Annotated in this window: 61 protein-coding genes and 1 other annotated feature (2 of these 62 running past the window's edge); of the genes, 11 read left to right on the forward strand and 50 right to left on the reverse strand. The window is 36.4% G+C overall.

Annotated elements, in window-relative coordinates; all coding sequences use genetic code 11:
- The 8 genes from dnaK to gpr all read right to left on the reverse strand — a co-directional run.
- Positions 1–1524, reverse strand: partial view of a molecular chaperone DnaK gene (gene dnaK / locus SPK86_RS02795; RefSeq protein ID WP_330948618.1) — the 5' portion only. 306 nt of this gene lie to the left of the window's left edge; only the first 1524 of its 1830 coding nucleotides appear in the window; its start codon is at positions 1522–1524; its stop codon lies beyond the left edge, outside the window.
- 25 nt (positions 1525–1549) lie between these two features.
- Entirely contained in the window at positions 1550–2128 is a 579-nt protein-coding gene (grpE, locus tag SPK86_RS02800) for a nucleotide exchange factor GrpE (protein ID WP_330948619.1), read from the reverse strand.
- 112 nt (positions 2129–2240) lie between these two features.
- A complete protein-coding gene (gene hrcA, locus SPK86_RS02805) occupies positions 2241–3272 on the reverse strand; it encodes a heat-inducible transcriptional repressor HrcA (protein ID WP_284140450.1) in 1032 nt (343 codons plus the stop codon).
- Between the two features lie 76 nt (positions 3273–3348).
- Complete coding sequence (gene hemW, locus SPK86_RS02810; protein WP_330948620.1) at positions 3349–4506, reverse strand: radical SAM family heme chaperone HemW; 1158 nt, start codon at positions 4504–4506, stop codon at positions 3349–3351.
- 85 nt (positions 4507–4591) lie between these two features.
- Positions 4592–6400 carry a translation elongation factor 4 gene (lepA, locus tag SPK86_RS02815; RefSeq protein WP_284140452.1) on the reverse strand — a complete coding sequence of 603 codons (1809 nt, stop codon included), beginning with the start codon at positions 6398–6400 and terminating at the stop codon, positions 4592–4594.
- 388 nt (positions 6401–6788) lie between these two features.
- Entirely contained in the window at positions 6789–7103 is a 315-nt protein-coding gene (locus SPK86_RS02820) for a hypothetical protein (protein ID WP_284140453.1), read from the reverse strand.
- Positions 7104–7116: 13 nt separating this feature from the next.
- Complete coding sequence (gene spoIIP / locus SPK86_RS02825; RefSeq protein ID WP_284140454.1) at positions 7117–8274, reverse strand: stage II sporulation protein P; 1158 nt, start codon at positions 8272–8274, stop codon at positions 7117–7119.
- Positions 8275–8440: 166 nt separating this feature from the next.
- On the reverse strand, positions 8441–9538 hold the full coding sequence (gene gpr, locus SPK86_RS02830) for a GPR endopeptidase (protein ID WP_330948621.1): 1098 nt from the start codon (positions 9536–9538) through the stop codon (positions 8441–8443).
- A 173-nt stretch (positions 9539–9711) separates the two neighbouring features.
- Between gpr and rpsT the strand changes: the two genes are divergently transcribed.
- On the forward strand, positions 9712–9978 hold the full coding sequence (gene rpsT / locus SPK86_RS02835; RefSeq protein WP_284140456.1) for a 30S ribosomal protein S20: 267 nt from the start codon (positions 9712–9714) through the stop codon (positions 9976–9978).
- Positions 9979–10012: 34 nt separating this feature from the next.
- Here rpsT and holA read toward each other — a convergent pair whose 3' ends face one another.
- Positions 10013–11029: a DNA polymerase III subunit delta gene (gene holA / locus SPK86_RS02840; protein ID WP_330948622.1), complete on the reverse strand. Its 1017-nt coding sequence runs from the start codon at positions 11027–11029 to the stop codon at positions 10013–10015.
- A 392-nt stretch (positions 11030–11421) separates the two neighbouring features.
- Between holA and SPK86_RS02845 the strand changes: the two genes are divergently transcribed.
- The gene (locus SPK86_RS02845) at positions 11422–11556 is read left to right on the forward strand and encodes a YqzM family protein (RefSeq protein WP_284140479.1); all 135 of its coding nucleotides are present in this window, start codon (positions 11422–11424) and stop codon (positions 11554–11556) included.
- Positions 11557–11634: 78 nt separating this feature from the next.
- Here the strand turns inward: SPK86_RS02845 and SPK86_RS02850 are convergent, their stop codons facing one another.
- From SPK86_RS02850 to SPK86_RS02900, 11 genes are all read right to left on the reverse strand, one after another.
- Positions 11635–13923 carry a DNA internalization-related competence protein ComEC/Rec2 gene (locus tag SPK86_RS02850; RefSeq protein WP_330948623.1) on the reverse strand — a complete coding sequence of 763 codons (2289 nt, stop codon included), beginning with the start codon at positions 13921–13923 and terminating at the stop codon, positions 11635–11637.
- A gap of 11 nt (positions 13924–13934) precedes the next feature.
- Positions 13935–14507, reverse strand: a complete 573-nt coding sequence (locus SPK86_RS02855; RefSeq protein ID WP_284140459.1) for a ComE operon protein 2 — start codon at positions 14505–14507, stop codon at positions 13935–13937.
- A gap of 84 nt (positions 14508–14591) precedes the next feature.
- On the reverse strand, positions 14592–15182 hold the full coding sequence (locus SPK86_RS02860) for a helix-hairpin-helix domain-containing protein (protein WP_284140460.1): 591 nt from the start codon (positions 15180–15182) through the stop codon (positions 14592–14594).
- A gap of 127 nt (positions 15183–15309) precedes the next feature.
- A complete protein-coding gene (locus SPK86_RS02865; RefSeq protein ID WP_284140461.1) occupies positions 15310–16062 on the reverse strand; it encodes a class I SAM-dependent DNA methyltransferase in 753 nt (250 codons plus the stop codon).
- Positions 16063–16065: 3 nt separating this feature from the next.
- The gene (gene rsfS / locus SPK86_RS02870) at positions 16066–16422 is read right to left on the reverse strand and encodes a ribosome silencing factor (RefSeq protein WP_284140462.1); all 357 of its coding nucleotides are present in this window, start codon (positions 16420–16422) and stop codon (positions 16066–16068) included.
- Positions 16423–16426: 4 nt separating this feature from the next.
- Positions 16427–16999 carry a bis(5'-nucleosyl)-tetraphosphatase (symmetrical) YqeK gene (gene yqeK, locus SPK86_RS02875; protein WP_330948624.1) on the reverse strand — a complete coding sequence of 191 codons (573 nt, stop codon included), beginning with the start codon at positions 16997–16999 and terminating at the stop codon, positions 16427–16429.
- Positions 16986–17558 carry a nicotinate-nucleotide adenylyltransferase gene (locus SPK86_RS02880; RefSeq protein WP_330948625.1) on the reverse strand — a complete coding sequence of 191 codons (573 nt, stop codon included), beginning with the start codon at positions 17556–17558 and terminating at the stop codon, positions 16986–16988. Before SPK86_RS02880 ends, yqeK begins: the two co-directional genes overlap by 14 nt.
- A 40-nt stretch (positions 17559–17598) precedes the next feature.
- Positions 17599–17889 (reverse strand): ribosome assembly RNA-binding protein YhbY, encoded by a 291-nt coding sequence (yhbY, locus tag SPK86_RS02885; protein WP_284140465.1) that lies wholly within the window; start codon positions 17887–17889, stop codon positions 17599–17601.
- Positions 17890–17891: 2 nt separating this feature from the next.
- Complete coding sequence (gene aroE, locus SPK86_RS02890) at positions 17892–18740, reverse strand: shikimate dehydrogenase (RefSeq protein ID WP_284140466.1); 849 nt, start codon at positions 18738–18740, stop codon at positions 17892–17894.
- Positions 18741–18750: 10 nt separating this feature from the next.
- Positions 18751–19851, reverse strand: coding sequence for a ribosome biogenesis GTPase YqeH (yqeH, locus tag SPK86_RS02895; protein ID WP_284140467.1), 1101 nt, complete (start codon positions 19849–19851; stop codon positions 18751–18753).
- Positions 19852–19853: 2 nt separating this feature from the next.
- Positions 19854–20369, reverse strand: coding sequence for a YqeG family HAD IIIA-type phosphatase (locus SPK86_RS02900; RefSeq protein WP_284140468.1), 516 nt, complete (start codon positions 20367–20369; stop codon positions 19854–19856).
- Between the two features lie 479 nt (positions 20370–20848).
- Here SPK86_RS02900 and SPK86_RS02905 point away from each other — a divergent pair, with 479 nt between their 5' ends.
- The 8 genes from SPK86_RS02905 (at position 20849) to sigK (ending at position 27453) form a co-directional block, all read left to right on the forward strand.
- Complete coding sequence (locus SPK86_RS02905) at positions 20849–21010, forward strand: sporulation histidine kinase inhibitor Sda (RefSeq protein ID WP_284140469.1); 162 nt, start codon at positions 20849–20851, stop codon at positions 21008–21010.
- A 299-nt stretch (positions 21011–21309) separates the two neighbouring features.
- Positions 21310–23640 (forward strand): Na+/H+ antiporter subunit A, encoded by a 2331-nt coding sequence (locus tag SPK86_RS02910; protein ID WP_284140470.1) that lies wholly within the window; start codon positions 21310–21312, stop codon positions 23638–23640.
- Positions 23641–23979 carry a Na(+)/H(+) antiporter subunit C gene (locus tag SPK86_RS02915; RefSeq protein WP_284140471.1) on the forward strand — a complete coding sequence of 113 codons (339 nt, stop codon included), beginning with the start codon at positions 23641–23643 and terminating at the stop codon, positions 23977–23979.
- On the forward strand, positions 23972–25447 hold the full coding sequence (locus SPK86_RS02920) for a Na+/H+ antiporter subunit D (RefSeq protein WP_284140472.1): 1476 nt from the start codon (positions 23972–23974) through the stop codon (positions 25445–25447). Before SPK86_RS02915 ends, SPK86_RS02920 begins: the two co-directional genes overlap by 8 nt.
- A 6-nt stretch (positions 25448–25453) precedes the next feature.
- Complete coding sequence (locus tag SPK86_RS02925; RefSeq protein ID WP_284140480.1) at positions 25454–25930, forward strand: Na+/H+ antiporter subunit E; 477 nt, start codon at positions 25454–25456, stop codon at positions 25928–25930.
- Positions 25927–26238, forward strand: coding sequence for a Na(+)/H(+) antiporter subunit F1 (locus tag SPK86_RS02930; RefSeq protein WP_284140473.1), 312 nt, complete (start codon positions 25927–25929; stop codon positions 26236–26238). Before SPK86_RS02925 ends, SPK86_RS02930 begins: the two co-directional genes overlap by 4 nt.
- Entirely contained in the window at positions 26219–26584 is a 366-nt protein-coding gene (mnhG, locus tag SPK86_RS02935) for a monovalent cation/H(+) antiporter subunit G (protein WP_284140474.1), read from the forward strand. Before SPK86_RS02930 ends, mnhG begins: the two co-directional genes overlap by 20 nt.
- A gap of 152 nt (positions 26585–26736) precedes the next feature.
- Positions 26737–27453 carry an RNA polymerase sporulation sigma factor SigK gene (gene sigK / locus SPK86_RS02940; protein WP_284140475.1) on the forward strand — a complete coding sequence of 239 codons (717 nt, stop codon included), beginning with the start codon at positions 26737–26739 and terminating at the stop codon, positions 27451–27453.
- A gap of 86 nt (positions 27454–27539) precedes the next feature.
- Here sigK and mtnN read toward each other — a convergent pair whose 3' ends face one another.
- The 19 genes from mtnN to SPK86_RS03035 all read right to left on the reverse strand — a co-directional run bounded on the left by mtnN (position 27540) and on the right by SPK86_RS03035 (position 45358).
- Entirely contained in the window at positions 27540–28235 is a 696-nt protein-coding gene (gene mtnN / locus SPK86_RS02945; protein ID WP_330948626.1) for a 5'-methylthioadenosine/S-adenosylhomocysteine nucleosidase, read from the reverse strand.
- A gap of 38 nt (positions 28236–28273) precedes the next feature.
- Positions 28274–28930, reverse strand: coding sequence for a YrrS family protein (locus SPK86_RS02950; RefSeq protein ID WP_330948627.1), 657 nt, complete (start codon positions 28928–28930; stop codon positions 28274–28276).
- A gap of 261 nt (positions 28931–29191) precedes the next feature.
- Positions 29192–30559, reverse strand: coding sequence for a type VII secretion protein EssB/YukC (locus SPK86_RS02955; protein ID WP_330948628.1), 1368 nt, complete (start codon positions 30557–30559; stop codon positions 29192–29194).
- Between the two features lie 53 nt (positions 30560–30612).
- Positions 30613–31521 (reverse strand): serine/threonine protein kinase, encoded by a 909-nt coding sequence (locus SPK86_RS02960; protein ID WP_284139658.1) that lies wholly within the window; start codon positions 31519–31521, stop codon positions 30613–30615.
- Positions 31522–31546: 25 nt separating this feature from the next.
- Entirely contained in the window at positions 31547–32473 is a 927-nt protein-coding gene (locus SPK86_RS02965; RefSeq protein WP_284139659.1) for a PP2C family protein-serine/threonine phosphatase, read from the reverse strand.
- Positions 32470–34044: a DUF6382 domain-containing protein gene (locus tag SPK86_RS02970; protein ID WP_330948629.1), complete on the reverse strand. Its 1575-nt coding sequence runs from the start codon at positions 34042–34044 to the stop codon at positions 32470–32472. The genes SPK86_RS02965 and SPK86_RS02970 overlap by 4 nt, the downstream gene beginning before the upstream one ends.
- A 35-nt stretch (positions 34045–34079) precedes the next feature.
- Positions 34080–34604, reverse strand: a complete 525-nt coding sequence (locus tag SPK86_RS02975) for an A24 family peptidase (RefSeq protein ID WP_330948630.1) — start codon at positions 34602–34604, stop codon at positions 34080–34082.
- 37 nt (positions 34605–34641) lie between these two features.
- Entirely contained in the window at positions 34642–35229 is a 588-nt protein-coding gene (locus SPK86_RS02980) for a TadE/TadG family type IV pilus assembly protein (protein ID WP_284139662.1), read from the reverse strand.
- Positions 35230–35286: 57 nt separating this feature from the next.
- Complete coding sequence (locus SPK86_RS02985; RefSeq protein ID WP_284139663.1) at positions 35287–35898, reverse strand: hypothetical protein; 612 nt, start codon at positions 35896–35898, stop codon at positions 35287–35289.
- A gap of 68 nt (positions 35899–35966) precedes the next feature.
- Positions 35967–36566 carry a hypothetical protein gene (locus SPK86_RS02990; protein ID WP_284139664.1) on the reverse strand — a complete coding sequence of 200 codons (600 nt, stop codon included), beginning with the start codon at positions 36564–36566 and terminating at the stop codon, positions 35967–35969.
- Positions 36567–36631: 65 nt separating this feature from the next.
- Positions 36632–37255: a DUF4352 domain-containing protein gene (locus SPK86_RS02995; protein WP_330948631.1), complete on the reverse strand. Its 624-nt coding sequence runs from the start codon at positions 37253–37255 to the stop codon at positions 36632–36634.
- Positions 37256–37328: 73 nt separating this feature from the next.
- Positions 37329–37970 (reverse strand): hypothetical protein, encoded by a 642-nt coding sequence (locus SPK86_RS03000; RefSeq protein WP_284139666.1) that lies wholly within the window; start codon positions 37968–37970, stop codon positions 37329–37331.
- 25 nt (positions 37971–37995) lie between these two features.
- The gene (locus SPK86_RS03005) at positions 37996–40266 is read right to left on the reverse strand and encodes a DUF5702 domain-containing protein (RefSeq protein WP_284139667.1); all 2271 of its coding nucleotides are present in this window, start codon (positions 40264–40266) and stop codon (positions 37996–37998) included.
- Positions 40267–40289: 23 nt separating this feature from the next.
- Positions 40290–40901, reverse strand: a complete 612-nt coding sequence (locus SPK86_RS03010) for a TadE/TadG family type IV pilus assembly protein (RefSeq protein WP_284139668.1) — start codon at positions 40899–40901, stop codon at positions 40290–40292.
- 36 nt (positions 40902–40937) lie between these two features.
- Positions 40938–41123, reverse strand: coding sequence for a Flp1 family type IVb pilin (locus SPK86_RS03015; protein WP_284139669.1), 186 nt, complete (start codon positions 41121–41123; stop codon positions 40938–40940).
- Between the two features lie 40 nt (positions 41124–41163).
- The gene (locus SPK86_RS03020) at positions 41164–42027 is read right to left on the reverse strand and encodes a type II secretion system F family protein (RefSeq protein WP_330948632.1); all 864 of its coding nucleotides are present in this window, start codon (positions 42025–42027) and stop codon (positions 41164–41166) included.
- A gap of 8 nt (positions 42028–42035) precedes the next feature.
- Positions 42036–42989: a type II secretion system F family protein gene (locus tag SPK86_RS03025; RefSeq protein ID WP_330948633.1), complete on the reverse strand. Its 954-nt coding sequence runs from the start codon at positions 42987–42989 to the stop codon at positions 42036–42038.
- 19 nt (positions 42990–43008) lie between these two features.
- The gene (locus SPK86_RS03030; RefSeq protein WP_284139884.1) at positions 43009–44178 is read right to left on the reverse strand and encodes a CpaF family protein; all 1170 of its coding nucleotides are present in this window, start codon (positions 44176–44178) and stop codon (positions 43009–43011) included.
- Positions 44179–44227: 49 nt separating this feature from the next.
- The gene (locus tag SPK86_RS03035; protein WP_284139672.1) at positions 44228–45358 is read right to left on the reverse strand and encodes an AAA family ATPase; all 1131 of its coding nucleotides are present in this window, start codon (positions 45356–45358) and stop codon (positions 44228–44230) included.
- Between the two features lie 617 nt (positions 45359–45975).
- Between SPK86_RS03035 and SPK86_RS03040 the strand changes: the two genes are divergently transcribed.
- Positions 45976–47415: a TcaA 3rd/4th domain-containing protein gene (locus tag SPK86_RS03040; RefSeq protein WP_330948634.1), complete on the forward strand. Its 1440-nt coding sequence runs from the start codon at positions 45976–45978 to the stop codon at positions 47413–47415.
- A 64-nt stretch (positions 47416–47479) separates the two neighbouring features.
- Here SPK86_RS03040 and greA read toward each other — a convergent pair whose 3' ends face one another.
- The 11 genes from greA to recD2 form a co-directional block, all read right to left on the reverse strand.
- Positions 47480–47956 (reverse strand): transcription elongation factor GreA, encoded by a 477-nt coding sequence (gene greA / locus SPK86_RS03045; protein WP_284139674.1) that lies wholly within the window; start codon positions 47954–47956, stop codon positions 47480–47482.
- Between the two features lie 160 nt (positions 47957–48116).
- Positions 48117–48755 carry a uridine kinase gene (gene udk / locus SPK86_RS03050; RefSeq protein ID WP_284139675.1) on the reverse strand — a complete coding sequence of 213 codons (639 nt, stop codon included), beginning with the start codon at positions 48753–48755 and terminating at the stop codon, positions 48117–48119.
- A 67-nt stretch (positions 48756–48822) separates the two neighbouring features.
- Positions 48823–49464 carry an O-methyltransferase gene (locus tag SPK86_RS03055; protein ID WP_284139676.1) on the reverse strand — a complete coding sequence of 214 codons (642 nt, stop codon included), beginning with the start codon at positions 49462–49464 and terminating at the stop codon, positions 48823–48825.
- A gap of 92 nt (positions 49465–49556) precedes the next feature.
- Positions 49557–50675 carry an endolytic transglycosylase MltG gene (mltG, locus tag SPK86_RS03060; RefSeq protein ID WP_284139677.1) on the reverse strand — a complete coding sequence of 373 codons (1119 nt, stop codon included), beginning with the start codon at positions 50673–50675 and terminating at the stop codon, positions 49557–49559.
- A gap of 189 nt (positions 50676–50864) precedes the next feature.
- A complete protein-coding gene (locus SPK86_RS03065; protein ID WP_330948635.1) occupies positions 50865–51152 on the reverse strand; it encodes a DUF1292 domain-containing protein in 288 nt (95 codons plus the stop codon).
- Between the two features lie 10 nt (positions 51153–51162).
- Positions 51163–51582 carry a Holliday junction resolvase RuvX gene (gene ruvX, locus SPK86_RS03070; protein ID WP_284139679.1) on the reverse strand — a complete coding sequence of 140 codons (420 nt, stop codon included), beginning with the start codon at positions 51580–51582 and terminating at the stop codon, positions 51163–51165.
- Positions 51583–51849 carry an IreB family regulatory phosphoprotein gene (locus SPK86_RS03075; RefSeq protein WP_284139680.1) on the reverse strand — a complete coding sequence of 89 codons (267 nt, stop codon included), beginning with the start codon at positions 51847–51849 and terminating at the stop codon, positions 51583–51585.
- A 92-nt stretch (positions 51850–51941) separates the two neighbouring features.
- Positions 51942–54587 carry an alanine--tRNA ligase gene (alaS, locus tag SPK86_RS03080; RefSeq protein WP_284139681.1) on the reverse strand — a complete coding sequence of 882 codons (2646 nt, stop codon included), beginning with the start codon at positions 54585–54587 and terminating at the stop codon, positions 51942–51944.
- A gap of 62 nt (positions 54588–54649) precedes the next feature.
- Positions 54650–54860: a binding site (T-box leader), on the reverse strand.
- Between the two features lie 43 nt (positions 54861–54903).
- Entirely contained in the window at positions 54904–55974 is a 1071-nt protein-coding gene (locus tag SPK86_RS03085; RefSeq protein WP_330948636.1) for an AI-2E family transporter, read from the reverse strand.
- Between the two features lie 43 nt (positions 55975–56017).
- A complete protein-coding gene (locus SPK86_RS03090; RefSeq protein ID WP_284139886.1) occupies positions 56018–56203 on the reverse strand; it encodes a hypothetical protein in 186 nt (61 codons plus the stop codon).
- A 72-nt stretch (positions 56204–56275) separates the two neighbouring features.
- Positions 56276–57671 carry the 3' portion of an SF1B family DNA helicase RecD2 gene (gene recD2 / locus SPK86_RS03095; protein WP_284139682.1) on the reverse strand. 926 nt of this gene lie beyond the right edge of the window, so the window shows 1396 of its 2322 coding nt (coding positions 927–2322); its start codon lies beyond the right edge, outside the window; its stop codon occupies positions 56276–56278.

Consider the following 57671-nt stretch of genomic DNA (forward strand, 5'->3'; position numbering starts at 1 on the left):
TTCATTTCGAGTATCCACTTCTTCACGACGCTTTTTATCTGCATCCGCATTTTCTTCAGCTTCTTTTACCATGCGATCGACTTCTTCATCAGAAAGACCAGAGGAAGATTTTATCGTAATGGATTGTTCTTTGTTTGTACCCATATCTTTTGCACGTACATTAACAATCCCGTTTGCATCAATGTCAAAAGATACCTCAATTTGTGGTACACCTCTTGGTGCTGGAGGAATATCTCCTAATTGGAAACGGCCAAGCGTTTTGTTATCTGCAGCCATTTCTCTTTCACCTTGCAAGACATGAATATCAACGGCGGTTTGATTGTCCGCTGCCGTAGAGAATACTTGTGAATGACTTGTAGGGATCGTTGTATTACGCTCAATTAGCTTTGTAAATACGCCACCCATTGTTTCAATTCCTAGCGATAGTGGTGTTACATCTAATAGGAGAACATCTTTTACATCCCCTTGTAACACACCACCTTGAATAGCAGCACCTAGCGCAACTACTTCATCTGGGTTTACCCCTTTTGAAGGCTCTTGTCCTGTTTCTTTTTTAATAGCTTCTTGTACTGCAGGGATTCGAGTTGAACCACCAACAAGAATTACTTTATTAATTTCACTTGCAGACAAACCAGCATCTGACAATGCTTTACGTGTAGGAATCATCGTACGTTCTACTAAATCGGAGGATAACTCTTCAAATTTAGCACGTGTAAGATTCATTTCTAGGTGCAAAGGTCCAGCTTCTCCTGCTGTGATAAATGGAAGTGAAATCTGCGTTTGCGTTACACCAGAAAGATCTTTTTTAGCTTTTTCTGCAGCATCCTTCAAGCGTTGCACTGCCATTTTATCCTGTGATAAATCGATGCCATTTTCTTTTTTGAATTCACGTACCATGTAATCAATAATTACATTATCAAAATCGTCTCCACCTAAACGATTATCACCTGCTGTTGCAACTACTTCAAACGTGCCATCTCCAATATCCAAAATGGACACATCAAACGTACCGCCACCTAGGTCATATACTAAAATCGTTTGGTCCTGTTCAGCTTTATCAATACCATATGCTAAAGCTGCTGCTGTTGGTTCGTTAATAATACGTTCTACTTCTAATCCGGCTATTTTTCCAGCGTCTTTTGTTGCTTGACGCTCTGCATCATTAAAATATGCTGGTACAGTAATAACTGCTTTTTCAACTTTTTCTCCAATATAATCTTCTGCATAAGACTTTAAATGCTGCAAAATAATCGCAGATATTTCTTGTGGTGTATATTCCTTATCTTCTAGTTTCTCTTTATAATCTGTACCCATATGACGCTTAACAGATTGTACTGTATTAGGATTTGTAATCGCTTGACGCTTTGCAACCTCACCTACTTGTCGTTCTCCATTTTTGAATGAAACAACAGATGGTGTTGTACGATTTCCTTCTGGATTTGGAATAACTACCGCTTCTCCACCTTCCATCACTGCAACACATGAGTTAGTTGTACCTAAATCAATACCAATAATTTTACTCATTTTCTATTTCCTCCTTCAAACACTTCTATTTATTAACTTTTACCATTGCTGGTCGAATAACGCGATCCTTTAGCATATAACCTTTTTGGAGCTCCTCGACAATTATATTGGACGGTTTTTCACTGTCCTCTACCTGCATTACCGCATGGTGCAAGTTTGGATCAAATTCTTCTCCAACCGTTTGCACTTCAACTACTCCTTGAGATTTTAATGCATCGATTAATTGTCTATACACCATCGATATACCTTCCACATAGCTTTCCGCTTCTTCCGGCACATCAGTTTGTAAGGCGCGATCAAAATTATCAATAGCAGGAAGTAATTCTGTTACTAAATCCTGTGCCTTATATTTTTGGTTTGCTGCTTTTTCTTTTTGTGTTCTTTTCTTAAAGTTATCATACTCTGCTTGGATACGAAGTAAACGCTGATACATCTCATCTTTTTCTTGTTGAAGCTGCAACATTTCCTTATGTAAGTCATCCGTTGCTGCCTCATCATCAGAAGATAGATTCTGTTCTTTTATTTCCTCATCGATAATTACTTCTTGTTCTACTTCGTTCTCTTTATTTTCTTCCATAAATTTATCTGTTGATTTCTCTTCCAACCGTGCCACCTCCATTATAAAACTGCCATCACCGAATATACCATAAAGCAATAATAAAATAAAAAAATGCACTTTGAAGAGGTAGCCGAAAGCTTTGGGCTACTCTCCAGCTTTACTCCTTATCTTGATACCAATGATGTAACGCTTGTGTCATTTCTTCAGACAAGGCATTCATAAGCGTTATTACTTTTCGATATTCCATTCTCGTTGGCCCTATTAAGGCAATCGTTCCCATTTGATTTTCACCTATATCATAGGATGCAGTAATTAAGCTAAGATCTTTTATCGCTTCAAGCTTGTTTTCATTTCCAATCGTTACTTTAATTCCATTTTGAGAGGATTTGATTAGGTCTGCAACCTCATCTTCATTTTCCATCATGGAATAAAATGATCTTATTTTTTCAACATTATTAAACTCTGGCTGCATTAAAATATTGGATTTTCCTCCGATGTACAGCTTAACTGGCTGATCACTAAAAAATACGGAGCTCAAATAATCATACGCAATCTCTACATCATTTACATACTTATTCAAAAGCGCCATGATTTCTGAATGCAAAACATGCTGTAATCGAAGCATCGGCACACCTTGAAGTCGACTATTTAAAATATTGATCATTTTTTCTAAGTCTGACGCTTGCATTTGTGCCGGAACTGTAAAGGTTCGATGCTCTACATGCCCTGCATCTGTAATGAGAATTGCAACTGCAGAACGATGTGATAATGGAATAATTTGCAGCTGCTTTAATTTAGTATTAAATATTTCCGGACCGAGAATAATCGACGTATAATTTGTAATGTCCGATAAAATCTCAGCAGCTTTTTGTACAACCTGCTCCATTTCAAGAAAACCATCCTGGACAATATGTTTCATAATGTGAAGATTTGTTTTCTTGAGCGTCGGCGCGATGACATAATCAACATAATAACGATAGCCTTTTTCTGATGGGATACGACCAGAGGAAGTATGAGTTTTTTCTAAATAACCCATCTCCTCTAAATCTGCCATCTCATTTCGGATCGTCGCTGCACTATAAGGAATATTTCCTTTTTTTGAAATTACTCGCGATCCTACGGGATGTGCAGATTCGATAAAATCATCAATAATGACTTGTAAAATCAATAATTGCCTTTCTGTTAGCATGATGATCACCTCTGTTAGCACTCACATCCCTTGAGTGCTAATTCTAATAATAAATTAACAAATCCTTATTTTTTTGTCAACGCACACGCTCGATATCTTTATCTTCTAATAAGAAATGAGAAAATACATCATTTCCAAATAGTAATCCTTTATCAGTTAAACGCAATGTATTGTTGTTTTCGTCAATCCATTCTTTTTCGATTAGTTTATCAATCGCTTCTCGATATAATACATCATAAGAAAAACCATATTTTTCTATAAATATATTTCTATCAATCCCAGCTCTTTTACGAAGCCCTAAAAACATTTCTTCCTCAACCTGTTCCTTGAAACCAATTTTTTCTATTTGTAAAAGCGGGTGTCCATCCTTCAGCGCTTGCTTGATATACGCAGGAAGCGGGCGAATATTACTCGTTCTCTTTCCAGGTAAATAACCAGATGCACCAGCACCGAAGCCATAATAAAATTCATTACTCCAGTAAGTTAGATTATGCTTGCTTTCAAATCCCGGTTTCGCATAATTACTTATTTCATATTGCGTATAACCGTTTTTTTCCATGCTGTTTTTTAGAAGCTCATACATTGCCACTTCTTCCTCTTGTTCAGGGCGATGCAATTCCCCTTTGCGATGCTTGTTATAAAAGATCGTTTTCGGTTCTATTTGTAATGAATAAGAAGAATAGTGTGGTAAGTGAAATGATAGTGCTTCATTTACGGTTTGTTCAAACTGTTTAACCGTTTGATTTGGTAACGAATAAATTAAATCAATACTTATATTGGAAAAACCATGCTTTTGCAATAATTCTATCGTTTCGTATACATCTTTTACTTTATGTGCTCTACCGATTGCTTCGAGCATGCTGTCATCAAAAACCTGAACACCTAATGAAACACGATTCACACCATAGTGCTTTAAAAGGATTACCTTTTCTTCATCAAAATCACCTGGATTTGCTTCAATCGTAAACTCTTCACAATGATCGACATCAAACTTTTCGTGAATCGTATCAAATAACACCCGTAATTGAGGAACACTTAATGCCGTTGGTGTTCCACCACCAATAAATATCGTTCGTACCTTCTGCTTATTCCCCGTCACATTTACTTCTATTTCATTTCGTAATGCTTGTACATAATCTGAGGCAACTGCTTCATTATAAAAAACCTTTGCAAAATCACAATAATGGCAGATTTGCTGACAGAAAGGAATATGGATATAGACCGCTTGTATCATGACATCCCTACTTTCTAGCGTTCTCATTAAATAAGAAAAGGGAAACTTTATTGGCTATTGTTGCAATAAAGTTGTCCCACATATGTTAATCATCATTCATTTGTAGCACCGCCATAAATGCTTCTTGTGGTACTTCAACTGATCCTACCATTTTCATGCGCTTTTTACCTTCTTTTTGTTTTTCCAATAGCTTTCTTTTTCTCGAAATATCGCCGCCATAACATTTTGCTAACACATTTTTACGCATCGCTTTAATCGTTGAACGTGCAACAATTTTATTTCCGATTGCCGCTTGAACAGGCACCTCAAACTGTTGTCGGGGGATTAATTCCTTTAGCTTTTCAACAATTTGTTTTCCGCGTTCATAAGCAAAATCACGGTGAACGATAAAGGATAAAGCATCAATTGTTTCTGCATTAAGTAAAATATCCATTTTAACAAGCTTTGAGCTCTGATAACCAATTAATTCATAGTCAAACGAAGCATAGCCCTTTGTTTGTGATTTTAATTGATCAAAAAAGTCGTACACAATTTCAGAAAGCGGGATATGATAAACCACATTCACTCGAATATCATCGAGATACTCCATATTTATAAATTGGCCACGTTTTTTCTGCGAGATCTCCATCACCGCTCCTACGTAGTCATTCGGTACCATGATTGTTGCTTTAACAAAAGGTTCTCTAATTTCTTCGATTGATTGCGGATCTGGCATTGTTGATGGATTATCTACGCGCAGTGTTTCTCCATCTGTTTGCTCTACTTCATAGATTACACTTGGAGCAGTAGTAATTAAATCAATCTTAAATTCGCGTTCAATCCGCTCTTGAATGATTTCCATATGCAATAAGCCTAGAAAACCACAACGAAATCCAAAGCCTAATGCTTGTGACGTTTCAGCCTCATATTGCAGTGAAGAATCATTTAATTCCAACCGCTCTAGTGCCTCACGAAGATCATTATATTTATTCGGGTCAATTGGATACAATCCACAAAACACCATTGGATTGAGCTTTCGATAGCCTGGAAGTGGTTCTTCTGCCTTATTAGAAGCTAATGTAATGGTATCGCCTACCCTGGTATCTCCTACGTTTTTAATGGACGCTGTTAAATAACCAACATCACCAACATGAAGTGCTTCTTTTGCATCTGGTTTTGGATTAAAAACACCAACTTCATTTACTTCAAATTCTTTACCAGTTGCCATCATTTTAATTTTATCGCCGACCTTAACTGAGCCTTCCTTCACACAAACATAGGCGATTACACCTCGATAAGGGTCATACAAAGAGTCAAAAATTAACGCTTTTAATGGATCTTCTTCATCTCCTGAAGGAGCAGGCACTGCTTCAACAATTCGCTCTAATATTTCATCAATCCCAATGTTGGCTTTAGCAGAAGCAAGGATGACATCATCTGGATCAATTCCAATTACTTCTTCTAGTTCTTTCTTTACTCGTTCAGGATCAGCACTAGGTAAATCAATTTTATTAATTACCGGAATAATTTCTAAGTCATTGTCTAGTGCGAGGTATACGTTTGCCAATGTTTGTGCTTCAATTCCTTGTGCTGCATCTACAACAAGAATTGCCCCCTCACAAGCAGCCAGACTTCTCGAAACTTCATATGTAAAATCGACATGCCCAGGTGTATCAATTAAATGGAAAATATAGTCCTCTCCATTTTTTGCTTTATACTGTAATTGAACTGCATTTAGTTTAATCGTTATCCCACGCTCACGTTCAAGGTCCATGGCATCGAGAAATTGTTCCTTCATTTCTCGTTGGGTTAATGCTTTCGTATTTTCTAATATTCGATCAGCCAACGTTGATTTTCCATGATCAATGTGGGCAATGATTGAAAAGTTGCGTACATTCGCTTGTTTTCTCACCATGCGTGAAGTTCACTCCTACGTGTCTTTTACCACTTTATCGAACTGTGTAAAAGAAATAAATTTTCTCAAATAATGCTTTATTCGTTTAGATTGCTAGCATTGATTATAGCAATTGCAGCCCTTTGTTTCAAGAATGAATGCAAGGTTTATCCATCTTTCTACCCTTTACGAAATAAAAAAGAAAGTACGCTTTTCCGAATGGATTCGCTGCTCGAGCCGTTCCTACAGAACTAGCATTGCTTCACAGCGAACTTCATACGCAGAAATAGCGCATTTCTTTTTAAGGAGTCTTACACTTTCAACTGTTTGATTAGATGGTGTATTCAGGAAGTCTATTCTAGAGATTAAAAATTCAACTGATTTTTTCATAACAAATCTTTTACGGAAGCTAAAAAAATAGTTGTGTAATTTGATAAAGGATATTTACGACAGCTTCATAAAAATGATTGACACTTTTTTCGAGAAATGCAGCTGTTTTCTGCGTAAAATGAGTAGGTAAACGATCATCTACCGAAACAGTATTTACTTGTTGTGTAACGATGTCACTTTCTTCTTTGGTGGGTTCGACCATTTCATCTTGTGCATCTTTTGTTACGCCCTCATTTAATTGCGCATTTCCGACTTCATTTATTTTATCCATCCCAACTAACATTCCACCTAGAAAGCATATCACTAATAGTAGTAATACAACGAATGACCGCATTCTCTTTCCTCCTTTAATTACTTACTTTTTCAGCATCCCAATAGAAATCACTAAACACATCTGCCAGTGCATCCGCAGAACGGTATAGCTCATCCATATTATTTTCCACGCCACCAAACTCCAACAAAATAGCATTTTCTGATAAATCTTGGTTAAAAACGCCATTTGTTCCTGCGCCTTTTTTGGGTAAAATCCCTCTACTCAAGCCAGGGTACTTTTTTTCCAATAAGTAATGTAATTTTGTAGCAAGCTGAAGATTTTTCTCGTACGATGCATATTCCTCACCAATAACAATCATAATTCTTGCATAGTCTTTTCCATTGATATTCTTCGTCGTTGTTTTTCGAGGCTGTGCATCACGATGAATATCAAAAGCATATTGAAAGTCTTTATTCGTTGCTAAAGCTTCTTTTACTACTTCTCTTGAGGCCTTATAAGACATCCCATACTTCCAGCCTTTATCGTTTAGCATATTCATAATATCCGTTTGATCAACAATAGTGCCGATCCCTTCATTTCGTAATCCCTTTGCTAATCGCTCGCTAATTTTTGTGACGTTTACCTCTTTATGATGGGCATCGTCTGGATTGGATACACCTGGCAAATGCGGCAAAAAAGATTCTCGATTATGTGTGTTATAAATAAACACAATATTTTTATCCCCTGTTGAGGCTTTATTTTTTCCTTGTTCTTCTTTGTCGGCCGCTTGCTCATCTTCTCCGTCAACAACCGCTTCACGATCTTTCAAGACTTCTTCTAAGGGTGGTGACGATTCTACGGGGAGGTTTGTATAATTCGTCCCTTCACCCGCAATCAAAATACGATTATCAAATATAGAAAAACCTGGTATTTCATTTCCCAATAAACTTCTTGGATCATTCGGCTTTATACTTGTAGCAATTTCAAAAAGCGTTGAAGAAACATCTGGAGGCACTTTATCCTGTGGAAACGCTTCTTGAAAGGCTTTATTTTCCATCCCCATTAAAAATAAAAACGTCGTACTATCAATTTTACTTGTCCATTCTGTTACCGTATTCGAAGAGAATCGATAAGCAGGTGAGATTGTTGTCAATACGCCAATAAAAATAAACAAGAGAATAACACTAGCAAAATACGAGCTACTTCTTTTCAACATGAAGGGAACGATATTCCCTTTATTTTTACGTTTCATTTCGTCCTACTCACCTCTTTTGAAGTTGCCATGGAATGATCATCTGTTTTAAATCTATGACAAACAAGTGGAAGGTAGAACTAAAAATTCTCGTATTCTTTCACGTTAACTAGAGTTAATAGAATAAAAATACGCCCAATTTTCGGGCGCATGATGTGTATCTGCTTTATCGTGAGTAAGAAGCAAAGTTATCAATATTTACATTCTCATGAAGTGCTGCATTGATACCATTTGCAATTAAGTGTGACATATCAATCATAAATCCATCCACTTCTTTTGGAGTAACCATTAAATTATGCCCTAATGGTGTAAGCACTTCTGCAATTAATGCTCTTTTTTCTTCGTCTGAAAGATTTCCTACCATTCCAAGAAAGGCATTTCTTTTTTCTGCGTCAGGCATATCTTCTTCCGCTAGCTTTTTTCTTCCAAATGAGAAGCCTCCAGGTGCCAGTGCTTGAGCGGGACGACCCTTGTCTCGCCATTCTTTCCCAAAATGCTTCAAAATAAAATCAATGGTATCACTTGTAATCGTAACCGCATCCACTACAGTCGGAACACCAATTGCTAAAACTGGAATACCGAGCGTTTCTTTACTTAATTCTTTTCGTTTATTTCCTACGCCTGAGCCTGGATGAATCCCTGCATCAGATAATTGAATCGTTTCGTTAATTCGTTCAATAGACCTTGAAGCCAGTGCATCTACCGCAATAACAAAATCAGGATTGAACTTTTCGATAATCCCATGAATAATATTACTTGTTTCAATTCCTGTTACACCCATTACGCCAGGAGTAACCGCTGCTACAGAACGGTATCCATCGTGAACCGTTTCATACTCTAATTTAAACAAATGACTCGTTACCATAACCTTTTCTATCGTCATCGGTCCTAACGCATCCGGAGTCACATTCCAATTTCCGAGTCCAACAATTAAACCCGTCGCATCGCTCTCTATTTTATTTTTCTTTAATAGCGCTTCTAATTCTTTTGCCAATAGTTTAGCTGCATCTTCTTGACGCTTTGTATCTTGTCGCTTCACGCCATCTGCATAAATAGTTACATATGTTCCAGGCTTCTTGGCAACTAATTCGGAGCCTTCCGCATCAATTTCTACATAAGCAATACGAATATCGTTTTCTGTTCTTTCTTTTGTTATAACACCTTTTATTTCTTCCTCTTTTTTATTTTCCTTTTCCACGTACATATTTTTTGCTTCAATAGCTAAATCTGTACGCACTTGAAAATTATCCGCTTCCTTTTTCACAGCATTCTTCCTTTCTTATACATTTCTATCCATATCGTGCACTATTTATCAAAATTCATACAATTGAAGCGCAATGTATAACAAAGCTATTGAAAACATGGAGCGGCTTTGGTAAAATATCTCTTGTTACATTCGTTTTTATTGACGAGTTGTATCATTGGGAGGTGAAAGAATTGGCTAACATTAAATCTGCTATTAAACGGGTTGAAGTAAATAACAAAAAACGTTTACAAAATCAATCTGATAAATCAGACATGCGTTCACAAATTAAACAGGTTGAAAAATTTGTAGAAGCAAAAGACGTAGAAAATGCACAAGCAGCATTACGTCAAGCAAGCAAAAAAATTGATAAAGCGGTACAAAAAGGGATTATCCATAAAAATACGGGTGATCGTCAAAAATCCCGCCTAACAAAACAAGTAAATAAACTTGGTGCATAATAAAAAACGATCCAATTGCGGATCGTTTTTTATTTTAACTTGCAGTTACCATCTCATGAAGTAATAGTTCGAAAGCTAAGCCTTTTTCCATCTTTCCTTGCTTCATTACAGCATCTGCATTAGCTAAGTTATCTATTATTTTATGTAGTCTTGGGATAGTAAATTGACTTTCTCTGCTTAACGCCACCTTTACTACATATGGATGAACACTAAGATTCTTTTGTATTTGTCCTTGACTATATCCCTTTGCTTTTAGGAGCTTCACACGTAGTATCATTCGAAATTGATAAGCTAATAATCCAATTAGAGCAATCGGCTCTTCCTTTAACTTTTCTAAATCTTTATAAATAGCTACTGCTTGATGTAATTTGCGTTCCATTACGGCATCTACTAAGCGTAAAGAAGAACTATTCGTTGTATGCGATACGAGCTCTTCCGCAACTTCTTTCGTTACCGCACCATTTTCTCCAACATACAAAGCCATTTTTGTAAGCTCGTTCTCCAACATTTGCAAATTACTTGTTTGTTCTCTCAGCAATACTTCGATTGCAGCTGATTCAACTGTAATATGCAATTGTTCCGCCATTCCGTGAATCCATCTGTCAACTTCTTCTGACTTTACTGGATTACATTCTGCAACAGCAGCTGTTTTCCGAAATAACTTTGTTAATTTTTTCCGTTCATCTAACTTTTCATATGGCGCAATAAAAACGATCGTTGAATAATCTACAGGTGATTCAAGATACCTCTCCAGCATCGTAACATCATGCTCAAATGGAAGCTTGTCCTGCTTCGCCTTTAAAAAAATTGGGTTATGGATAAATATTAATTTATTTTCACCCAAAAAAGGATATGTTTCCGCATCAATGATTACTTCTTGAATAGGTGTTTCTTCCAAATCATATGTAACAGCATTTGCAGCATCATCAATGCCATGCTTTAGAAAAAGCGCTTGTAAGTTTTGGATAAAATATGCTTCTGTTCCATATAATAAACTGACAGCAGGTATATGCTTTGCTTTTATTTTTTTTCGCATTTCATTGTAGGACAATCCATCCACCATCTTTCAAAATCTCAAATAAAAAGACATTCGTCATTTTCACTCTATCTATAATGGTAATCGGATGCATCGGGAAACGCAAGAAAATAATGAGAGGGAGAGGATGCCTTGATTCTCCCTCCCTGATCTATATAAACGTTTAAACCACAGCCCTAGGAACTGTCACTTAAACGATATTTGATCATTTTTAGACTAACCTGGAGTGTTTAAAATATAGCTGTTAAGTCTTTCTAATAATGGGGTCGATTACATTGCAGAAGAATGGATACCTACCATAAATACCAGTTTGATGATCTCTTTCTTAAAATTTCAATTAATCGAGTGGATTTTTTTATGTAAATAATTTATACTAATAAGTGATTATAGGAGGGGTTACTATGACAATGAATGAATTTGAAAAAAATCCACAATCAAGAAATAACGATGTTGTTGATTCAATCAAAGGGTTTGGGATATCATTTGTATTCTTTATTCTTATTTTTACAATCGGTGTTGTAATTAGTGTTATAGGTTCTTAATTTTTTTACATACAACTTCACATGGCTAACAAAGAGACTGGTAAACAGTCTCTTTTATCATTTATTGCATAATAGTATCTATGGTTTATATTTAGTAAAAACACGCTTGTCACCATGGTATTGATACTGGATTGCTCGATCTGTATCTGTTCGAAAAATACGGACGCCTTCCTCTTTTAACACTTGCAATACTTCTTCTGCAGGGTGTCCATACATATTATGTCTGCCAACTGAAATGAGTGCATCATTTGGCTGAATTGCTTTAATAAATTGTGCTCCTGTGGACGTATTACTTCCATGATGGGCAACCTTTAGAACATCAATCGAAAGATTTGGAAAAGATGAAAGTAGCTTTTCTTCCGTGTTCTCCCCTATATCACCTGTAAATAACCACCTTTCCCCTCCAAATTCTGTTAATATTACGAGCGAGTTTTCATTAGGCGTTCCTAAATTGCGAGTAGGAGATAACAGATGGAACGTTTGCCCTTTAATGGTAAGCAATTGATAAGGCTTTATTCGAATAACCTCTCCTTTTGCTTGCATCCATTCGTTCAGCTCCTTCATCTTTAGCTCATATTGATCACTTACTACAATTCGCTTAACCGATCTATCTTTTAGCAAATACCCTACACTTCCCATATGATCCACATCTTCATGACTAATAAAAACCGCATCAACTGATTGAATACCACGATAAGTTAAAAATGGATTAATAATATTGTTGTATACACTTTCAGTAGGCTTCCTATCATGAAATGAATATGTCGCTCCAGCGTCAATCATAAATACACCGCGGCGATAAGGAAGCTCGATGACAAATGCATCTCCTTGCCCAATATCCAACATCGTAACTTTTCCAATCGGGGAAAAATAAGGCCGCGCAACAATGATCATCACCATTACAGTTAATCCCACCCCACAAATGAAAGCATTTGTCTTTTTTTGTTTTTCTTCTAATACCATAAACAAAATAAGTAAGCCATAATATAAAAATGCGCTCCACATGGGAAAATTCCCGGTCATCCAGGGAAAGTACGCAACTTGATCAATGACAATGAGAAGCTTTTCAAAACCTTTATGGATAAAGGTAAATATAAAGTCAATTACCGTTGATATAAAAGGTACAGGCGAAAAAATCACCATTATAAAAACGGTTGGAATAACAAATAACGTGAAATATGGAACAACGAGGATATTGATAAGAATAGATAATGGATGAAAGGTGGAAAAATAAAGGAATTGAATAGGCAATAGAACCAGCTGACAAATAAAGCTGATTTTTAACAAAACGAAAAAAGGGGAAGGTGTTTTCGCAAGCCATGATTTTGAAAGCACTAATGTGAATGCAACTAAAAAAGACATTTGAAACCCTACTTGATAAATAATGTATTTATCAACTATTAGAAGAAAAAGGAACACGATGCTTATCACATCTGTTAGTGGATAACGAAGCTTTGCTTTCGCCAAACCAACTGCAAGGCAAATCATTAAGCTAGCTCTCCATACCGAAGGCTCTCCTCCCGCAAGGATAGCATAAACAGGCAACCCAAAAATTATTATCCACTGCGTCTTTTCCTTCGTTGTCATTCCCAGCTTGATAAGCAGAAAGAAAACAAACCCGACGATTAGTCCAACATGTAAGCCTGAAATCGCCAATAAGTGAGCTAAACTCCACCTTTGAAATAAATGAATCATTGTCTTGGAAAGCATTGAATCGTCTCCAAAGACTAATGCAAAAATCCAAGCAGTAGAATCCTTCTTATATGTCTGCGAAATAAAACCTTGCAATAAATCTCTAAAACGATAAAAACGATCCATAAACGAAGCGCCATCACATGAAATAGTATCCAAAGAATCGACAACAATCTGATAAGAAATACCTTTTTTAGCTAAAAATAATTGATGATTGAATTGACCTGGATTCCTACTTGACTTAGGAACGGCAAAACGCCCTGTTAGTTCACATACTGCTCCGTATCGAAGCTTTGTTTTCCAATGCGTAATGTGATCATTAGCTTGTTCTTTTAAAAATGAAACGGTTTCTATTTTTTGATCTAATGAATCGCTATGAAGAACGAAATCAACTTTCTTTTCCGTCCAATTGACTTGACTAACGATCGTACCAGTAAGAGTGAGTATTTCTTCTGGAGATGATGACTGTGGAGGAGTAGAGAGCGTTGGAAGGTACTCGAAGAAAAAAAGGGAGATGATGATGGAAGCAAGTAGCGGAAACCTCCTTAGCCGTTTGCTTCCATATACATAAAAAATCCAACAAATAAATCCAACGTATAGCCAATAATTATTAAAATAAACGGTTAGTGCACTTGATACAGCAGCGAACGCAGCAATATGCCAATAACCTTTCATCAATAGTTACCTTATTCTTCAGATAGCTGAAACAGCTTGTCTGCTTCGTGCTTTAATGCTGTTATATCCGTATCGGAATCTGCCTTTGCTTCTAATTTCGCTAACAACCCTTCTACATATGCTCTTTTTTCTATGTAGTGTGTATCCACTGCTAAATATTCTAACGGAACCTTTTTTGTTTTTACGCCTGCTTCTTTAAATAGTTGAATCGCATATTCATGGTTTTTATAATCCTCCGCATAATATACGGTCTTAATGCCACCTTGAATAATTTGCTTACAGCATTGCAAGCATGGAAAATGCGTTACATACATATCGGCATTTTCAGAAGGAACACCAAATTTCGCGCATTGTAATAATGCATTCGCTTCTGCGTGAATCGTACGGACGCAATGTCCATCAATAACGTAGCATCCATCATCAATACAATGCACACTACCAGAAACACTACCATTATATCCGCCTGCAATAATACGTTTATCGCGAACAATGGTAGCTCCGACCATTAAACGTGTACACGTGCTTCGTAAAGCAAGCAAATGACTTTGTGCCATAAAATATTGATCCCAAGAAATCCTTTCCAAAAAAATCACCTCATATGTATAAAATTTAAAAAACATCATTGAAGCTAGTTTACATGGAATTAATTTAGACAGTCAATGGATGTTTTATGGAATTTGAATGGCATCCTTTATGCTTTCAAGCGTTTTTTCTCCAATTCCAGACACCTCTAGTAAATCCTCTAGCTTTCGAAACTGTCCATGCTCTTCCCGATACTGAATAATTGCTTCTGCCTTTTTTGGACCGATACCATTTAATTGCTCGATTTCCTCTTTTGTTGCTCGATTAATAGCTAATTTATTCCCTGCTTTACTACCGGTAGTTGCGCCGTTATCGCTATCATCAGGAGAACCTAATTCCGGTACGATAATAACCATTTCATCGTTTACTTTTTGCGCTAAATTAATACTAGTTTGATCTGCCTTGTCAGTGAATCCTCCTGCTAAATCGATGACATCCTTTACCCTTGCACTGGAAGTTAGTTCATAGACACCTGGCTTTTGCACATGACCTTTAACATCGATTAATACGGTTACTGATTGCGCGTCTTCCTTCTCTGGATCATTAATGGAGGGAAGATTACTATCTATAGGTTGTTCTGCTAGTTGTGCGTGATCCTCCTTCGTAAGGATAATAAACAGCAGGATTAAAACAATAATAATAATTGGAAACAAGAGTTTCTTACCGATTGAAAGCATTACAAACACATCCTTCTATAAAAGTGGCTTTTAGAGCGTGGATTAAACGTGGAAATGGGAGCTTAGTATGTTCTTCGACAAACATAGATAGATTCCCTGCAATTAAAAAAAGATCGGAAATTTTATATTATCCCGATCTTTTTTCAGCTATAAAAAATAATCTAGCTGCTTTTTCATCTATTTTTTTATTTTCTAATGAAAAATCCGCAGTAATTTGATTAATCTCAAAACCTGCTTGTTGTAGCAAAGCTGTATAAACATCCATTGAATAAGTGCGCTGATAATGCGCTTCATCAAATCGAGTATATTGGCTACCATCTTGCATAAAGAACGTTAAATCATGATACATACTTCCTTTTTCATCACCTTCTGAACAAAACCAAATATATGAGCTTTCTTCATCTATATCAGCAAACGTTTGGTTTACTAAGTTATGTTCAACATGAAATAAGGAATGTACATCAAATAAAAATAATCCCCCAGGCCGCAAAGCTTTTGAAACACGTCCAAATACCTGTTCTAACTCTTCAGTAGTTGTAATGTAATTTACTACATCACAATAGCAAACCGCCACATCAACCATCGTGAATCCATCTAACGCTCGTAAATCCTGATGGACCCAATGAATATCTAAATGCTGGTCGTTTGCTTTTTGCTCCGCAATTGAAAGCATGTCAGCTGAATAATCTACTCCTGTTACAGCATATCCTTTTTGAGCTAAACGAAGTGCTATTTCTCCTGTTCCACAGCCTAGATCAAGAATTGAAGTGACTTTTAATGGAGAACGAGCAATGAATTCTTCTGTAAAAGATACCCAATCGTCATATGGTGCATCCTTCATAAACTGATCATAAATATTGGCCATACGTTCATAAGCCATCGCTTAATCAACCTGACTAATTTCTAGCTGAACTTGGGCTGCATCACCCCAGAGACGCTCTAGATTGTAATAAGACCGTTCATCCTTATGAAATACATGGCATACAATATCTCCAATATCAACGAGCACCCATCTCGCCTCTTCAAATCCCTCTAGTCGTTTTAATGGAATATCCTTTTCCTCCATCGCTTCTTTAATAGATCTTGCGATTGCTTGGACTTGCCGTTCATTATTTCCATGACATATTAAAAAGTAGTCTGCAACTAAGGAGACTCCCTTCATATCCAAGGCGATAATATTTTCTGCTTTTTTATCATCGCAAGCTTCTGCTGCTATATTAAGCATATCCGTAGTTTTCATATAATTAATTACCTCCACTCAATTTGTTTGTTAGGTCATTATATGCATGAAAGGTATCTGGGTAAATTGTATTTTCTTTCCCCATTAAAAATTGAATTGTGTTTCTTGAAACCAACCATGCTGCTTTATCCAAGTTTCTGTTTGCCGTATCCCTAACCTCTTCCAAGCCGGAAAAGCTTCTTCCTGGTTCAATATAGTCTGCGACAAACAATACTTTTTCAAGCGTACTCATGTGAGCCCTGCCTGTTGTATGATAGTATATCGCATCTTTTATCTCAGGATCGATAATCCCGTGCTCTCTTTCGACGAGCAATGATCCTACAGGGCCATGCCAAAGTTCATGATGGTAGTGAAGAAGATCCTTTGGTAAGTACGATGATAAAATCCATTTCTTCATCTCATCTAGATTTCGATACTTTGCATAATCATGAAAGACGGCTGCAATAGCCGCTTTTTCCTCATTTGAGCCATATAGCTTGGCTAGATGAACTGCAGTTTCCATAACGCGTTCTGTATGTTCATAGCGTGCAGAAGTTAAATGCGGCTTTACAATACGCAATGCTTCACTTGTTTCCATACAATCCCCGCTCCTCAATAAAAGAATAAACCGAATGTGGTACCAAATAACGAATCGATTGTTTTTCGCTTAGCCTATGACGAATCATCGTTGAAGATATCGGAATAAAAGGAACATCAACTGTTTTGATTGGATATTTACTTTCAAGCGGATATCCTTCTCGCTGCACTCCTATGAAGGTAACACTCGCCAATAACTCATCTATTTGATACCAATTCGGTAAATAGGCAACCATGTCTGCACCAATAATAAAATAGAATTGATTCTCTGGGAATTGTAATTGCAATGCTTTAACCGTATCAATTGTATAGGACGTTCCCTTTCGATTCACTTCGATGTCATTTATTTTAAATGCTTCATTCTCATGAATCGCCATTTCAACCATCGCAACTCTTTCCTCAGCAGTTGCATTCGCTTTCGATTTATGTGGTGGCTCACTCGCGGGAATAAACCATACCTCGTCTAATTCCATGGTGTCTTTTACGGTTTCCGCAATTATTAAATGCCCCATATGAGGTGGATCAAATGTCCCCCCTAAAATCCCAATTCGCTTCTTCATCACATATTCTCCTTCATGAAAGCTTTTTAGCAATTCATGGTCACGGTAAATTAATATGCTTATTTTCTATTGATTCCTTGTATAAAACAATATTATTTCCAATTACTTGAACAATTTCGGCTCCAGTTCCTTCTTGAAGTTGTGCTGCTACACTTTCTTTATCTTCAAGGCAATTTTGTAAAATGCTCACTTTAATGAGCTCTCTCTTTTCAAGCGCCTCGTTTATTTGTTCGACCATATTTTCATTCACACCTATTTTACCAACCTGAAAAATGGGTTTTAAATGATGTGCTTCTGCACGTAAAAATCGTTTTTGTTTTCCTGTTAACATTCTTATCTTCCTTCCAATTTTAGCTTTAGTTGCTTGCTCATGTTATCGAGTGCAACAGATTTTCTTGTCCAAATTTGAAATGCTAGTTGTGCTTGGGTTAAAAGCATCATATGTCCTAAATGGATATGCGCGCCTTTATCTATTGCCTGTTGTAAAAAATTCGTTAGCAATGGTTGATAAACTATATCACTTACAATCGCCGTACTTTTTAGATGGTTCAATTGTATGGGAGAGGCTTGTTCATTTGGCTTCATGCCGACTGATGTTGTTTGAATTATAATATCATAATCAGCTAACCGATCTTCCGCTTCTTTTATCGTCAAAACCGAAGTAGATGTTTTACCTTTGTTTAATTTCGCAATTTCATTTGCCCGTTTTATCGTACGATTCGCAATATCCACTTGACTAAATCCTTCTGATAAAAGCGCATAATAAATTCCTCGCGCTGCGCCTCCTGCACCAACAACTAGAATCCGCTTCTGTTTATTTTGTGCAAGCTCTGGATAATTAGCAATTAATGCTGAAACATATCCTTTACCATCCGTATTGTAGCCGATCCATTGTCCATTTCTTAAGACAACGGTGTTAACTGCACCAATTTCTTGTGCATCTTGATCAATATCATCTAAATAAGGAATGATGCTTTGCTTGTACGGAACAGTTACATTAAAGCCATGCAAAAGCTTCTGCTCTTTTAGACGAGAAATTTCCACGCCAAAATCAGTATGAGGGTGTATTTCTATCCGTTTATAGCTTCCTTCCAACCCTGCTTGTTGCAAAAATTGCTGATGAATCCACGGCGACATAGAATGCTGGATTGGAAAGCCTATTAAACCTAATTGAAATGACATGATATTCCCCCTATAGCAATGCTTTTCTTACGGATACTGATACTCCTTTAGGACTGTGCGCATTTACACTCGCTTTACCTGATACCGTAATCCACCCTAGTCCTGGAAAAACAATATCTGTCTTTTCACCGTTCATACGAAACGAACTTGATGACAATGGTGGTAATATTTCTAACGTTTTCGTATCCGGTGGAGAGAGCAGTTCGTCCCCGAGATGATTAGCATAAAGCTCTTCGGCATTTTCTAGTTTGGTACGATGGATTTGTAGGCTATTTGCAAAATAACAAACAAAAGATTGTCTATCTCCCTTTAGAAAGTCAAAACGCGCTAACCCTCCAAAGAACAATGTTTGTCCTTCATTTAACTGGTATACTCTCGGTTTTATTTCTTTAATTGGCGTTATCACCTTTAAATCATGCTCTGACACATAATGGGCCATTTGTTTATGATTCACAATTCCCGGAGTATCAATTAATACAGATTTGTCATCTAATGGGATTTCAATAAAGCCTAACGTTGTCCCTGGGAAATAAGAGGTTGTGATAACATCACTTTCACCGATAGTTTGTTTTATGAGGCGGTTAATAAATGTAGACTTTCCAACATTCGTTGTTCCAACCACATATACATCCTGTTTTTCTCGAAGCTTTTCTATTTCTTCTTTAAGTTCTTCAATTCCATGCCCTTTTTTGGAGGAAATAAGAAAAACATTCTCAACACGAATGCCTGCATCCTTTGCACTTTTGCGGAGCCATTGGATTACTTTGTTTTGATTTGTAGACTTCGGAAGTAAATCTACCTTATTCCCAACTAAAATAATCGGATTGTTGCCAACTATTCTAGGTAAGCTGTCAATTAAGCTTCCGTTTACATCAAAGATATCAATGATATGTACGATAAGTCCATGATTGTTTCGAATACTACTAACCATATTCAAAAAATCATCATCAGTTATTTGAACATCTTGTATTTCATTATAATGCTTTAACCGGAAACAACGCTTACACAATATGTTTTCCTTTTCTAAGGACGACTTCGGCGTATAGCCTACTTTATTTGGATCTGCAGTTTGAATTTCTGCTCCACATCCAATGCAATATACGTTATCCAATCTTATTCCTCCCACGTAATCTTTCCTTTTTTTCGCATATAGTCCATGATACGTCGTTCAATTTTTCGATTTACACGCGTTAGCATTCCATCTGTTTGCACAATGGGGACAACAAGAATCGTATAAAAACCCGCTAGGTTACCACCAAGAACATCGGTTAATAACTGGTCACCAACAACTACAATTTCCTCTTTTTTCATTCCCATTTCTTTAGCAGCAGTAACAAATGCTCGACGCAATGGTTTCCTGGCACTGAATACATATGGTGTATCTAATGGTTCTGCAAAAATCTTAACACGGTCCTGGTTATTATTGGAGATGATCATAACAGATATTCCATGATCCTTTAATAATTTAAACCATTGTACTACTTCTGATGTTGCATCACGTACATCCCAAGCAACAAGCGTATTGTCTAAATCCGTTATGACCCCTTTTATTCCTTTCTCCTTTAAGGAAGCAGGGTCAATATCAAAAATACTTTTCACATGTTCATTTGGTAGAAATTTATTTAGCAATTCATACACCTCATTTTTATCATTCCATACGAATTTAGCATCTATTCGAATTAAACCGTTACAGATGTTTATTTTAAATTAGTAATGGCAATTATACATTATAACATCATCCTAATCGGATACTACCCTTTTAGCATTATAAAACAAAATTCACTAGCCAATCAAAAAATTTCTCGTATGAAAGAAGGGTATAGTTTTTTGACTTGATTAGGAGAATTATGTAAAAATGTAAATCACGTGTTAAAAACGTTCGACAAATTCCCTCATTATTCGAATTGTGGATAACTATATCAACATTATCCACACTGTTATATCAAGGCTTTAATAGCGCAAACCTTTAGATATACACAAGTTATCTACAATCGCATGTAGATAACTGACGTCTTGTCCCGATACGAGAATCGTGTTAAATTATTATTAGCTTTACGAAATATATCGATTCTATCATTGTTTACGATTTTAATAGGAGGGCTGCATTTATGAAGCATTTGTCGGACGAATTATTAATTGAATCATACCATAAAGCAAATGAGCTACATTTAAGCCCTGATTTTATTGCGCTTATAATAGAAGAAATTAATAGAAGATGTATTACACATAAAATTACTTGTAACACGAAGTATGAGTCGTTTACAAGATAAAAACAAATACTCCACTATAAGAAATATCTTCCAGCAACTCTTGTCGTTTTTGTGAATGATGGGGGTTTTTTATTTTTCCGCCAATTATATTATGATAAGCTTATATTTAACTGTTTTTTTAGCAAATATTTTCCTCGCAAGCTTTTCCTTTATTTTAATGGTTTTTCATAGGATTAAAGTATATAATTTTAGAAGAAGTTGTTCCCTTGTTGCAACCACATAAGACCTTCATTTTCATTTAGCTTGCGATCTGAATGAACTGCTATGTCATTTTCAACTATAAGGAGGATTTTCAATAGATGATTTTCGCAGTACTCTTACCATTTATCTTTGCTTTTTTTATTCCATTTTTAAGTAAAATAAAGCATCGAATACATACAGGTATTTTTGTGTTACTTATCCCTTTAAGTATATTTATTTATTTTGTTCGATTTGTTGGAACGAACTTTTCCCCAACTCGGCAAACTTATAATTGGATTCCATCATTAGGAATTAATTTTGACTTCTACTTAGATGGATTGAGTTTATTGTTTGTACTACTAATTACTGGAATTGGAAGTCTTGTTGTTTTATATTCCATTTATTACTTAGACCGCAGCGAACGGTTAGGACACTTCTATGTCTATTTATTAATGTTTATGACCGCTATGCTAGGGGTTGTCTTATCAGATAATGTGTTTGTGCTTTACACCTTTTGGGAATTAACATCCATTTCGTCATTCTTATTAATTGGATACTGGCATTTTAAAGAGCGCTCTAGATATGGTGCTTTAAAATCGATGCTAATTACCGTATTCGGTGGCTTAAGTATGCTTGGTGGCTTTGTGCTTCTGTCGATTGTAACGAAAACAACAAGTATTCAAGGGATGATTGAACAAGCTGATTTAGTTTTAAACAGTAACTATCTTCCTTTAATTCTCATTTTTATTTTGTTAGGCGCTTTTACAAAGTCCGCTCAGTTTCCATTTCATATTTGGCTTCCTGATGCAATGGAAGCTCCGACTCCTGTTAGTGCTTATTTGCATTCAGCAACAATGGTCAAGGCAGGCTTATTTTTAATCGCGCGTTTTTCCCCATTGTTCCATACATATGAATGGTTTTATATCATTGTAAGTACGGTCGGTATTATTACGCTTTGCTGGGGATCCTATATGGCTGTTCGACAAACAGATTTAAAAGCGATATTAGCTTTCTCTACAATCAGTCAGCTCGGAATGATTATGGCAATGCTCGGCTTTGGAACAAAAATTGCTATTTTTGCGGCCGTATTTCATATTTTAAACCATGCCACGTTTAAAGGAAGCTTATTTATGGTAGCCGGGATTATTGACCATGAAACAGGCACGAGAGATATTCGTAAGCTAGGTGGTTTATTAACATTGATGCCAATCACGGCTACGTTAGCCATTTTTGGAACATTTTCAATGGCCGGTGTACCATTACCGTTTTTAAATGGTTTTTATAGTAAAGAATTATTTTTTGACGCAACAGTAAAACTACCAGATGGCGGAGCTGGTATTGCTAGCCTTTTAACTGCTAGCATTCCATATCTAGCTGTGTTTGGAAGTATCTTCACATTTGTATATTCGATGTATTTCTTTTTTGGAGTTTTTACAGGCCCACAAAAATTGGCGCTACTTCCGAAAAAGCCGCATGAAGCTCCATTTGGGATGTTAATGTCACCAATGCTTCTTATTGCAGGAGTTGTTATAATTGGCCTATTCCCGAATAGCTTTAATGCATCATTTTTGCTTCATGCTGCAACGGCAGTAAATCCAAGTAGTGAATTTGTTGACGTCTATTTTTGGCACGGATTTATTACACCATTTAAAATGTCATTAATTGTTGTTGGTGTTGGTCTTGCCCTATTTCTCACACGACGGTACTGGAAAAATATATACAACTTCTTCCCTGGCAAATTAAGCTTTAACAACCTATACGATGGCCTGTTAGAAAAGGTAGATCAATACACTGCAACGGTCACGAACTTCTATATGAATGGTTCATTAAAAAATTATGTGGCCATCATTATTGGAACAATATTCATTGTTACACTAAGCTTTATGTTTATAACAGATGGCTTTACAATAAGTAATGATAATTTAGCTGATGTGACAGGTATTGAGCTTGCAGTTGTGTTTATTATCGCGATTGCTGCGATTGCTACGATCTTTACAAACCATAAGCTCGCGATCATATTAATAACAGGTGTCGTTGGTTATGGCGTAGCGATTTTGTTTGTTATATATCGCGCACCAGACCTTGCCTTAACGCAGCTCGTTATTGAAACAGTTTCGGTAGTCTTATTTTTACTGAGCTTTTATCATTTTCCAAAGCTACAAAAACGGGAGGAATCGATTGCTTCTAAATGGATGAATGCTACCCTTTCCATTGGCTTTGGTGCTTTAATAATTCTAGTTGGTATTTCTGCGCATAGTAGTAGCTGGTTTAGCTCGATTTCAGATTACTTTATTGAAACCTCTTATTCGCTTGGTGGTGGAGATAACATCGTAAATGTTATTCTCGTCGACATGCGTGGATTAGATACGCTATTTGAAATTACGGTATTAGGAATTGCGGCACTTGCGATTTTCAGCCTCATTAAATTACGTGATAAGGAGGCGAAATAAATGGAGTTTATTGTCATTGTACTTGCCGGTATTTTATTTGCTACCGCCATTTATAACTTATTACAAAAGCAAATGCTGCGTATTATTATCGGAACAGTGCTTCTATCACATGGAGCGCATCTGATGATCTTAACTATGGGAAAATTAAAGCGTGGGAAGCCACCGATTTTAGAGGAAGGTGTTGCTAACTACACCGATCCTTTGCCACAGGCATTGATCTTAACCTCTATCGTCATTAGCTTCGGAATAACAAGTCTCTTACTTGTTTTAGCATACCGAACTGCAAAAACGAATAACACAGATAATATGGAACAATTAAGGGGTGAAACAAATGAGTAATTTAGCAGTGCTACCAATTATCATCCCGTTAATCGCAGGAATTCTGCTTGCATTTACGAATACGAATGTACGTTTATCTCGTGCATTAACACAAATCTTAACGGTTGTAAACTTAGGTGTTGTCTCCTTTATTGCATGGAAGGTGTTTCAGGATGGAACGATTGTGCTTGAAACTGGAGATTGGATTGCACCATACGGCATCGTACTTGTTGCTGACTCGTTAGCAATTACACTCGTTCTAACAACTAATATCATCGCAACCGCTGCGGTGTTCTATGCACCACACTCCCTTTCGATTGAAAAGGAAAAACATTATTTTTATCCTTTTTATTTCTTTCTTATTACGGGAGTATCAGGAGCATTTTTAACAGGAGATTTATTTAATCTATTTGTATTCTATGAGGTCTTATTGATGGCTTCTTACGCACTTATTGTCCTTGGTGGAAACAAGGTTCAGCTTCGAGAATCGATAAAATATGTACTAATTAATTTATTCTCGTCTGTTTTATTTGTAACCGCCATCGCGTTTCTATACGGTGTTGTAGGTACAGTCAATATGGCTCAAATAGCTGAACGTGTGCAGGAAGTAGAGCAATTTGGTATTTTAACAACTATTGCTATTCTGTTGTTTTTCGTGTTTGGTACGAAAGCTGCTCTCTTTCCACTTTATTACTGGATGCCAAAGTCTTATATCGTACCAAATCCAGTCATATCTGCATTATTTGGTGCATTACTTACGAAGGTTGGAATCTATTCGATCCTACGAGTGTTTTCGTTAATCTTCGTCCATAAAATAGATTTAACACATGAAACCTTTATTTGGATTGCAGGACTAACGATGATCTTCGGTGTTATTGGTGCCCTATCCACAAATAACATCAAGCTAATTATCGCCTATAATATCATTCCAGCTATCGGATTTATTATGATGGGAATTGGTACTTTCAATCAAGCTGGTTTAAGTGGATCCGTCTATTATCTAGTGCATGATATGATTATTAAAACAGCATTATTCTTGCTTGTAGGCGTAATCGCATATGTTGCCGGTACTTCTGATTTACGGAAGATGGGTGGACTCATTCACCATTATCCAGTATTAGGTTGGCTTTTATTTATTTCGGCATTTGTATTAGCTGGGATCCCTCCTTTTAGTGGGTTTATTGGGAAGTTACTCCTTTTAAAAGGAGCGCTTCAAGGAGATCATATTTTCATTGTGATTATTGCATTGCTATCAAGTCTGCTCATCCTTTACTCTGTCATGAAAATATTTATAAGAGGCTTTTGGGGTGAAGAAAATCCACTGGTAGAGAAAAGAACGACAAAAGGTTTTATCGCACCAATTGTGTTTCTACTTCTCTTCTCAATCTTTATCGGAATTGGTGCAGAATTCATCTATCCGGCTATCGATTCAGTTGCAGTTTATTTGCTCGATCCGGAAATTTACATCGATTCTGTATTAAAGGAGTAATGGATGATGACTTTTCAAATTGTAATTAACCTTATTATTGCATTCATGTGGATGTTCTTGAGTGAATCTTATTCTTTTGCAAGCTTTGTTGCAGGATATTTATGTGGGATATTTCTTTTATTCCTATTACGAAGATTTATTCCTGGCCGATTTTATATGCATCGTGTTTTGAGTATATTGAAGCTGATTCTGTTGTTTATTAAAGAATTGCTTCTATCCAATATCGAGATCGTTAAATTAGTTTATACACCAAAGCCTGAAATTGAGCCTGGTATATTTGCCCTTCCAACAGATTTAAAAACAGACTGGGAAATAAACCTACTAGCGAACCTAATAACATTAACACCAGGTACCCTATCGGTTGCTATCTCACGAGATCATTCAACCATTTTTATCCATGCGATGGATATAGACGATATTGAGGAATCCATTCAATCGATTAAAAATACGTTCGAAAAAGCAATTATGGAGGTGACAAGATGACTTCTATTTTAGCAACAACTGAACAAATCATCGACATCACATTGTTCATTTGTTTTTTTGGTATCTCCTTATCGTTAGTTTTGTTGGTTTATCGCATTATTGTTGGACCAACGAATGCAGATAGAGCAGTGGCACTTGATACAATTGGCATTAATTTGATGGCAGTTGCAGCCCTTATGGCAATCTACTTATTAACTACGAAATTAAATGATGTTATCTTGTTAATAGGAATTCTAGCTTTTCTCGGGACGGTAGCAATCGCAAAATACTTAGAAAAGGGTGTTATTATTGATCGAGACATTGATTAACATTGTTGTTAATATCATTATAAGCTTAAGTTTACTGCTCGGAACCTTTTTCATTTTATCTAGCTCATTAGGTATTGTCCGATTTCCCGACATTTATACTCGATTACATGCTGCTACGAAAGCATCTACACTAGGATTAGCAGGAATATTAATTGGGGCCTTCCTATTTTTATATGTTGAGCATTCTATTGTGAGCGGCAAGCTATTGCTTGCATTGATCTTTATCCTTATCACCGCTCCTGTCGCTGGTCATATGATATCACGTGCTGCGCATCACGCTGGTGTAAAGCCGCTATTGAAAAATCGCGATGATGCCTATGAAAATGCAATAAAACGAAATCAATAAAAAGCGAAGTGACTATCTTTAGTCACTTCGTTTTTTCATGCATGTAGGATTCCACTCGTACACTTTTAATGGACAGACACAAAACCTCTTCACGGCACATATGGTGATATATAGGCTTTTGCCCAGCCGACCATTATAGGAGGTGGATATGTTTGTCTGGAATTCTTAGTGCCCTCGCCTTACTCATTAAAGAAGCGCTCGTTTTCGTTTCGTATGTTAAAAACCACGCCTTTCCACAACCTCTCTCCTCTGAGGATGAAGCGAAATACATTAAAGAAATGCAAGAAGGCAGTGAAACAGCACGAAATAAATTGATTGAGCACAATTTAAGGTTGGTTGCCCATATTGTAAAAAAGTTTGAAAATACAGGAGAAGAAATGGAAGATTTAATTTCCATTGGCACGATCGGATTAATTAAAGGAATTGAAAGCTATTCCGTTGGAAAAGGTACAAAGCTCGCCACCTATGCTGCACGCTGTGTGGAAAATGAAATTCTGATGCATTTAAGAGCATTAAAAAAGGTAAAAAAAGATGTTTCCTTACATGATCCAATTGGGCAGGATAAGGAAGGGAATGAAATAAGTCTTATCGATATTTTAGAGGCGGAAAATGAAGACGTTATTGACTTTATCCAATTAAATTTGGAAATTGAAAAAATGCAAGACTATTTTACTGTCCTTGATAGCCGGGAACGTGAAGTCATCATATATCGCTATGGGTTGAATGACTACCAGCAAATGACCCAGCGTGAAATAGCAAAAAAATTAAACATATCGAGAAGCTATGTCTCTCGTATCGAGAAGCGAGCTTTGATGAAAGTGTTCCATGAATATTTTCGAAATGAAAGAAAAGAACATAAAAGAAAATAAGTAAAAACGAGCATCTTACAAATGGTAAGAGCTCGTTTTTCATATGTTTTTTCTTTATATCTTTTAACGCATTTCATCTAACAAACCTATTCAGTTATTTTCTTTAACAACGTCATGATAAGAATCGCTGCATTTTTAGCCGCTTTTCCAAGAAATTCATCAAAGGATAACGCAGATTCTTTTCCAGCAATATCAGATAGTGCGCGAATAACAACAAAAGGCTTGTTATATTGAAGACAAACCTGGGCAATCGCAGCAGCCTCCATTTCCGCCGCAATCATTTCTGGAAAGTTGGCTCGAGCGATTGCTACTTGCTCTGGATCGTTCATAAACGTATCTGCACTACCTATTAATCCTTTCATCGCATTTACATCTATTTGGTTAACTGCCTTGATTGCCTGCTCTACTAAGAAGCTATCTGCTTGATAAAAAGCTGGCATACCTGGTACTTGTCCAATCTTATAGTCGAATGCCGTTACATCCACATCATGATGTACAACATGAGAGGAAATGACGATATCTCCTACCTCCAGCTGTTCTGCAAATCCCCCAGCTGAACCCGTGTTAATAACATGAGAAGGCGCATAACGTTCATGCATAATCGTTGTAGCCATTGCTGCATTCACTTTACCAATTCCTGATTTCAATAGAACAACTTCTTTGTTCTCCAGCGTTCCTGTTAAAAATAAACAATTTGCTATTTTTTCTTCCACTTTATTTGTCATATTTTTCGCAAGTAATGCTATTTCTTCATCCATTGCACCAATAATTCCAATTGTCATCTTGTTTCCTCCTAGAAGCTCCATTCATCTTTCTGACCTTAAGTTTTATCGTTTTCCTTTAATACTTCCACTTTAGTAGGCTGCCACCCTTGGCCATCCACCCATGAAATATACACACGATAAAACTGACTATTTGTTGCATCTGAAACAGTGGCAATTGCTTTTTGATCTCCACCATTTTCAATCCAAATCGTATGCATTTCTTCTTCACTTATCTCAGTAGCGATACTGGCAGCCTTCTCCATTTCCTTCCAATCGAGTGAATCAGTTTCAAATACTGTCGTATGTGGACCTTCTTGTTCTGTTCCGATTGGCTCCCAATCCGCAACATACGCTTCTATTACATTATCATCAGATGGTTCCACTTGTTCTTTTTCAACGTTTTGATTAGCGGCATTTTGTTCGCTCGTTTCATCTGTTTCGTTGTCACCATCACTTTGGTCTGTATTCGCTTGTTCACTTTCTGATTCATCTTTATTTGTTTGTTCCTCATCCGTTATTTTAATATCAGCAGACTTATTCTCTTCTGAATTTTTTTCTGCTTCGTCTTCTCCTCCACCAAAAAGCCATATTCCGATTAACACAACGACAAGAATAGCACCAGTAGACATCAATATTGAAATTGATTTTGTATTTTTTCTACGCTTTTCATACTTATTTACTCTACTATACTTTTCATAATCATTCACCATCATACCCTCCTCTATCTATACTCTATTATAGTATCATATTTGTTATGCCTCATCGATTAAGGATAAATTAAAATTTTATATCAAAAAACACAATCATAGATGCTTTCTATAATCGTGTTTGAAGGGTGTAGCTCCCAAATTAAAATGTACGCACATAAAGGAGCTCGATCTGTGTCTATCAGTGTATGGCGTATATGCATTAGATGTATCAAATAAAATACGAGAATCCCAACAAAATGAAAAAGAATTTTCCAATGCTTCCCTTTATTTATCTAACGCTTTTATTTCATCATCTAGCTTTTTTAATTGTTTTTCCTTTTCTTCTTTCGTCAGTTCTTTATTCGCTTTTACGAGTTCGATTTCTTTTTGAAGCACTGCGATTTGAAGCCCTTTATCCCTTAATTGCTTGGCAAGCTTCTTGGCTTCATTTATCCTTTCTACTTGCAGGAAACTTTGCGCGGCAAGAAGCTTTGCTCGGTTATTATCGGAAAGGGTTGGAAATAAAGCAAGTACACGGTCATAATCATTTTTAAGCCACGCTTGCTCGATAAGGACAGCTTCCTTGTCCGACTTCATCATTAAAATAGCATCATTTGCTTGCTTATTATTATATTCCACTAGCTTTTGAACAATTAACTCATGTTGTTCTGGAGAGATATCAGAAGCTTTTAATAAATGCTCAATCGTATTTGAACGAAAGTATAAATCCGTAAGCGTCTCTTGCACTGCTTTGTTTGGTGAAACAACTTGTTCAAAAACATCTATCGCTTGCGCCTCTTTTCCTTTCCATGCGAAACGATAGCCATCAGCAATAAGTTTTCCTTCATCTATTTGTTGCTGCATGCGTTCCTTTTCTTGCTCGAATGCTACTTGATGTTGATCATAGTCCAACTGTAAAGTGGCTGTTGCTTTACTTTGCGGAACCACTTGAAAAACATAGAGTAATAGCATTCCACATAATATTCCAATCAAAATAGCGGATAAAGCCGATAGTTTCTTTTTCCTTTTTGAAATATTTTGATAATCCGCATGTTTGCTTAGGTGAAATTTATTCTTATCACGAACAATTGGCACTAGGTCTTGAATGATAGAAGCTGCTTGAATATCTTTTATCACTGGATATTTAAACGATAGTTTATATAAATCGACGTGCTGCAATTCTTCAAAGCTCTTATTTGAGTAAAGAAAGTATAAAAGGTATTTTATTTCTTCTAATAACCCTTCTTCAGAAGCTGCTTGTGGCGGTAAAACAGAGCGGATTCCACGGTGCGCAAATTTCACTTTCCCTTCTTCATTCACATAAATATTGTTCGGGTGCAGCAATAGTGTATATTGTGAGCCAATAAATTTTTCACATTGGATTAAATTCGCAGCAATTTTGTTGCGAAGCTTATCCGAAAGCTCATTTAGGTCATTTAAATGCTGATAACCTTCTACTCGCTTATAATGTAGACGAACGAATTTCTCATCTACAGAATAATGATGACACTCGAAAAACAAGGAATCGCTTCGCTTCAATTCCTCTAATTGCTCCGGCTCCAATAAATTCGTCATTGCTTTAGGAATTTCATATAATATCGTATCCTTTGTTTCTGATATCGTTCCATATGGTAACGCATATTTATTAGGCATCTTATCTCCCCTTCCAACTTGACCTGCAACCTTTTTAATAAAAATCATTCGCATTATAGAATAAAGCTAATAATAAAGTAGCCTATCATCACAATGGAAAGAATAAGCACTAATAAATAGCTGTGCTTTTGCCATCGGCCCTGTTGGGATATTCTTTTATCCCATTCTTCCCTTGCCTTTAAAAGAAGTACTTTCGCTTCTCTCGCATCCTGTAATCGATCATCTGGATTTAACGCGGTCAGATTTTCCACACATTTTACAAGACTATGGGGAAGCCGCTTATGATAATTTCCAATCGGTTGTTGTGCGACATAGACGTATTTCCCATTCGATATTAAATAATATAAAAGTGCTCCTAAAGAAAATAGATCTGTGCGATGATCGGTTTGTTTTTTTTCAAATTGTTCTGGTGCAGCAAATCCTACCGTTCCGATGCGAACTGTATCCGCAATTCGTCGTTCATTAAATTTTCTCGCTATACCGAAATCAATTAATGTGATCGATCCATCATCCTTGACAATGACATTTCCAGGCTTTAAATCTCGATATATAATAGGTGATTCTCGTGTATGTAAATAATGGAGCACATCACAAAGCTGGATACCGATATGTATTATTTGCTCTAATTCTAATTGGTCGGCTTCCGATTCAATATAATGCGTTAATACGTTACCTGGAACATATTCCATAACTAAAAAAAAGTAAGCCTCCGTTTGGAAAAAGTCAACGATGGCAGGGAGGTTCGCGTGATGTAACTCACTTAATAGCTTTGTTTCATCCACTAATTTTCGTGCGAGTTGGTTTTCCATGTTGGAAACCTTTACCGCCCATTTCTGAGCTGGGTTATTTATTTCCTCAACAAGATACACTTCTGACATCCCACCAGAAGCAATGTGTTTTAAAACAATATATTTGTCATTTAATCGATCCTGCTCATTAATTTGAATTCCATGTTTATTCATCGTTTTCTCCCCGCCACGCTTACTACTAGTTCAAAAATGAAAAAAGTGACTGCTTTTTCTTTTCAAAAGTCTTGTCCACATAAAGATGGCGAATAAGCATTAATGTAATATTGTCCTGTGCATGTGAAAAATTAGAAAAGTTTATTAAATAATCACACATTGCTTGCAGATTGGCATATTCCTTTTCTAAGTTCATTAGCATATTTTTTATTTCTTCCTGCTCAAATAACGAATGAAATCCATCACTGCATACTAAGAACAAGTCACTTGATTGATAATCGCCAATAAAGCTATACGGATTTATTGATGATTCAATACCAAGACATTGCAGGAGAACATTTCGTTTCGGATGCTGAAATGCTTCATCCTCGGATAAATTACCTAAGTGAATCTGTTCTTCCACCCACGTATGATCAACCGTAAGCTGTCTTAGCTCTGGATTTGTTTCCAATAGCTCGGTATGCAGTGGATCGTGCTTGTCCATAAGCTCGCTATTCTCCATTCGTTGAAAATATTGTTGCAGACCAAACGTCCAGCCCTTCATTTGATAGATTCGGCTGTCCCCGATATGCACAACACCATATTTTCCTTTATATAAGACGAGTATAGAGACGGTTGTTCCCATCTTTTTTCCAAGATGCTCACTTGTAGCTATAATCATCTTATTAATTTGTAGTAATTCCTTTTCTGCATCTTTTACAATACGCTCTAACGCATGTTTCCTTTTTAGTAGCTTTGGTACCTTTCTATCCCACCATTTCTCCAACACATGGATGGCGATTTGACTCGCCTTTTCTCCTATCTCATACCCACCCATTCCATCTGCTACGACAAAAACGGCTGCTTCATTCCCTTTCGAATCGGTAGAAATACGAGAGAAAAAAGCATCTTCATTTTTCTCTTTTTTTGTACCTTTATGCGTTGCGATTCCTGTTTGCCAGTTTGTATTCATTCATTTTTACTCCAATTAAAAGTGTATGTTGCTTTTCCTAACGTAAATTCGTCATTTTCATTTAGTGCATATACTTTAAAAGGTACCATCGCATTTCCATTAATCGTAGAACCATTTTTAGATCCTAAATCTTTTAAACCATAGCTCATTGAATCAATCTTAATAATCTCCGCATGGACTCTTGATACACCTAGTGCATCCTCTACATAATTCACAGTATCTTTATTACGACCAATTAAAAAATTCGTTGCATTGATTTTAATTTGACTTGGTTCCTCATTTTCCGATGTTCGAGTTAACAAAGGCATATGGTCATGGACAGGTTCTTCTTGTGCTATCCGCATATTTTCTTCTAGTAAAACCGTATCATCTGCATCTTCTTCTAATAATGTCGTATCCATATTACCTGCTGCCACTGTTTGATGTGCTTTAAATGCAGCATGATTTACACGCAATGATTGCTTATCTTGCTCTATTTGCTCTCCACCATATGGCTGATTAATAGGCGGTTTGGGACGTTGAACAGGAGTAGCATGATCCTGACGTACCGGTCGCTTCTGATGTGGTATCGCTTTATCTTGCTCATTTTCATCTGTTTCCACAGCTGGTATTGGCTTCACTCCAGGACGCCATATTTTCCAATATACGTAAACAAGAATTAATACAAGTGCACTTAATCCACTACTTACTGTGAACATAGTAGAAGTAGAACGTATCTCATACAGCTTCCAAATTATTGCAATGGCAAGCATCGTTGCTGCAAATAAATATACCTTTGAACGCGAAGAAAGCGGAGGAAGTTTAGCTTTCTTTTTTTGTGCCGTATTGAATTCCTCCTGCACTTTCGTATCTGATTTCACTTCCCTCTCCACTTGATGATTGTTGTTTGGGATATTTCTTGATTGGTTAACGGCTTGCTCTTGCATCGTTACAGACTGTGCCCCATAACCAAAGCTAGTTTCCGCGTTGAATCCATTCACATTAGATCGTAATGAAATTAATTCGAGCAATAGCTTCTTTAACCCACCTAAACTAAAGGATGGATTTTTTATATAACTTAAAATACTTTTAAATTCGTTGCCTTGCAGTCCTTCTACTTCTCCAGCGATATCGGTTAATAATTTTTTCATATCGTCATTTATAGAAGTCTCTTTCGTTACACCTTTTATCGGGAGGTACACAAGCGATATATCTTCCGCTTGGCTTCCGATATAAATAAAATCTGTATCTAAAATAAAGTTATCCTGGTTCAGCATGTAAGCACCACAGTTTTCTAGCGTTTTGATAAGCGTTAAGAACACGTGATAATAGTCGTTCATGGAAGCGCCAGAACTACGGAAATAGGAAAGAATTCTTTGCTTGGAAGTAATATCATAATGGAGTTTTGTCGTCATATTCATATTTTCAATGGATAATGGTAAAAAATGTGGGATATTGTTTGACTGCATCATTTTTAACTGCACCGTATTTATATGGACTGGTGTGAGCGATTTCTGACCACATTCAGTAAAAACAATGCTGTGTCCGTTTTGATACTTTAGCTCATATGTCAAATTATAAATTGAACCCATGTTTCATCCTCCTTCATGCTAGCTCTTCTTCATCTTCACACTGCCCAAAAAGAATAGTAATAGGTGATTGCAACTGCCGGAAGCACTGCATACATAAATGGAAATCTGGTGCTTTTCGTCGTTTTAAATTCTTCTAACCCTTGTAAATCCTTCGATAGAATAGAACCTATGATATGAAAAAAAGCACTCGTTAATTTTTGTAAAAATGTTTTCGTGAATAGTAAAATAACAATGGCAATAAGACCTGCTACAATGATGGAGTACATCATCATATAAAGAACGAGTTGCACACCTACTATTGCCCCTATTGCAGCAAATAATTTAACATCCCCAGCTCCAATTGCTTTAAATAGATAAAGAAGCATAAAAATAGCACCAGCGACAAGTAAGCCGAAAAAAGAAAAAATCAATCCATCCAATCCGTTTGTTACGAGATGGTATAAGATTCCTACAAGCATCCCGCTTAATGAAAGCCAGTTAGGGATTTTATGGTGCTTGATATCGATTAGAAATGCAATGATTAAAAACACGAACAATAAATAATCTTGAACCTGGAGCATTAGATTCCTCCGTTCATTAGTAACTAATTTTTACTGGTTAAGAGCCATTCCATAATCGTTCATAGGATGTCTTCTTTAGGAGAATTGTCTTTTCAACGAATGGAACAGATAAATCAAATTTATATTGAACATTTATTTCAAGGAATTTCCCACTTCCTCCAACTAGTCCCGGAAGTTCAACTTTCGTAACCTTTACATTTTCGGGATTGAAGAAATTCCAATTTCCTGTTGCCTGCTTAAACTTTTCCTGCATAATTGGATCTAGTTTGCTTGGTGCCAAGCTTTCGAAGTAATTTTCGATTGATGTACTAATATCAATCCCGTAAAACTTCATACCTTCATTCGCCCAATTCATTGCTTCGGAAAGGTTTACATCATGCTCTCTTTCAATTGATTGGATTTTATTATTAATAAAGTCAGTTGCTGTACTTTTTACAACGTCTGCTGGATAAGCATAGGAAACAAGTATTTCACTCGTTTCTGACGCTGCTTTGTATAACGCCATATCAGCTACGGCAAGCCGGATTAGCATGGCAAGAAAAACGATAAATAGCATAAAAAAGGGAAGAACCATTGCAGCTTCTAACGTAATACTGCCATCTTCTTTTCGAAATAAATGTTTCATAATGCTCCCCCTCTCATGTATATCTTTATCGTTATACCTGTTTCTTTGACATACACGTTATTCAACCTCTGAAATAGGAATATTCCAAATCACTTGATTACTTCCACCTGCTGCAACATTCCCTGGATCTTCTCGAAAGTAATACTTATCTGCTTCAAATACTTCAGCAATGAATTGACCTGTTTTTTCTTCTCCTGGTTTTATAACACCTGTAAATTCTTCTATACTTTCAAAAGCTCCTGCACCATCAAGTGAACCAGTTTGTTCTAAATTATCTGTCACTTCCATAGACATGATGATATCTTCAATACTAAGATCCTTTTGACTAGTATTATGGATGGCGATATTTAAAAGAATAAATGCATCTAATTGGCTAGTAACTCCATCTAATTCAGCGCCTTTTAATTCCGCAGTATGCAATGTCATCTCATATGTACCTATTGTTGTGTCAAATGTTCCTGTATCGCCGATTTTTAAATCTAATTGATCTTCTACCTTTGTGTTCTTTTCTCCATCTGAATTGGTGGTTTCATCTTTTTCTTCTTTCTCATGTTGCTTTTGGGAAGTTGCTTGATTTTCATTCGCTTCATCTTCCGTTTCGTTATTACATGCTGTAAGCATTACAACTATAAAAAGTATACAAGCTATCAATCTCAGCATTTTACTCATTAATATCCCGCCTAAATTGTAATAAAGGACTAGTATGTTTACTGAAAATCTTTCATTCTATTATTGGTTTACTTCAGTTCTTCCACAGGAATATTCCAAATCACTTGATTACTTCCACCTGCTGCAACGGTTCCCGGGTTCTCTCGAAAATAATAAATATCTGATTTGTAAACCTGTGCAATAAACTGGCCACCTATTGTTTCGCCAGATTCTATTTTGCCTGAAAATGTTGATACACTTTCAAAAGCCTCCGAAGAATCATGAAAACCAGATTTATCCAAGTCTTTTGTTACATCTAATGAAACAATTACATCTTCTAAAGATAGTGGTTTCTCCCCGATGTTTTTAATTGACATATCCAGTAATAAAAAATCATCTAACTCTGTTTCAATTCCTTCTAATTCAGGACCAACGAGTTCAGCGGATTCGACTGTTACTTCATATATGCCAATTGTAGTATCAAAGGTACCTGTATCGCCAATAGCTAAGTCCAGCTGATCTTCCACTTTAGTCTTCTCTCCATCTGAATTGGTAGTTTCCTCTTTTTCCTCTTTCTCTTGATGTTTATCTCCGTTAGCATCATTTTCATCTACGTCATTGTGCTCTTCGTTACATGCTGCAAGCATTACAGAGACCATAATTACCATGAGCATAATCATCTTTCTCATTTATATTTCCCACCTAACTTTTTTCCCGCCGGGTTATACCAGAGCGGCTCCACCCTTTTCTCGTTCTACTTCACCTCTTCAGCAGGAATGTTCCAGATTACTTGGTTACTGCCTCCCGCTGCCACATTACCAGGGTCTTCTCGAAAATAATATGTTTCTGAGTTATAAACTTCAGCAATGAATTGACCTTTTGCTTCTTCACCTGGATTAATGCTCCCTAAGAATGTGTTCACACTATCGAAAACGTGGGATGAATCATGGGAACCTGATTCATCCAAATCTTCCGTTACTTGTATGGACATCATTACGTCTTCTAAATTAAGTGAGTCATCTGACATGTTTTTAATTGTAAGATCTACCAATATAAAGTTATCTATTTGAGACTCAATGCCCTCAAATTCAGGTCCGACTAATTTCGCCGACTCAATCGTCATCTCATACGTACCTATTGTTGTGTCAAATGTTCCTGTATCGCCGATAACTAAGTCTAGTTGGTCTTCTACTTTAATGTTCTTATTCCCACTTGTCTTAGCTTCTTCTTTCTCTTCACTTTTATTTTTGTCATCTGTTCCTTCTGTTTCCTGTTGCTTTTCCTCATCTAGATTCTGATTTTCATCTTCGTTATTACATGCTATTAAACTTACAGCTAGGAAAAGCATAAAGACAATGAGCGTCACCATCTTTTTCATCCATATTTCCACCTTACATTTATAAAAGTTGGATTTGAGCGGAACTATTTTATAGTTCTGCTGTTATTTTCAATTACTTCACTTCATCAGCAGGCATATTCCAGATTACTTGGTTACTTCCTCCCGCAGCTACATTTCCAGGATCTTCTCGAAAATAATATGTTTCTGAGTTATAAACTTCGGTTATAAATTGACCAGTTCTCTCTTCTCCTGGTTTTATAATACCTGTAAATTCTTCCACACTATCAAATGCATTCGATGAATCAAAAAATCCTGAACCTTCTAAATCATCGGTTACTTCCATGGAAAGCATTATGTCATCCACAGTTATTACCTCATTTGAAATATTTTTTATTCTAATATCTAAGAGGATAAGATTGTCTAATTCAGTTTCAACATCATCTAATTTAGGTCCAACTAGCTTAGCTTTTTCTACTGTCATTTCGTACGTGCCTATTGTTGTATCAAATGTTCCTGTATCACCAATCTTTAAATCTAATTGATCTTCTACTTTTATATTCTTTTTTCCGCTTGTTTCAGTTTCTTCTTTCTCATCACTTTTATTTTGGTCGTCTGCACCTTCTGTTTCCTGTTGCTTTTCTTCTTGTTTTGGATTCTCATTTTCATCATCTGTATTTTTTTCTTCGTTGTTACATGCTACAAGCGTAACGATTACAACCAATACGAGCATCCATAACTTAACTGTCCTTTTCATTGTCAATTCCACCTTCTGTATGTTTTTAATAAGATAAGTTAATTTCTTTTTCGATAAAGAACCGATTACCTTCTACTCTCCCACCAATCGTATTTGTGCTTTCAATTATTTTCATAACACCTGGCAAAAACCATAGCTTCACAGTCGCAGTAGCGTTCGCGGATACATATGTTGAACTTTCGGTTAAATCTGTACTTGTCTCATCATCCAGTACACCCATAAGCCTTTCAAATTTTGCACCTTCTAAATGCGTAAATAGAAAAAGACGTAAGTGATCCCTATAATCCATCTTTGGCATTATTCCTTTTTTTGATAAATTAACAGGGAATAATTTTACTTGTTTACCTTTTATAATATTGTTCATATCTGCTGCGGTTCTTCCAAACGCATACCCCAATGCATATGCCCAAATGAATGGACCAAACCCTTTTGCTTTAGGTTGTAAAAAACCCGCTGCAAGATTGATTGCAAAGCGTACAGCGAAAATTTCTGATAATGCGGCGTAATAATTTGCACCATGTGCGTGTAAGCCATAAATAATATATTCAACCTGATTATTTTCGAATAGATTTGCTTCCACGCCATTCATTGAAAAATCATGGCTCTTAAAACGCATTAAAATGTATTCATTGATGTACACTTCATCTCTTGCATTGATTAACGTATCTCCAATATTTTTGAAAAGCTTATCAACAAAGCCTAACGCTTGGTCCGCAGTATCGTCTCGATCTTCCATCACAAATTCTTCATTATTTGCTTCAATGGCTTCTCCATATTTCGTTACTTTTTCTCGTAAGCTCGCATACTTTTCCATGTCAGAGGCCGCACCTGCAGCATTATCAATCGCTTCTTGAATATCATCCATCTTGTTTTTTGTTTCTTCCATATCTTCATCTGCTTTTTCTTCTTCTTTTTCAATTTCTTCTTCGTTCTCTTTATATTTTTTGCGTCCTTCATTATTTTTCAAGATATCATATGCATTAGTTGTGCTTTCTAATGCATCCTTATGATATTGCTTAGCGTGCTTTACATGGTTTACGATGCTTCCCTTTTTGTTGGATCCTTCGAAATCTTGCTCAACTGCTCCTTTGAAATCACGTTCTAGCTTTGGGATAAGTGCATTTGTTTGGATATCGCCACTTTCCTTTTTCAAGGATTGAATAGCTTCTGTAACTTCTTCCTTTAGCTCGGTAAACAATGCTTTATCTAAAATATAATCATCTAAGGTGCCTTCTAGATTTTCTTCTGTATTACTATTTTCTAGCTCTTTACTTACTTGTTTCGCATTTTCATAATCGCTAGAGCTTCCTTCTTCCTTGTGTTTATTTATAGTTGATTCAATCTCATCATTTAATTCTTCTGCTTCTTCAATTAATGGTAAAGCCTCTTCTAATTTCAGTACTGCTGATTTCGAGGTGGTAATTAATTCATCTAGCAGTGCAAGGGCGTTCGCCTTAAATTGCTTGGTGTTTTTTCGTTTCTTCTCGATTTCCTTCTTTTCTTCCTCTTCTTTTTCCTTATCCTTCTTGTTGTCGTCATTCCCATTATTGTTGTCGTTTTGTTTGTCTTCATATTCTTTAATAGCCTTTAAGTCTTCGATATATTTATTGTGCCATTGGAGAATATCGGATATATTAGTTACTTCTGGGTAAGAAGAGCTTGTATTATGTTGAATATTACCTTCCATTTTTTCTAATAATGCTTTCGCATCAGTAAGTAATGTTTCTACTTCATCAAGTAATTCTTCACGTTCCTTTGCTTTCTTATTAACCTTTTTTGCTATTTTTGCATAATCAGAAGCTTCCTCAACATGCTCGGCAACTGTTAAGAAATCCCTTATCAATGCTTCTCCAACCTCGATAGGTGCTTTATACTTCATTTCCTCGAGAATCTGGTATTTTAAGATATCTTTATTTGCGAGACTTCTTTCCATATTTAAATCAAGTGACAATTCGTCTTCTACTGGCTGCAGGCCGAGAAAATTAAAACTATCTTTCCCTGTTTCGAGATTCTTGCGAAAGACCTCTTTAAAAATAGAATTCGCCTCTGCTTGGTCTCCAGAAAATGCAAATAAGCCTCTATTTTGCAATTCACTATTATAGGATGATAAGGTAGACCGCAATGCGGTTTTTGCTGCTTCTTCCGTTTGTCTTTCCGCGATGATTATCCGTGCATAATCAATCAACACGGCGTTAAATAAAAATAATAGTAATGTAACGATAATAAGGTAAATCGAAACAGCACCTCGTTCATCAATCAAAAACCGATGATATAAATTCTTTAAAATACGAAACAACCATCCTCCCTCCCAATGAACTCTTATTTATTTCCTTTCTTTTTATTAAAAAAAGGAATATATTCTGATGCATACTTTTTAAATTTATTGAAGCCGTAAACGATGAAATCTGTATTCCGAATCATTTCTGTTTGATCAACAACAGGATGACTTGCAGTTGCACCAACTTTGCTAACCCCTAGTGTTTTGGCAATGACATCTGGAAGGGCGAGATCCTTTTTTAAGGATACTTCGATTTTTTGTACGAATAGCCCATTTTCAAAGGTAATATCACCTGCGTAATCTTTCTCTCTTCCTTTTTTACGGGCAACTACGCCATTATCACTTAATTGGAGTCCAAACTTATTAAAGCCATTATTCGATGTGATTCTCCAATATAGTCCATCGCCATTGTTAACAACATAGTCTGATTCGTTCATTTCACCTGTTTGCAAATCCATCGTACTACTCGACCACGTTTGAGCCATTCGGCTAGCAATTTGATTTGCCTTATATTGTAAAATTACTTTTTCGTAAATGACGAGACTAAAAAATATAAATAAAAGGATTAGGATTAACAGGATTGGGAAAATGATCGTTGCTTCAAGAGAAAAGCTCCCATCATCTTCTTTTTTAAAGCTATGGTAATGACGCATGTTAAAGTTACCTCCCTTTCCTTTTATTTATCTTACTTATCCACTAAAATTTTCTATGTTTTCGTCTCCAAACTTAAACAAAGCATTTACCCATGCAATGATTTTCTCTCTAAACATTAGTGCAATAAAAACAATAACTGCAATAATTAACATGATTTCTAAAGTCTGTAGTCCTTCTTCATCCTTCCAGAAATCAGTAAAAAAACCTTTTAGCTTCTCCATTCTTTCTCCTCCTAATAGTTGTGTTTTATTTAAACCTGACTTACATAATCGTAAGGGCAGGATAACCCACGATAATCATTACTGCGATAAAAATTAGAACTAGTGGAAATACAAGCTTTGATGAAGCTTCTTCTCCTTTTGTTTTCGATAACGTTTTCCGCTTTTCCCATAATTCATGAGATAATTCGCGTAAAGCTAAAATAAGATCATTTCCACCTTTTCGATAGTTTAATAATATGGTCGTCGTAAATATGGAAATTTCCTGTATCCCACATTTCTTGCTCAAATCATTTAAAACCTGATGAAATGGTTCGTTACTTACCATTTTGTTAACTGTTTCGGATAGTTCCATAATTAAAGGTGATTTCAAGTCACTTGCCGTTGTTACACATTTTACTAAGGCTTGCTGCACTGTTTCGCCAGCATTCACTAAAAGAATTAATTTATTTACTACCTCAGGTAATTCAATTAATATTTTTTCCTTACGTTCTTTTTCCTGATTGGATAGCTTACTTACCATGGCAAAAGGCATAAAACACGTAAAGATTAACCCGACTACAAAAATAGTGACATCTCCTTCAGCGAGTGCAGTAAACAATAAGGTGCCTAACAAGCAAATAAGAGCGATCGATATTAACTGGGCAATATATATCTTGGTGTGCTGTAATGCCGTTCGATTTCCATAAAGACTAATCATCTTTTGCTGGACTTTTACAATTTGACCGTATAATCGTTCCATTATTTTGAATTTATCGATTAGAAATAGGGACACAGGCGCCATAAACATTAACGGATATTGATCCTTAAAGCTTTCTACAATAAAGTCATAACGCGTACCAACCTTACGTGAGATCACAAAATAAATGATCATTAAGGATAATGCAGGAATCATATAGAGATACATTTGCTTTATCACACCTTTATATCCATTATTCGTTGCCCTAACCAATAAGCAAAAGCTAAGATAGCTAAACAGATCGTCATAATAATTGGTCCACTATTACTCCAATCGTACATCGGTGCTAAATAATCACCTGCACTAGATTTCAATAATAAGATCATGCCTAATGGTGCTAGACTCATAATTTTCGATTCGAACTTCTTTTGTGCAATCATTACAGAAACCTCTTGCTGGATATCAATTTTTTCGCTAATAATATCAGATGTTCGACGGATTACTTCAACAAGGTTTCCGCCTGTTCGTTTACATGTAATAAATACATTAGAAAAATTCTGAATATCCTCGATATCGGATCGCATACTAAAGTCTCGGATTGCATTTTCAATTGTTTCGCCATTTTCTACCCGTCGATTAATAATTTCGAATTCTTGAATGATGTATGTATTTGGATCCGGATAAAGTAAATATAAATCCGCAACCACTTCCTTAAAGCTGTTTTCGATTGATCGACCTGCCGCCAATGAAGAAGAAAGCGAAGCAATTGCTTCCTTAAACTGCATTTTTAGCTTTTCTTTGCGTTGCTCCAATAATTTTTTCTTTTGCACTTTAGGATAGAGCAATCCAGCAGCAGCAAATAAGATGGAGGCGATGATACTTTCATAAAATAAATAGCCAATAATGGATAAAAAGATAGAGGCAATGATTGCATAAAAAACATACTCTCTTACACTTAAATGGTATACCGAGTAATCTACTAAATGGGATTCGATTTCGCGCACTGATTTTTCCTTAATAAGATGGATAAAGTGCTGTTTTTTCAGCTGCTTGACCTCTGATTGAGATTCCTCTAAAATACCATCTAGCCCATCTTGAATTTCTTTTTCCCTTTTCTTTCGTTTCATTACCACATAAATATAGGTAATGATTAAAGCTATTAATATAATCATAATTACGATATCTGTCATAGCTTCACCAACTCATTTATTATTGTTCTACAGAAATTCCTGCTAGCTGTGCTTTCGTCCTATTTTGAATTTGATTTCCTGTTGGGCGAAGCGAGCCAATGATTTTCCCGTTTTCCCTTTCTCCTTCTTCCACAAATTCAAATAGCGGATTCAATAAAATCTCTCCATCTTCCACTCCAAGCACCTCACTAATCGCTACCACCTTTCTTGTATTATCTCGTAGACGCATCAAGTGAATCATAATATCAATTGCTGAGCTAATTTGTTTCCTAATTACTGTAACAGGCAACTCCGCACCACTTAACACCATCGTCTCTAATCGACTAAGCATATCTTTTGTTGAGTTGGCATGCCCAGTAGATAAAGACCCATCATGCCCCGTATTCATCGCTTGCAGCATATCCAGCGCTTCCGCACCACGAACTTCTCCAACGATAATACGATCTGGCCGCATCCGAAGGGAGGAACGAATAAGATCTCGAATACTAATTTCCCCTTTCCCTTCTGTATTCGCATTTCTTGTCTCCAAGCTTACTAAATTGGGGACACTTTTAAGCTGCAGCTCTGCAGAATCTTCGATCGTAATAATCCGTTCATTCTTCGGAATAAAGTTGGACAACACATTCAAGAATGTTGTTTTACCTGATCCTGTTCCGCCGCCGATAAAAATATTGTATTTAGAAACGACGAGCTTTTGAATAAAATTTGCAGCCTCCTCTGAAATAGAGGACTTCTCAATTAAATCGTCGATTGTTAGAGGCTTATCCGGAAATTTACGGATTGTCATTACTGGACCCTTTAAAGAAATGGGAGGTAAGACGACATTTACACGTGACCCATCCTGTAGCCGTGCATCAACAATTGGAGAGGATTCATTCACGACTCGGTTTACGCGTGATACAATTGCTTGAATAATATCCTCTAATTTCTGTTCACTTTCAAATTCAACAGCTACCTGTGACGTCACACCATTTCGCTCGATAAAGATTTCCAAATGATTATTTACCATAATTTCTGTTATTGTCGAATCATCAATTAATGGTTGAAGCACATCATAGCCGCGAAAAGCATTGTAAATTCGCTCAACTAAATAGCTCATTTCATTGGATTTTAATTGGTGTTCCTTTGCATAATCAAACACAGCAGCTTCCACATATTCTCTTAGCTCTTCATTTGATATTGAATGCATTAAATCAAGCGTTTCTCTTAATTGCTTTATAAGCGCTTTTACTGCACTGTCAAATTTCACGAACCTGAACTCCTTCCTTCATCTTTAATAGCAAATGATACACAATTTGCTGCATTTCTTGATTAAAGAGATCATTTCGCAATATTTCAGCACCAGATTGAATGGATAGCCAATCATCAACAAATGGCAAATAACCATCAATTGTAATTTCCGTTTCCCCTAGATCGAGGAGAGAGGTCCCATTATATTTGTTTAAGATAATGGAAAGCTTATCTTTAAGCACATTTTCTTTACCAAATAGCTGTTCCTCTTCAGCAAGTATGGCCTTTGTTTTTAACATACTTTGATGATCATTTGTATTAATCCAAAATACCTGATCACTTTCTAAAAGCGCGACCTTACTTCTTTCATGAAGAGAGGAATCCAAGTCGATAATGATATAGTCATATACCCCTGTATCAACAATGCCATTAATAAGTCGCTTTATTTCCATTTCCTTTAGCTCCAGCATTTCTGCCGCCTGAATCGCAATATCAAAATAATCTACCATTGAATAAGGGTCATACTTTTTTAATGCCTCAATTTTCGATAAGAGCTGTCCTGTCTCCTGCTTTGCATAATAAAATATTTGCAATGAAGGATTGTCTTCTTCAGAGGAGAAAAATAAACTACCTGAAGGAATCGTTTCGAGATTAAGATAAAATACCCTTTCCCCATTCAAAGCTAGCTGCTTACATAAATTTACTGCTACCGTTGTTTTTCCAACCCCACCCATTGGTGAAAAAACAGAGATAACACTGGCATGCTTGCTTCTAACAAATTGCCTTCCAGCCGTTTCATTATGCTCATAATAATAACCCATAACGGTTGTAATAAGTTGACCTAACCGTTGATAACGATACACAGTCAACACAGAATCTGTACGCATCGAAAGCGCATCATCCTCTAATAATACAATGAGAACATCGTCTGGAAGCTTCATTTCAGCCGTATATAAATCAGGACTAATTAATACAATGTCAATGGATTCGCCGTTATCTATGTAGCTTTGTAATAATTGCGCATCCGAAAAATATGTAAACATATACGTAGAATGATCCGTGGACGTCCTGACAAAAGAAGCGAATGATTCTAAATAATCATTGTTACTATCCGCTACGATAATTCGAATTATTTTCAATTTCGTTCCACCACCATCAAAAAATCTGTATTTAAGGAAAAATCTTCTATCATAGATGTTACTAGATTTGTCACAAAAATAAATAGTTAAATAGCAAAACAGGAATAATTACCCAAATGACTTCGGGGTTATTATTTTTTTCTAGATATTATGTTTGTTCACTAAATCTAACCCCCGTTAAATATCGAACATTAATTCAGTAAATTTAATTCAATGTTCGAGTTTAACTTCAATTGCGCTAACTTTTTATGAAAATCGTATATTTTAACCATAATTTTCCTATCTTTCGATAAATACTATTAATAAAATTAATTGGAATTAATTGTATAATAACAAACCCAATGTACTAGTTCTTTTTATTCATGTCATTTTTATTTATGTTTTGTAACGTAAAAGTAAAAGTTTTGCAATATAAATGTAACAATAAAAGCTACTATATTTTTCCTTTAAAATAGTATCATTACTGTTATTTACAGTTTTTTCACATTTTTTATCACATGCTATGAGATGTAGCACCTTAAAATCATTTAGCAGATAGAAACAGTCATAAAGTTGCATCACATATTCCTGTCGTTATGTTACGCTTGTCATACCATTGTTAAAAAGGAGTGAATAAAATGAAATGCGATCATTGTGGCCATGAAATTAAGCAGAAAGAGCAGCACTATTGCCCTGAATGCGGTAGCAATCTTTTCGCCCAACATGAACAGCATTCCAAAAAGAAAACCAAACGAAAAAGATATTATATGATGAGTACCTTATTTATTGTAGTGATTACTGCATTCATCGTTTTCTTTTTTATAGGGAAAGAAACATTTGATCCCCAAGCTCAAATTGACGCATTTAAAGAAGCGGTACAGGAGGAAAATGTGGGAGCAGCTTTAAAGATGCTTACTCCTTCTATCGATTCTTTAAAAATTGATGAAAAGAACACTGCACAATTTCTTGCCTTTTTAAAGGAAAATCCAGATAGGCTTAACGTTTTAGTTGCCCAACTGGAAGAACAAGCTAACGCACTCGAAAAAGGAAAAGAGATTAACCCAAATCATCAATTTGCTACGTTAAATGTAGTAGAAAAAGGAAAAAAGTGGGGAGCTTTTACGGATTATCAATTTGAAGTTATTCCTGCCTTTATAAGGCTATCTGAATGGAATAATGAAGTCGAACTTGATCTTTACATTAATAATGAGAAATTAGAAACTACTCCTAATCAAGATGAACATCATATCACATACGGTCCATATATGCCTGGTGAATATACGATCAAAGGCATTCTTGAACGCTCTTTTCTAAAATCTGAACAAAAAGACAAAGTCGAATTGTTTCAATTAGATAAAAATGCGCTAGAACATAAGGTTAATTTAGAGGTGAGTGAAATTTCTTTACATTCTACTTTTCTAGACGAAGCAACCTTGTATGTAAATGATCAAAAGACAGATATGATTATTAAACGTGGAAAACAATCTATTGGCCCGTTTCCATTAGGAGAGGATATCCCTGTTCATTTAGAAAAAGAACTACCGTGGGGAATAATTAAAAGTGAGAAAGCGATAATTACCGATGGTTTTATTAATACTCGAATTACAAGGAATTCAGTCATAACAGAAGATGAAAGAGAAAAAGTCATTGGCATTATTAACGATGTAATGTTAAGTTACACAGATGCCCTAAACAAGCGTGACGTCTCCGTATTACATAAAAATGCAACAGACAATCTAAAAAAGCAAGTGCAAGAGGATATTAAATTTATAAAGAAGGAAAAGCCTAATTATCAGGGAACATTGTTGCAATCACAATTTAATATTCCATGGGAGATTATTCCTGAATATAATGAGGATCGTAAAGCATATATGTTTAAATTGCATGCGATGTTTTCGTATCATGAGCCTAAAGATAAATTATGGGCAACGTTTAGAGACAATGAAAAGCGAATTTATCGACGTGGTCAAAAAATGTTAGTTTTATTTGATGAAAAAGAAAAGCAATGGATGGTTGATGAAGTTGAAAAGTACCATTTCTTTGCAACAGATGTTGATCCTGTTTATAAACTAAATTAAGAAAGAGCGGTTCGGTGCTTTTCCCCTAGCTTTCAGGGATGAGTACCTTTAACCGCTCTTTTATCTATTCGACCTTTGTAATTTTAACTTGAATTTCTCCCCCTGGTGTCATTACAGACACCTCAGCACCAATTTCTTGTCCTAATAAGCTTTGTGCCATTGGAGAATCATTTGAAATTTTGCCTTCAAAAGGATCTGCTTCTGCACTTCCAACTATCGTATATGTTTCTTCATCTCCGTTTGGAAGCTCCTTAAAAGTAACCGATTTACCTAATGCAACAATGTCAGGATCATTATTGTCATTTTCAATAATAACTGCATTACGAATCATTTTCTCAACTTGTGCAATACGAGATTCAACAAAAGCTTGATCGTCTTTTGCTGCATCATACTCTGAGTTCTCGGATAAGTCGCCGAAATCACGAGCAATCTTGATTCGTTCGACAACTTCTTGTCTTCTTTCCGTTTTTAAATAAAGTAATTCCTTCTCTAGCTTTTCTTTCCCCTCTAGTGTCATATAAAAACTTTTCTCTGTAGCCATTAAGAACACTCCTTTTTATCTTCACGCGAAAACGCGTTATAAGTGAATCCTTTTTTGTAAGTATAAAAACGAGCAGCACTTGTGTGCGCTCGATCAATACATTATTTACCTATACTACCCCTTACTATGGCAGATTTTAGCAAAACTTTCAATACTTTATTTAATTATTTTTTCTATTGTTTGCAAGGATTGTTTCGATTTTTGTAGCCATAATGTCTACTGCTACATGGTTTTGGCCGCCCTCTGGAATAATGATATCTGCATAGCGCTTTGTCGGCTCTACAAACTGTAAATGCATAGGTCGTACACTACTTATATATTGATCGATAACCGAGTCTAATGATCGGCCACGCTCTTTAATATCCCGTAATAGCCTACGCACAATACGAAGATCTGCATCAGTGTCGACAAATACTTTAATATCCATTAGATCGACTAATCGAGGATCTTCTAAAATAAGAATCCCTTCTAAAATGATTACTTCCTTCGGCTCTACAGGTATCACACGATCAGATCGTGTATGTAGTTTATAATCATAAACTGGTTTTTCAATCATTTTCCCAGCTAATAGTGCTTGTAAGTGATCAATTAACAAATCATTATCAAATGCTAATGGATGATCATAATTTGTGCTTAAACGCTCCTCGAATGGAAGATGGCTTTGATCCTTATAATAATAATCTTGCTCGATTACTAAAATTGTTTTATCTGAAAACCGCTTACAAATTGAACGGGTAACAGACGTCTTTCCACTGCCAGTTCCCCCGGCAACACCAATTACAACTGGTTTCTCCTTCACGGGAATATCCCCTTTCTATCCTATTACATTTCCTTTTTTATATACGATTTATGCACCTAACAAAAAACTATCTTATTTTTACACTTATAGCTACACCATCTCCAATTGGAACGATTGTAGTCACATAGTCTGGGTGATGGGCGAGCCACTCATTATAGTTGCGAAGCTTTTTCACCATTGGTTGATGTCGAGGCTGTGCAATTTCTGGCTCCACCACTTGACCTCTAAACAATACATTATCGGAGATAATCATACCACCCTTTTGAAGCAACGGACTCGCAAGTTCAAAAAAACGTTGGTATTGTCCCTTTGCCGCATCAATAAAAACACAATCAAACACTTCTTGAGAAACAGTTAGGTCATGGATTTTCTCTAAAGCATCTCCATAAACAGTTGTAATCTGCTCTGTTTTATTTCTTTTCGCGATAAATTCGACAGCTTGATCATAGCGTGTTTTATCTCGTTCAATGGTAACGATATGGCTGGTTGGACAAGCATCAAGCATGCGTAATGCTGAATACCCGATTGCAGTACCAATTTCTAAAATCCGTGCTGGTTTCTTTAGACGAATGAGTTGTAATAGAAACTCCATGCTGACTGGCTCCATAATCGGAACGCTATTAATATGCGCTGTCTCCTGCATTTTCTTTACCCAATCATCGGCAGAGGGTACCAGACTTCTTAAATAATGGTGTAATGCTTCATTCATATTCAAACCCCATTTACTTACTAATATCTTTGCTTCATTTACTTTTACGTAAAAATGGGAAATGTGAAAGCGAGCTCCCACATTTCCGATCTTTACTTAATATGCTGCTGTTTTAACTTTAAATGTTCATCATGGGTTTCAGCATAATATATATTACCTTCCCCATCGTGTAAGAAGTACTTAAATTTTGTTTTTTCTGGATTTAACACCGCTTGTAAAGAGCTCTCCGAGAAATTCGAGATTGGACCGATTGGAATCCCTTTTATTCGGTACGTATTATATGGAGAATCAACTTCAAGATCCTTTAATAACACTTTGTCCTTATGCTTTCCTAATGCATAGAGAACGGTCGGGTCTGTTTGCAATCGCATTCCTACATCAAGTCGATTATAGAATATCCCCGCGATTTTACGACGTTGATCTTCTGTTTGCGCTTCTTTTTCTACTAACGAAGCCATCGTAAGTGCTTCGTGTACGGTTAAGTCTTTCGCACCGATCTCATCTAAGTGTGCATTAACGACCGCATTTGTTTTATTCAGCATCGTCTCTACTATCGTATCAATTGGCGGTTCTTCCTCATAAAAATCATACGTTGCTGCAAACAAATAACCTTCTAATGGTGTCCTAATTTCTGGATTTAATACATCCTCCGATAAAATAGCAGGATATGTATCAATTAAATAAGCAATATATTTTGGATCATTTACTTTTTCAAGAAATGCTTCTTTTTTAAAATACAGCTTGTCCGCATATATTTCAGCGATCTCATCGATTGATTTCCCTTCAGGAATCGTTACTTTAAAAACGGGATCTTTTATAATTCGACCTTTTTTTAACGATTCAATGATTTGATCTAAAGTCATTGCTTTTGTAAATGTATAGTCACCAGCTTGAAAGTCTGATTCATTTTTAAACTTTGTATAAAACCGAAAAATCCGTCCATCCTTTATTACTCCGTTCTCTTCTAATATGGAGCCAATACTAGAGGAACTTGACCCTAATGGGATCTCTACTTTTATTCCTTTTTCACTGTTTGGATCAACAGGACTTAATGCTGACTTTATGTACATATATCCTGAAATTCCACCTATTAATAAAATTAAGATTAAGGAGACAAGGATAATACTTACAATTTTTCTTACCGTCTTTGCTTCTTCTGTTCTTGCTTTTAGGTTTTCTCGATAAGTGCTTGTCTTTTTTTTCTTCGACATACGACTACCCCTCTCATCCGGTATATTATACTAAAAAAATGAGAGTTATGCTATACCTGATAATAATACGTTATTTATGTATTTATTTTTTTAAAAAGGATATGGCTGTCTCAACGCGACAGTCTTTGTTTAAAAATCTAAAAACAAAGCAAGAGATCTCCTGTCACTGTTGAAACAGCCAACAATTTATTATTGATTTTCTTCTTCTTCGGCCAATGTATTAATCATTTCTTCAACCATTTCCCATTCATCATCAGACTCAATTGGAAATAGTGATAAATCATTGTCATCGCCTTCTTTTTCTTCATAACGGAAAGCATAAACTTCAACTTCCTCGTCATTTGCTTGCTCAGCAGGTGCAACCGCAATATATGATTGTTTTGTTTCGTCCACATCAAAGGTGAATAGTACCTCAAATAAATGTTCCTCGCCGTTTTCATCTGGAATTATGATACGTTCTTTTTCTTCTAATGACATCGTGTCACTCCTATTTTTGTTGGTGATCAAGAAAGCCTTGTAAAATCATCATTGCAGCCATCTTGTCAATTACTTTTTTGCGTTTTTTTCTGCTTACATCTGCCGCTAGCAGCACACGTTCAGCGGCCATTGTTGTTAGTCGTTCATCCCATAATTCAGTTGGGATACCATGAACCTGTTCTACATGCTTTGCAAATCGTTGTGAGGCTTCTCCACGCTCTCCAATTGTTCCATTCATGTTTTTAGGTAGTCCTATTACAGCTTTACCAATTCGATGTTCCATTATAATTTTTTGAAGTGCAAGATCTGCTGATTGGATATCTTCTTCATTCCAATGAATGGTTGTGAGGCCTTGCGCTGTCCAGCCCAATTCATCACTAACAGCAACACCAATCGTTTTCGATCCTACGTCTAATCCAACAAGCTTCATCTATTTCTCCCTTTGCTGTTCCAAATAATATTTCACAAGCTCTTCAATTACTTCATCTCGTTCTACCTTGCGAATGAGATTTCTTGCGTCATTATATCTTGGGATGTAGGCTGGATCACCGGATAATAGATAGCCGACGATTTGGTTAATTGGATTATAACCTTTCTCCTGTAATGCTTCATGAACCGTAAAGAGAATTTGCTTAATGTCCTTGTCAAATGGTTCTTCTGAAAAATTAAATTTCATTGTTTTGTCAATTGAGCTCATAGTGACACCTCATTCCGATTTTTGCTCTACTATACACATTCTAACATGTTTAGCATCAATTTTATATTATTTTCATTTCGTCACTGAAAGCCTTACTCATTTTTGATCGCTTGCGCAACATAATCTTGTGCATATGCTAATGCAGTCTCGATCTTCTCGGGATCCTTACCACCAGCTTGAGCCATATCTGGTCGGCCACCACCACCGCCGCCACAAAGACGAGCCGCTTCCTTAATCAAATTGCCAGCATGGAGTCCACGTGTGATTAAATCCTTTGTAACACCAGCCGCAAGCTGAACCTTTCCATCATTTTCTGCTGCTAGTAATATGACACCAGAATTTATCTTTTGTTTTAATTCATCTAACATCGTCCGTAGCTGGTTCATATCTTTTACAGCTACCTTTTGAGCTAAAAGTGGTATCGTCTTAATTGTAACGATCTCTTCCATAATAGATGCTGCTTCTGCGTTAGCAAGCTTCGCATTCATTGATTCGTTTTCTTTTTGTAATGCACGTAGTTCATCATGTAACGCTTCAATACGCGTTGGAACTTGTTCTTCCTTTGTTTTCAACAGACTTGCAGCTTGTTGAAGCGTTGACCGCTTTTCATTTAAAAATTGATACGCGAATTTACTTGTAACAGCTTCTACTCTTCGCGTTCCAGCTCCAATTCCGCCTTCGGAGACGATTTTAAATAAGCCAATCTCCGACGTATTACGAACATGACAGCCACCACAAAGCTCTAAGCTATAATCACCAATTTGAACAACACGCACAATATCGCCATACTTTTCTCCAAATAGAGCCATTGCCCCTAGCTTTTTAGCTTCATCGATTTTCTTGTAATCAATCGTTAGAGGAATTGATTGCCAAATTCTCTCATTCACAATCTCTTCTACTTTTTGGAGCTCGTCAGCTGTAACAGGACCAAAATGAGAAAAATCAAATCGTAGCCTATCTGGCTCTACTAAAGATCCTGCTTGATTAACATGTGAGCCAAGCACATCCTTTAATGCCTGGTGAAGTAAATGGGTTGCAGTATGGTTTTTAACAACGGCATTACGGAAATCTGATTCAACAATCGCTTTTACACGCTGACCAACTTCAAGCGTGCCTTCTTTTATCGTTACATGGTGGATATGCTGCCCTTTTGGTGACTTCTTAACAGCTTCCACATATGCAGAAGCAGTATCTGTATAAATCCAACCTTTATCCGCAATTTGTCCGCCACTTTCTGCATAGAAAGGTGTTTCTTTTAGAATGATAAATACTGCATCATCCGCATTCGCAGCATCTACATAATCTTTATCCTTTAAAATTGCAGCTATTTCGGTAGCACCTTCTAAAGCATCATACCCAATAAATTTACTTTCTACTTCTAACTCAGAAAGCACACTATCTTGAACATGCATAGAATCCACCTTCTGACGTGCATTACGCGCACGTTCACGTTGTGCTTCCATATTTGCTTTAAACCCTTTTTCATCAATGGTGAATCCATGCTCTGCTACATATTCCTCAGTCAATTCCTTTGGAAATCCATACGTATCATATAGTCGGAATACTTCTTCACCAGGAAATACAGTACTATTTTTTGCTTTTTCTTCTGTTAAAATTCGTGTTAAAATTTCTAAGCCATCGTGCAATGTCTCATGAAAACGTTCTTCCTCAACTTTAATTACATTTTCAATAAAGGCACGTTGCTTTTCCACCTCTGGATAATAGTCATGCATGATTTTTCCAACTACCGCAACGAGCTTATACATGAACGGCTTTTCGATGCCAATTTGTTTTGCAAAACGAACTGCTCTTCGTAATAATCTTCTTAGCACATAGCCTCTTCCTTCATTCGATGGAAGGGCACCATCTCCGACAGCAAAAGCAACCGTCCGAATATGATCGGCAATCACTTTAAAAGCAGTATCACTTTCTGGATTTTTCCCATAAGAAGTAGTTGCGAGTTCTTCCGTTTTACGGATAATTGGTAAGAATAAATCTGTTTCAAAGTTCGTTGGAACATCTTGAATTACCGAAACCATCCGTTCTAAGCCCATCCCTGTATCAATGTTTTTCTTTGGTAATGGAGTATATGTGTCATCTGGATTATGATTAAATTGTGAAAATACAAGATTCCAAATTTCTAAATAGCGATCATTTTCACCACCAGGATATAATTCTGGATCATTAGGATCATTTCCATATTTTTCACCACGATCATAGAATATCTCGGTATTTGGTCCACTTGGCCCTTCTCCAATATCCCAGAAATTTTCCTCCAAGCGAATAATTCGCTCTTTTGGTAATTTGATTTCATTTAACCAAATATCATATGCTTCATCATCTTCTGGATGCACGGTTACAGATAAAAGCGCTTGATCAAAGCCAATCCACTTCGGACTAGTTAGAAACTCCCAAGCCCAATGAATCGCTTCTTTTTTGAAGTAATCACCGATTGAAAAGTTTCCAAGCATCTCAAAGAATGTATGATGACGGGCGGTATATCCAACATTTTCAATATCATTTGTACGAATTGATTTTTGTGCATTTACTAAACGTGGATTTTCAGGGATTACACTGCCATCGAAATATTTTTTCAATGTTGCTACACCACTGTTAATCCACAGGAGCGTTGGATCATCCTTTGGTATAAGTGAAGCGCTAGGCTCTATACGATGTCCTTTCTCCTCAAAAAAATCTAAGAACATTTGCCTTACTTGAGCTGATGTTAATTGTTTCATCTTTATTCCTCCGTTTTTCATAGTAAAAAAATTGCAAACAAAAAACTCGTCGCTGCTTCTTATGCAGGGACGAGGATAATCGCGGTACCACCCTAGTTATGAACAAATTACTGTTCATCTCTCAAGTATGATAACGGTGTAAAACCGGCGAGGATTAGTCGCATTCCGGTGTAGCTTTCCATGGCTCAATGGCTAGGATTTCTTGCAGCCTAATGAAAATCCCTCTCTTGTAAGCCTGAGTCTCCATGTACTCTTTACCTTCAACATATTTACATATAGCAATTATGCGTTATTATATTGAATCTCATCTTAAATGTCAATTGTTCTGGCTAAAAATAATCATATGACTAACAACTACTTTTAAAATAGTTAATAACGGGACAGCTAAAATCATACCAATTACTCCGCTTAATTGTCCTCCTAAGAGCAAAGCAAAAATAATGGCAACTGGATGAATATCAATACTCTTTCCAACAATGTATGGAGCAAGAAGATTGCTTTCAATTAATTGAATCACGAAAACGGTGCCTACTACGAACAATACCATCTTCCCCGATATAGTGAGCGCAATCGCCACAGCAGGTGCAGCTCCAATAATCGGTCCAAAATAAGGAATAATATTCGTTAACCCCATAATAATCGCTAGTAATAGCGCGTATTTCATTCCAAAGAATTGAAATGCAATATACGTAGCAAGCGCAACAAAAAAACATACAAGAAGCTGACCACGAATATAGTTTCCAAGACTGTCATCAATCGCATGAATGACACTACTGCTCTGTTTTCGGTATTTTTTAGGAATATAAGCTTTCACACGCTCTTTTAGCTTATCGTAATCCTTCAAAAAATAAAAAACAAGAACAGGAATAACTGTAAGCATGATGATCATATCAAATATTTTAGATACGCCTCCAATTAGCTTACCTAGCAAATTTTCAATGTATTTTTCTGCATCACGAATAATGTGATCGATTTTATCATGAACGGATTCTGGTAAAAAAGAGGTCGATTCATATACTTGATAAATGATTGATTCATACATACGCACAAGCTGAGGCAGATGTGCATTTAAATCTCGTAATTGTTGGACCGTTACAGGATAGATTAAATACACTAAATACGCTCCTCCACCAAAAAACAACAAATAAATACTTAAGATGGAGAGTGTTTTTGGTACGTTAACTTTATCTAGCTTTTTGATAATCGGATACAATAAATACGCAATTAAGCAAGCAATTAAAAAAGGGGAAAATAATTTCCAAAGAAAGGACAGCACTGCTTGATAAAATGGAAATAGTTTTACGAGCAAAAATAAAAAGAGAAACAAAATAATACCAAAAATCATCCAATATAAATATGGAAGTGGTTTTATATCCTTACGCATCATGACATCTCCTTAGTATGTTGAAAAATAATTATACTAGGCGATGTCACTGAACTTGCCGCTCCTCATCACTAAATAAATCATCAAGTGAGCTTAATGAACCATCTACTTCCACCTGATGAACAGTTAAGGCAGTTCCTACAATAGCTATTTCAATATAACAGGACCAGCAATAGAATTGCTGTGAGCCGATTTTACCTAAATCCTTGCTCTGACAATTTGGACATTGCATCAACATAAAATCTCCCCTATAAACAGAAGGTTTTGCTGTTATGCTTGCCCGCTTTACTTAAAAGTATACATATTAGTCCATAAAATCATATGGTGAAAGGGCATCTTCCTCATCAGCTTCTGCTAATGGAAGACTTGTGGATGTCAATGCTTCTTGCAGGTGGTCCGATAATGAAGTAAACCTGCGATGAACGTCCAATGTTTGTACCCCTTTTAAAAATGCTTGTTTTTCACCACAAATAATAATAGATTCCTTTGCTCTCGTAATCCCTGTATAAAGCAGGTTTTTTCGAAGCATGCGATGATAGGACGATACGACTGGTAGGATAATGATTGGAAATTCACTGCCTTGTGATTTGTGGATGGAAATACAATACGCATGCATGATATTTACGTAATCCTTACGTTCATAGACAACCTCTTTCCCGTCAAATGAAATGACAAGCTGTTCTACTCCGTCTACGTTTTCATCCTCAGTAAAAATAGCAACTACTTCTCCAATGTCCCCATTATAGACATTATCTTCCGGTTGGTTCACAAGCTGGATAATCTTATCCCCTACACGAAAAACCGCCTCCAGCGCTTTAACCTCTCGTCTTTGATTCGTCTTTGGATTAATGAGCTGTTGCAATGCTTTATTTAAGGCATGTATACCTGCTACTGAACGATACATCGGAGCAAGCACCTGAATATCTCTAATATCATATCCTTTTTCCAGCGCTTTCGAAACGACACTCGTGACAACATCTACAACATGGTGATCTCGACAATTGAGGAAGCTAAAATCCTGTGCATTGTTTAAGGATGCTTGTGTACAACGATCCTGTTTGATTTGATGTGCCAGTTGAATAATTTGAGATCCTTCCTTTTGACGATACACCTCTTGTAAAGAAACGAACGGAATACAGCCACTTGCCAATAAATCTGCTAACACCTGACCTGGGCCAACAGATGGCAGCTGGTCTTCGTCCCCTACAAGAAGTACTTGCATATCATCTGGAATGGCCTTAAATAAGCTATTGGCTAACCAAATATCTACCATTGAGAACTCATCGATAATTAAGAGTTTTCCTTGAAGTGGTTCATGCTCATTCTTTTCAAACCCTTCATGCCCATCCCAACCAAGCAAGCGATGAATCGTTCTTGCGGGAAGTGAAGTTGACTCATTCAGCCTTTTCGCCGCTCGTCCTGTTGGTGCTGTTAATACGAAAGGAAAATCTGACTTATTATCATAGGAAGAAGGATCTACAGAAAGCTGGTGAATGGCTGCATAGGCTTTTATGATTCCTTTGACAACAGTCGTTTTACCTGTTCCTGGCCCTCCAGTTAAAATCATTACTTTTGCATGTAATGCTTGCTGGATTGCATCAAATTGCTCTTTGCCATAGCTAAGAATCTCTTCTTCCTCAATCTCGCCGATAATTGTCATAAGTTCTGCCAACGTTGTTTCTTTTTCTATCGGGTTTTCG

It is taken from the genome of Virgibacillus sp. MG-45, assembly GCF_036409425.1.
Lineage (GTDB): Bacteria > Bacillota > Bacilli > Bacillales > Amphibacillaceae > LDC-1.

Bases quoted from the DNA above. Each gene is read 5' to 3' on its own strand.
- SPK86_RS02905 (WP_284140469.1), top strand. From the start codon at position 20,849: ATGAAGCATTTGTCGGACGAATTATTAATTGAATCATACCATAAAGCA.
- SPK86_RS02965 (WP_284139659.1), bottom strand. From the start codon at position 32,473: ATGAATACAAACTGGCAAACAGGAATCGCAACGCATAAAGGTACAAAA.
- ruvX (WP_284139679.1), bottom strand. From the start codon at position 51,582: ATGAAGCTTGTTGGATTAGACGTAGGATCGAAAACGATTGGTGTTGCT.
- SPK86_RS02860 (WP_284140460.1), bottom strand. From the start codon at position 15,182: ATGCTTTCAATCGGTAAGAAACTCTTGTTTCCAATTATTATTATTGTT.
- yhbY (WP_284140465.1), bottom strand. From the start codon at position 17,889: ATGTTAACAGGAAAACAAAAACGATTTTTACGTGCAGAAGCACATCAT.
- SPK86_RS02820 (WP_284140453.1), bottom strand. From the start codon at position 7,103: ATGCGGTCATTCGTTGTATTACTACTATTAGTGATATGCTTTCTAGGT.
- SPK86_RS03075 (WP_284139680.1), bottom strand. From the start codon at position 51,849: ATGAGCTCAATTGACAAAACAATGAAATTTAATTTTTCAGAAGAACCA.
- hrcA (WP_284140450.1), bottom strand. From the start codon at position 3,272: ATGCTAACAGAAAGGCAATTATTGATTTTACAAGTCATTATTGATGAT.
- rsfS (WP_284140462.1), bottom strand. From the start codon at position 16,422: ATGAAAACTACGGATATGCTTAATATAGCAGCAGAAGCTTGCGATGAT.
- SPK86_RS02930 (WP_284140473.1), top strand. From the start codon at position 25,927: ATGACTTCTATTTTAGCAACAACTGAACAAATCATCGACATCACATTG.
- mtnN (WP_330948626.1), bottom strand. From the start codon at position 28,235: ATGACAATTGGAATTATTGGTGCAATGGATGAAGAAATAGCATTACTT.
- SPK86_RS02960 (WP_284139658.1), bottom strand. From the start codon at position 31,521: ATGAATAAACATGGAATTCAAATTAATGAGCAGGATCGATTAAATGAC.
- SPK86_RS03030 (WP_284139884.1), bottom strand. From the start codon at position 44,178: ATGCATTCAATATCAAATGAAGAGCTAAGAGAATATGTGGAAGCTGCT.
- hemW (WP_330948620.1), bottom strand. From the start codon at position 4,506: ATGATACAAGCGGTCTATATCCATATTCCTTTCTGTCAGCAAATCTGC.
- SPK86_RS02915 (WP_284140471.1), top strand. From the start codon at position 23,641: ATGGAGTTTATTGTCATTGTACTTGCCGGTATTTTATTTGCTACCGCC.
- alaS (WP_284139681.1), bottom strand. From the start codon at position 54,587: ATGAAACAATTAACATCAGCTCAAGTAAGGCAAATGTTCTTAGATTTT.
- SPK86_RS03085 (WP_330948636.1), bottom strand. From the start codon at position 55,974: ATGATGCGTAAGGATATAAAACCACTTCCATATTTATATTGGATGATT.
- SPK86_RS02845 (WP_284140479.1), top strand. From the start codon at position 11,422: ATGAATGAATTTGAAAAAAATCCACAATCAAGAAATAACGATGTTGTT.
- spoIIP (WP_284140454.1), bottom strand. From the start codon at position 8,274: ATGAAACGTAAAAATAAAGGGAATATCGTTCCCTTCATGTTGAAAAGA.
- yqeK (WP_330948624.1), bottom strand. From the start codon at position 16,999: ATGGAAACAAGTGAAGCATTGCGTATTGTAAAGCCGCATTTAACTTCT.
- SPK86_RS03020 (WP_330948632.1), bottom strand. From the start codon at position 42,027: ATGTATCTCTATATGATTCCTGCATTATCCTTAATGATCATTTATTTT.
- SPK86_RS02995 (WP_330948631.1), bottom strand. From the start codon at position 37,255: ATGAAAAAGATGGTGACGCTCATTGTCTTTATGCTTTTCCTAGCTGTA.
- SPK86_RS03015 (WP_284139669.1), bottom strand. From the start codon at position 41,123: ATGGAGAAGCTAAAAGGTTTTTTTACTGATTTCTGGAAGGATGAAGAA.
- SPK86_RS02920 (WP_284140472.1), top strand. From the start codon at position 23,972: ATGAGTAATTTAGCAGTGCTACCAATTATCATCCCGTTAATCGCAGGA.
- aroE (WP_284140466.1), bottom strand. From the start codon at position 18,740: ATGTCATTTCAATTAGGTTTAATAGGCTTTCCAATCCAGCATTCTATG.
- SPK86_RS03090 (WP_284139886.1), bottom strand. From the start codon at position 56,203: ATGCAATGTCCAAATTGTCAGAGCAAGGATTTAGGTAAAATCGGCTCA.
- lepA (WP_284140452.1), bottom strand. From the start codon at position 6,400: ATGGTGAGAAAACAAGCGAATGTACGCAACTTTTCAATCATTGCCCAC.
- mltG (WP_284139677.1), bottom strand. From the start codon at position 50,675: ATGTCGAAGAAAAAAAAGACAAGCACTTATCGAGAAAACCTAAAAGCA.
- SPK86_RS02990 (WP_284139664.1), bottom strand. From the start codon at position 36,566: ATGAGAAAGATGATTATGCTCATGGTAATTATGGTCTCTGTAATGCTT.
- SPK86_RS02925 (WP_284140480.1), top strand. From the start codon at position 25,454: ATGACTTTTCAAATTGTAATTAACCTTATTATTGCATTCATGTGGATG.
- SPK86_RS02985 (WP_284139663.1), bottom strand. From the start codon at position 35,898: ATGAGTAAAATGCTGAGATTGATAGCTTGTATACTTTTTATAGTTGTA.
- SPK86_RS03025 (WP_330948633.1), bottom strand. From the start codon at position 42,989: ATGACAGATATCGTAATTATGATTATATTAATAGCTTTAATCATTACC.
- SPK86_RS02980 (WP_284139662.1), bottom strand. From the start codon at position 35,229: ATGAAACATTTATTTCGAAAAGAAGATGGCAGTATTACGTTAGAAGCT.
- SPK86_RS02955 (WP_330948628.1), bottom strand. From the start codon at position 30,559: ATGCCTAATAAATATGCGTTACCATATGGAACGATATCAGAAACAAAG.
- SPK86_RS03065 (WP_330948635.1), bottom strand. From the start codon at position 51,152: ATGTCATTAGAAGAAAAAGAACGTATCATAATTCCAGATGAAAACGGC.
- SPK86_RS02975 (WP_330948630.1), bottom strand. From the start codon at position 34,604: ATGCTCCAGGTTCAAGATTATTTATTGTTCGTGTTTTTAATCATTGCA.
- SPK86_RS02865 (WP_284140461.1), bottom strand. From the start codon at position 16,062: ATGGCTTATGAACGTATGGCCAATATTTATGATCAGTTTATGAAGGAT.
- SPK86_RS02910 (WP_284140470.1), top strand. From the start codon at position 21,310: ATGATTTTCGCAGTACTCTTACCATTTATCTTTGCTTTTTTTATTCCA.
- greA (WP_284139674.1), bottom strand. From the start codon at position 47,956: ATGGCTACAGAGAAAAGTTTTTATATGACACTAGAGGGGAAAGAAAAG.
- SPK86_RS02970 (WP_330948629.1), bottom strand. From the start codon at position 34,044: ATGGGTTCAATTTATAATTTGACATATGAGCTAAAGTATCAAAACGGA.
- SPK86_RS03040 (WP_330948634.1), top strand. From the start codon at position 45,976: ATGAAATGCGATCATTGTGGCCATGAAATTAAGCAGAAAGAGCAGCAC.
- SPK86_RS02880 (WP_330948625.1), bottom strand. From the start codon at position 17,558: ATGAAGAAGCGAATTGGGATTTTAGGGGGGACATTTGATCCACCTCAT.
- SPK86_RS02950 (WP_330948627.1), bottom strand. From the start codon at position 28,930: ATGATGGTGAATGATTATGAAAAGTATAGTAGAGTAAATAAGTATGAA.
- SPK86_RS02850 (WP_330948623.1), bottom strand. From the start codon at position 13,923: ATGAAAGGTTATTGGCATATTGCTGCGTTCGCTGCTGTATCAAGTGCA.
- SPK86_RS03010 (WP_284139668.1), bottom strand. From the start codon at position 40,901: ATGCGTCATTACCATAGCTTTAAAAAAGAAGATGATGGGAGCTTTTCT.
- SPK86_RS03000 (WP_284139666.1), bottom strand. From the start codon at position 37,970: ATGAAAAGGACAGTTAAGTTATGGATGCTCGTATTGGTTGTAATCGTT.
- SPK86_RS03055 (WP_284139676.1), bottom strand. From the start codon at position 49,464: ATGAATGAAGCATTACACCATTATTTAAGAAGTCTGGTACCCTCTGCC.